Annotated in this window: 39 protein-coding genes, 1 tRNA gene, 1 pseudogene and 1 riboswitch (2 of these 42 running past the window's edge); of the genes and pseudogenes, 31 read left to right on the top strand and 10 right to left on the bottom strand. The window is 46.9% G+C overall.

Going from position 1 to position 57,671, the window contains the following annotated elements; genetic code table 11:
* The 6 genes from CS562_RS03095 to CS562_RS03070 form a co-directional block, all read left to right on the top strand.
* Positions 1 to 1,411, top strand: partial view of an RsmB/NOP family class I SAM-dependent RNA methyltransferase gene (locus tag CS562_RS03095; protein ID WP_099853530.1) — the 3' portion only. 278 nt of this gene lie to the left of the window's left edge; only the last 1,411 of its 1,689 coding nucleotides appear in the window; its start codon lies beyond the left edge, outside the window; its stop codon occupies positions 1,409 to 1,411.
* Positions 1,408 to 2,154 (top strand): pseudouridine synthase, encoded by a 747-nt coding sequence (locus CS562_RS03090; protein ID WP_099853528.1) that lies wholly within the window; start codon positions 1,408 to 1,410, stop codon positions 2,152 to 2,154. Before CS562_RS03095 ends, CS562_RS03090 begins: the two co-directional genes overlap by 4 nt.
* A gap of 269 nt (positions 2,155 to 2,423) precedes the next feature.
* The gene (locus CS562_RS03085) at positions 2,424 to 3,227 is read left to right on the top strand and encodes a Cof-type HAD-IIB family hydrolase (protein WP_099853719.1); all 804 of its coding nucleotides are present in this window, start codon (positions 2,424 to 2,426) and stop codon (positions 3,225 to 3,227) included.
* 99 nt (positions 3,228 to 3,326) lie between these two features.
* Positions 3,327 to 4,382, top strand: coding sequence for a hypothetical protein (locus CS562_RS03080; protein WP_099853526.1), 1,056 nt, complete (start codon positions 3,327 to 3,329; stop codon positions 4,380 to 4,382).
* Between the two features lie 101 nt (positions 4,383 to 4,483).
* The gene (locus CS562_RS03075) at positions 4,484 to 5,038 is read left to right on the top strand and encodes a GNAT family N-acetyltransferase (RefSeq protein ID WP_099853524.1); all 555 of its coding nucleotides are present in this window, start codon (positions 4,484 to 4,486) and stop codon (positions 5,036 to 5,038) included.
* Positions 5,039 to 5,479: 441 nt separating this feature from the next.
* A complete protein-coding gene (locus CS562_RS03070; RefSeq protein WP_076289377.1) occupies positions 5,480 to 6,610 on the top strand; it encodes a glycosyltransferase family 4 protein in 1,131 nt (376 codons plus the stop codon).
* A gap of 89 nt (positions 6,611 to 6,699) precedes the next feature.
* On the opposite strand, the gene CS562_RS03065 is transcribed toward CS562_RS03070, so the two are convergent.
* Complete coding sequence (locus CS562_RS03065) at positions 6,700 to 7,758, bottom strand: YkvI family membrane protein (protein WP_099853522.1); 1,059 nt, start codon at positions 7,756 to 7,758, stop codon at positions 6,700 to 6,702.
* A 205-nt stretch (positions 7,759 to 7,963) separates the two neighbouring features.
* Here CS562_RS03065 and CS562_RS03060 point away from each other — a divergent pair, with 205 nt between their 5' ends.
* The 4 genes from CS562_RS03060 to CS562_RS03045 all read left to right on the top strand — a co-directional run bounded on the left by CS562_RS03060 (position 7,964) and on the right by CS562_RS03045 (position 9,761).
* Positions 7,964 to 8,545 carry a xanthine phosphoribosyltransferase gene (locus CS562_RS03060; RefSeq protein ID WP_063564778.1) on the top strand — a complete coding sequence of 194 codons (582 nt, stop codon included), beginning with the start codon at positions 7,964 to 7,966 and terminating at the stop codon, positions 8,543 to 8,545.
* Positions 8,546 to 8,643: 98 nt separating this feature from the next.
* Positions 8,644 to 8,973 (top strand): hypothetical protein, encoded by a 330-nt coding sequence (locus CS562_RS03055; protein WP_024629266.1) that lies wholly within the window; start codon positions 8,644 to 8,646, stop codon positions 8,971 to 8,973.
* Positions 8,974 to 9,095: 122 nt separating this feature from the next.
* On the top strand, positions 9,096 to 9,314 hold the full coding sequence (locus CS562_RS03050; protein WP_076289379.1) for a hypothetical protein: 219 nt from the start codon (positions 9,096 to 9,098) through the stop codon (positions 9,312 to 9,314).
* Positions 9,315 to 9,431: 117 nt separating this feature from the next.
* Entirely contained in the window at positions 9,432 to 9,761 is a 330-nt protein-coding gene (locus CS562_RS03045; RefSeq protein ID WP_062322073.1) for a carboxymuconolactone decarboxylase family protein, read from the top strand.
* 115 nt (positions 9,762 to 9,876) lie between these two features.
* Here CS562_RS03045 and CS562_RS03040 read toward each other — a convergent pair whose 3' ends face one another.
* Entirely contained in the window at positions 9,877 to 10,341 is a 465-nt protein-coding gene (locus CS562_RS03040) for a C40 family peptidase (protein ID WP_076289380.1), read from the bottom strand.
* A 5-nt stretch (positions 10,342 to 10,346) separates the two neighbouring features.
* Positions 10,347 to 10,478: riboswitch (cyclic di-AMP (ydaO/yuaA leader) on the bottom strand.
* A 423-nt stretch (positions 10,479 to 10,901) separates the two neighbouring features.
* Here CS562_RS03040 and CS562_RS03035 point away from each other — a divergent pair.
* The 13 genes from CS562_RS03035 (at position 10,902) to CS562_RS02975 (ending at position 39,381) form a co-directional block, all read left to right on the top strand.
* A tRNA-Leu gene (locus CS562_RS03035) sits at positions 10,902 to 10,985 on the top strand.
* Between the two features lie 330 nt (positions 10,986 to 11,315).
* Positions 11,316 to 15,257, top strand: a complete 3,942-nt coding sequence (locus CS562_RS03030) for a X2-like carbohydrate binding domain-containing protein (protein ID WP_099853520.1) — start codon at positions 11,316 to 11,318, stop codon at positions 15,255 to 15,257.
* A gap of 321 nt (positions 15,258 to 15,578) precedes the next feature.
* A complete protein-coding gene (locus CS562_RS03025) occupies positions 15,579 to 17,789 on the top strand; it encodes a helix-turn-helix domain-containing protein (protein WP_099853518.1) in 2,211 nt (736 codons plus the stop codon).
* Positions 17,790 to 18,145: 356 nt separating this feature from the next.
* Positions 18,146 to 19,000, top strand: a complete 855-nt coding sequence (locus tag CS562_RS03020; RefSeq protein ID WP_024629272.1) for an ABC transporter permease — start codon at positions 18,146 to 18,148, stop codon at positions 18,998 to 19,000.
* A 15-nt stretch (positions 19,001 to 19,015) separates the two neighbouring features.
* On the top strand, positions 19,016 to 19,915 hold the full coding sequence (locus tag CS562_RS03015; protein WP_076289382.1) for a carbohydrate ABC transporter permease: 900 nt from the start codon (positions 19,016 to 19,018) through the stop codon (positions 19,913 to 19,915).
* Positions 19,916 to 20,012: 97 nt separating this feature from the next.
* A complete protein-coding gene (locus CS562_RS03010; protein WP_076289383.1) occupies positions 20,013 to 21,656 on the top strand; it encodes an extracellular solute-binding protein in 1,644 nt (547 codons plus the stop codon).
* 104 nt (positions 21,657 to 21,760) lie between these two features.
* Positions 21,761 to 23,488: a right-handed parallel beta-helix repeat-containing protein gene (locus CS562_RS03005; RefSeq protein ID WP_257219330.1), complete on the top strand. Its 1,728-nt coding sequence runs from the start codon at positions 21,761 to 21,763 to the stop codon at positions 23,486 to 23,488.
* A gap of 22 nt (positions 23,489 to 23,510) precedes the next feature.
* The gene (locus tag CS562_RS03000) at positions 23,511 to 25,886 is read left to right on the top strand and encodes a glycoside hydrolase family 95 protein (RefSeq protein WP_099853516.1); all 2,376 of its coding nucleotides are present in this window, start codon (positions 23,511 to 23,513) and stop codon (positions 25,884 to 25,886) included.
* Positions 25,887 to 26,017: 131 nt separating this feature from the next.
* Entirely contained in the window at positions 26,018 to 28,072 is a 2,055-nt protein-coding gene (locus tag CS562_RS02995; RefSeq protein WP_306553578.1) for an alpha-galactosidase, read from the top strand.
* A gap of 152 nt (positions 28,073 to 28,224) precedes the next feature.
* The gene (locus CS562_RS02990; protein WP_099853512.1) at positions 28,225 to 30,555 is read left to right on the top strand and encodes a glycoside hydrolase family 95 protein; all 2,331 of its coding nucleotides are present in this window, start codon (positions 28,225 to 28,227) and stop codon (positions 30,553 to 30,555) included.
* Between the two features lie 100 nt (positions 30,556 to 30,655).
* The gene (locus CS562_RS02985; RefSeq protein ID WP_099853510.1) at positions 30,656 to 32,188 is read left to right on the top strand and encodes a response regulator; all 1,533 of its coding nucleotides are present in this window, start codon (positions 30,656 to 30,658) and stop codon (positions 32,186 to 32,188) included.
* A 300-nt stretch (positions 32,189 to 32,488) separates the two neighbouring features.
* Positions 32,489 to 37,093 (top strand): S-layer homology domain-containing protein, encoded by a 4,605-nt coding sequence (locus CS562_RS02980; RefSeq protein ID WP_099853508.1) that lies wholly within the window; start codon positions 32,489 to 32,491, stop codon positions 37,091 to 37,093.
* A gap of 167 nt (positions 37,094 to 37,260) precedes the next feature.
* A complete protein-coding gene (locus CS562_RS02975) occupies positions 37,261 to 39,381 on the top strand; it encodes an alpha-galactosidase (protein ID WP_099853506.1) in 2,121 nt (706 codons plus the stop codon).
* Positions 39,382 to 39,449: 68 nt separating this feature from the next.
* Here CS562_RS02975 and CS562_RS02970 read toward each other — a convergent pair whose 3' ends face one another.
* On the bottom strand, positions 39,450 to 41,207 hold the full coding sequence (locus CS562_RS02970; protein WP_175381596.1) for a cache domain-containing sensor histidine kinase: 1,758 nt from the start codon (positions 41,205 to 41,207) through the stop codon (positions 39,450 to 39,452).
* A 222-nt stretch (positions 41,208 to 41,429) separates the two neighbouring features.
* On the opposite strand from CS562_RS02970, the gene CS562_RS02965 reads away from it, so the two are divergent.
* The 3 genes from CS562_RS02965 to CS562_RS02955 all read left to right on the top strand — a co-directional run bounded on the left by CS562_RS02965 (position 41,430) and on the right by CS562_RS02955 (position 45,042).
* Positions 41,430 to 42,386 (top strand): ABC transporter permease, encoded by a 957-nt coding sequence (locus CS562_RS02965; protein ID WP_076289390.1) that lies wholly within the window; start codon positions 41,430 to 41,432, stop codon positions 42,384 to 42,386.
* Between the two features lie 28 nt (positions 42,387 to 42,414).
* Positions 42,415 to 43,305, top strand: a complete 891-nt coding sequence (locus CS562_RS02960; protein ID WP_076289391.1) for a carbohydrate ABC transporter permease — start codon at positions 42,415 to 42,417, stop codon at positions 43,303 to 43,305.
* A gap of 132 nt (positions 43,306 to 43,437) precedes the next feature.
* Positions 43,438 to 45,042 carry an extracellular solute-binding protein gene (locus CS562_RS02955; protein ID WP_099853504.1) on the top strand — a complete coding sequence of 535 codons (1,605 nt, stop codon included), beginning with the start codon at positions 43,438 to 43,440 and terminating at the stop codon, positions 45,040 to 45,042.
* An 81-nt stretch (positions 45,043 to 45,123) separates the two neighbouring features.
* Here CS562_RS02955 and CS562_RS02950 read toward each other — a convergent pair whose 3' ends face one another.
* Positions 45,124 to 47,562, bottom strand: coding sequence for a glycosyl hydrolase family 95 catalytic domain-containing protein (locus tag CS562_RS02950; protein WP_099853502.1), 2,439 nt, complete (start codon positions 47,560 to 47,562; stop codon positions 45,124 to 45,126).
* A gap of 209 nt (positions 47,563 to 47,771) precedes the next feature.
* On the opposite strand from CS562_RS02950, the gene CS562_RS02945 reads away from it, so the two are divergent.
* Together CS562_RS02945 and CS562_RS02940 are read left to right on the top strand one after the other, a co-directional pair.
* Positions 47,772 to 48,671: an AraC family transcriptional regulator gene (locus tag CS562_RS02945; protein WP_099853500.1), complete on the top strand. Its 900-nt coding sequence runs from the start codon at positions 47,772 to 47,774 to the stop codon at positions 48,669 to 48,671.
* A gap of 76 nt (positions 48,672 to 48,747) precedes the next feature.
* Entirely contained in the window at positions 48,748 to 49,695 is a 948-nt protein-coding gene (locus CS562_RS02940; protein WP_257219327.1) for a divergent polysaccharide deacetylase family protein, read from the top strand.
* Here CS562_RS02940 and CS562_RS02935 read toward each other — a convergent pair.
* Positions 49,670 to 50,443, bottom strand: a complete 774-nt coding sequence (locus CS562_RS02935) for an N-acetylmuramoyl-L-alanine amidase family protein (RefSeq protein WP_099853498.1) — start codon at positions 50,441 to 50,443, stop codon at positions 49,670 to 49,672. The two genes, CS562_RS02940 and CS562_RS02935, sit on opposite strands and share 26 nt — an antisense overlap.
* A 195-nt stretch (positions 50,444 to 50,638) precedes the next feature.
* On the opposite strand from CS562_RS02935, the gene CS562_RS02930 reads away from it, so the two are divergent.
* A complete protein-coding gene (locus tag CS562_RS02930) occupies positions 50,639 to 50,863 on the top strand; it encodes a YqzE family protein (RefSeq protein ID WP_076289396.1) in 225 nt (74 codons plus the stop codon).
* Between the two features lie 94 nt (positions 50,864 to 50,957).
* On the opposite strand, the gene CS562_RS02925 is transcribed toward CS562_RS02930, so the two are convergent.
* The 3 genes from CS562_RS02925 to CS562_RS02915 all read right to left on the bottom strand — a co-directional run bounded on the left by CS562_RS02925 (position 50,958) and on the right by CS562_RS02915 (position 55,177).
* Positions 50,958 to 52,007, bottom strand: a complete 1,050-nt coding sequence (locus CS562_RS02925; protein ID WP_180287005.1) for a hypothetical protein — start codon at positions 52,005 to 52,007, stop codon at positions 50,958 to 50,960.
* Between the two features lie 183 nt (positions 52,008 to 52,190).
* The gene (locus CS562_RS02920; RefSeq protein WP_099853494.1) at positions 52,191 to 53,414 is read right to left on the bottom strand and encodes a YqhG family protein; all 1,224 of its coding nucleotides are present in this window, start codon (positions 53,412 to 53,414) and stop codon (positions 52,191 to 52,193) included.
* A 2-nt stretch (positions 53,415 to 53,416) separates the two neighbouring features.
* Positions 53,417 to 55,177: a DEAD/DEAH box helicase gene (locus CS562_RS02915; protein ID WP_099853492.1), complete on the bottom strand. Its 1,761-nt coding sequence runs from the start codon at positions 55,175 to 55,177 to the stop codon at positions 53,417 to 53,419.
* Between the two features lie 190 nt (positions 55,178 to 55,367).
* On the opposite strand from CS562_RS02915, the pseudogene CS562_RS02910 reads away from it, so the two are divergent.
* Positions 55,368 to 56,060, top strand: a pseudogene (locus tag CS562_RS02910) (HAD family hydrolase); the annotation flags it as partial.
* A 53-nt stretch (positions 56,061 to 56,113) separates the two neighbouring features.
* Here the strand turns inward: CS562_RS02910 and msrA are convergent.
* Both msrA and CS562_RS02900 read right to left on the bottom strand, forming a co-directional pair.
* Positions 56,114 to 56,629 (bottom strand): peptide-methionine (S)-S-oxide reductase MsrA, encoded by a 516-nt coding sequence (msrA, locus tag CS562_RS02905; protein ID WP_076289735.1) that lies wholly within the window; start codon positions 56,627 to 56,629, stop codon positions 56,114 to 56,116.
* A 51-nt stretch (positions 56,630 to 56,680) separates the two neighbouring features.
* Positions 56,681 to 57,370 carry a Crp/Fnr family transcriptional regulator gene (locus tag CS562_RS02900; protein ID WP_076289401.1) on the bottom strand — a complete coding sequence of 230 codons (690 nt, stop codon included), beginning with the start codon at positions 57,368 to 57,370 and terminating at the stop codon, positions 56,681 to 56,683.
* Positions 57,371 to 57,449: 79 nt separating this feature from the next.
* On the opposite strand from CS562_RS02900, the gene CS562_RS02895 reads away from it, so the two are divergent.
* Positions 57,450 to 57,671, top strand: partial view of an HAD hydrolase family protein gene (locus CS562_RS02895; protein ID WP_099853488.1) — the 5' portion only. It continues 588 nt past the right edge of the window; the window shows 222 of its 810 coding nt (coding positions 1–222); it begins with the start codon at positions 57,450 to 57,452; the stop codon falls past the right edge of the window.

Genomic DNA, 57,671 nt, shown 5'->3' with positions numbered 1-57,671 from the left:
GGCCCCAGTTGAATTATTGGATGTTAAACCCGGGGAACGCGTGCTGGATCTATGTGCGGCTCCTGGCGGGAAAACAACCCAGATTGCTGCCAAGCTTCAGGGGAAAGGTGTGCTCGTTACGAATGATATCCATGCGGAACGTACGAAAGCCCTCGCCAAAAACGTGGAACTGTATGGAGTACGCAATGCTGTTGTATTGAATGAATCACCGGAACGGATTGCGAATGCATTTCCTCATTATTTTGATAAAGTGTTAATCGATGCGCCTTGTTCGGGTGAGGGTATGTTCCGTAAAGATGAGGACATGGTGAAATCCTGGGAAAATCATTCGGTGGAAAAATGTGTGCTGATGCAGCGCGATATTCTGGAGACTGCGGCCAAACTGCTTGCTCCAGGGGGAACCATCGTATATTCCACATGTACATTTGCACCAGAGGAAAATGAAGCGATGATAGCGGAATTTCTGAACATCAATCCTGATTTTGTGGTGAATGACATCCCGGGAAGTGCTGGATTTGCTCCAGGACGACCGGAATGGGTGCGTCAGATGTTGCCCGAAAAAGCAGAAGAGACGGGATCTGTGCTGGAGCAAACGCGCGGCACTGCTAGGTTGTGGCCCCACCTGTTGGAGGGAGAAGGTCATTATGTTGCTGTATTGCAGCATCGTTCTGAATCTCTTACTGAAGAAGACGGAAATCAAAAAGAGGGCAGCGTTTTACAAATTGGACAGGCAGTGGACACAGATTCCATCGAACCAAATGAATCGGTAGAACCATTTATCCGTGCATCCGCACCAATCAGTAAAGAAGAGCGGAAACGGGAACGTCTAATGAGAACCGAATCCAGAGAACGCAATGATAAGCATACCCGTGGTGGCAAGGCTCAGGGAAAACAGGGTAAAGGAAACGAACGTGGTGGTCGCAAAAATGAACGGACTCAAGGACGAGGAACCGACCAGGCAAATGTCGATCCAGGAACGGTGTATGCTCAATTTGTACAAGAAAATTTGGGAATCGAGCTTGCTGGAGAAACCGTGTTTTACGGTGATCGTGTGTATCAATCTTCTGTGGGTGCTGCTCGTCTGGAAGGGCTCAAGGTTATACGGCCAGGGTGGTTTATGGGTACCGTGAAGAACGGGCGATTTGTGCCCTCCCATCCGCTTGCATGTGCTTTGAATGCAGCTGAAGCCCAGAGATCCGTTAATTTATCTTCGGTAGACGGTGAAGCGGTAAGGTATCTCAAAGGAGAGACGTTGAACATCGAAGAAGCACGAGTAGAACGTCAAGCAGATACAGCGGCCAAAGGTTTCGTGCTGGTATGTGTGGACGGTTTTGCGGTTGGCTGGGGGAAATGGCTGGATGGTGTACTGAAAAATGAATATCCAGCAGGCTGGAGGTGGACATCGGTATGAGTGGAAAAGGAAAACAAACGCTGCGTCTGGATAAAATATTAAGCCATATGGGTGTGGGGTCTCGAAGTGAGCTCAAAAAGATGGTCAAGCAGGGCAGAATTCGTGTGGACGGGAAGCCGGTAAAAGACAGCGGTGTGCAGGTTAATCCAGACGTAAACGTAATTGAAGCTGACGGAGAGCGGATCGTCTATCGGGAAATGATCTACCTGATGCTGCACAAACCACCTGGCGTGGTGTCGGCAACCGAAGATAATCGGGATAAAACGGTGATTGATCTGCTGCGTAAAGAGGAGCGTGTCTTCGATCCGTTCCCTGTGGGACGACTCGACAAAGATACCGAGGGTCTGCTCATTCTTACTAATGATGGGCCACTTGCCCATGATCTGTTGTCCCCGCGTAAACATGTGCCCAAGACGTATGAAGCTCGTGTGCTGGGGAACGTTGATGAAGAAGATATCGTAAAATTCAAAGCCGGCATTCAGCTGGATGATGGATATGAGACGTTGCCTGCGGAACTGACTGTACTTCATCGTGAGGAAACGGAAGAGGGTGTGTTTTCTTCCATTTCATTGATCATTCATGAGGGCAAATTCCACCAGGTGAAAAGAATGTTCCAGGCTGTTGGCAAACGTGTGGTCTATTTGAAACGTGTTGCCATGGGTGACCTGGAGCTGGATGCCAATCTGGAAATTGGCAGTTATCGTGAACTAACCGCAGACGAGTTAGATCGTCTGCGGAAGTAATAGCTCCCGTCCTTCGCGAAGCGGAGCAGGGAGCCCGGGCAGGAGGCGAAGCCCTGCCCGTAATGGTCCCGCTTGAGCTTGGGCGGGACCGCCGCTGTTAAGCGGCAGACCCGGCAACCAAGCGTTCCCACACCGACCGTCACATAGCAAGCTCCTACCTGCCGCCGGTAAACGAGACGGGAGTTCAGAGGGCAGAGCCCTCTGGGGCCCTCCCTCGGAAGGGAGGGTTTGGGTGGGTGCGACTCTTTTACAGATAAGGAATGAAGACAATGACAATTAAATTAATAGCACTGGATGTCGATGGAACGCTGCTTAATGATCATCATGAACTCACCGAAATGACGCAAGAGACCTTAATTCGTGCTTCCCGTCAGGGAGCTGAGATTGTCCTGTGTTCAGGCAGAGGTCCTGCGAACACGATCCCGTTTATGGAGCAGATGGGACTTGACGGATATGTCATTACACATAATGGAGCGGTAACTGCACAGGTTCAGACTCGTGAAGTGGTGCATCATTTTGCCATGGATGGACAGGGGTTGGAGCCTTTCATAACTTACTGCCGCACGCAAGGTGTGCATTTTGATATCAACACAGCGTTCGGACTCTATGTGGATCAGCCGGAAGGTTTGGAGTTGCAGGTACGCGAGATGTATCAAAACTTTATGGCAGAGCCATTAAAGTTGCCGCAATGGGCGGATATGACAGAGCCGCTTGCGAAATTCACTGCGTTTGGACCGATTGAGCAAATGAACGCAGTGCAGCAGGAGTGGTCGACCTGGAATCTTCCATATTATATGACGCGTAGCGGTGATTTTTTCATTGATCTGATGCATCCCGAAGCCTCCAAAGGTGCAGCTCTAAAAAGACTGGCCGAAGCAAAAGGAATCCTGCCTTCCGAGATCATGGCGGTAGGTAACTATTATAATGACATCACCATGTTGACCTTTGCAGGCAAAGGGGTGGCGATGGACAATTCCCCGGAGGAAGTTAAGGCTGCTGCGGATGAGGTTACACTTTCCAACAACGATCAGGGTGTGGCCCACGCTATCCAAAAATATGTGTTGTCCGTCTAATAGTTCGCTCTTAAAATCTGAATATCGTTGTATCTTATAAACTGTCGCTCTCAAGGGTAACCTAATAGAATAACGTTAGGAACCGAGGAGGACAGGTGCATGGAACTGAAAGTAGAGCTGATTCCTGATCTTCGTACATCAGGCGGCGAAGTGTTGGATATTATGGTGGACGGTCAATATGCGGGTTCATTGCTGCTCGTGTTCAGGGAAGGGGATCGGGTATCCGGCAGCCTTCAGATTGAGCAAAATTCGCTACCTGACGAGACAGAACAGTATATAGTTGAGCAGGTGCACGAATATATTCGTTCTCTCGCGGATGCGGTAAGTGCTGCTGAATATGAAGTGCTTGTAAGCTGCGGTACACTGTATTCTGTGTTACAGAAGCCAGAGTCTCAAACGGATGTGTTCATTCAGTCGTCACGGTCTGAAGATACGTATAATCACGATGGACAGAATGGTCGAGCTGATGTAAATGAAGTACACGTCATTCCTGGCTCACAAGCCGAATCATTTACATATGAAGACCCCGAACATTTGCTTGAGATGGAGCTTGTAAGCGCCGGACGCAGCATTTCCACCTATGTATTTAATGACGCCAATGGACAGGAACTGGCCGAAGCCTCTCTGAAACAATATGGTGCAGATGTACAGGGTGAGATCCACTGGTATGATGAACCAGCAGAGAATTATCAGGATGCGGCTGCCGAGCTGCTGGTACGAGAGCTGGATGAAGAAATCATCGATACGATTACGATCCGCATGTGGCATCAAGGGCAGGAGCTGGAATCTGCGGAATGGGTACACCGAGATTTTGCGGATGATGATCAGATAGCGTCCGAAGAAGATCTCGAAGAGATTGAAGCTGCTGAAGAAGCTTGTTATGTCATGTTGGTACGCAAAGATCGGGAGTTTCGGGTATATGAACTTTTCCTACAAGAACGCGGAGGGTTACCTGTAGGTACAGCAACGATTGATACCTCACAAGCAGATTTGTCAGGTTATATCGATTATCAGGTTCCCGGCACAAGTGTTCAGCGAAAGAGTTTGGTTGAAGTTCTGATGCGAGAGCTGGACAAAGAGCTTGAGTTTGATACATTACATCTGACGATGTTATACCGAAATCAAATTATTGATGAAGCGAAGATTGAAGGGTAAGAGGCACAGCCTCTTGCCTTTTTTGTTTTCTTTTTGACGAAAAAGCCATTTCCCGGTATAGTACCATTAGTTTAAGAGAGACCTGGAAGTGGAGGAGAATCATGAAGCACTCATTCAGTATCACAACAGACTACATTAATGATGAATTTAAGGCATTGCAGGCTCAGCCGGAAGACACGGAGGATGTGATGTCTCTGCTTATGGAAACAGCCGAATGGCTGCGGAGCCAGGGGTCTTCTCAATGGAATGCGTTGTTAAAAGGTGAGGATTCTCATAATACGGCGGAGGCTATTCAGCGTGGCGACGTATTTGTATTTAAAAAGGGTTCTGACGTAGCTGGCATGGTTATTTTGATGAGCCAGCCAAGTGCATGGGATGTGCATTTGTGGGGAAGCAAAGCGCATGCTGGGGATGGCGCACTTTATTTGCACCGATTAGCCATTCGCAGAAAGTATGCCCAGAGTGGATTGGGAAGGGCGATTTTGCAATGGTCCAGCAGCGGGATACAGTTTGAGGACAAACATATCGTCCGATTGGATTGTGGAGCCGAGAACGCAACATTGAACGCATTCTATGTGCGTAATGACTATACTTTTGTAGGAGAGACAGACGGCTTCAGTACGTATGAGAAGGCGGTCACACATCTGTCTGTATAACACTGTATGCAACATATCGTGTGCATTCAAAAGCCGGGAGCTACCACTGCTCACCGGCTTTCATTTGCATATGGGCAAAGAGGTTTAACTTTCAATCCATACATCCGCTTCTTAGCCGAGCATCTTCTGAATATGTTGTATATACGACTCCAGAGTAAGGGCTTACGCTCAAACAAGATGAAAAAGATAACGTATAGTAGAATAAAGGCAGCCAGAGAGCGATTATTTCAAGTGGAATTCCCCAGTACCTAACAGTATTCGTAATGTCGTCAGCGTCAGATGCAACATGGTACAATTGATATTGAAATGAATTCTAGTATTCGGCTGTAAATGAGCGAGTGATAAGGAATCTCATTTTGTACCTTTACTGAACATATGTTCTGATATATCATGATTGAAGATGTAATGAAAAGATTTATGCTAGAAAGGGGGAAACTAACGGTGAGATTGCTGCAGGCGCTTTTCTTTCCTCCGGAGCAGCCCGGAGGTGTATCCTCTATGATTCCGTATATGCAAGAGAGGTTTACAACCCCGAGGTGGGAGATGGATCTATTCTCGTTGCCTAAGCGAATTCGCAACAAGGGCAGGGAAGATATCCAGTTTGAGACGTTCGATTGGACTGCGTATCAGGATAGTCCTGTCGTGCAAAAATATATGCAAACCTACCGGGATTATTTGTGGTGGACCAAGCTGCGTATTCAGAAGCCTTACGATCTGATTCATGCCCATCACCCTATTGCGGGGCTTGCAATGAAGAAGGTTTTCCCGGATGTTCCTCTCATTCAAACCATCCACTCCAGTTATGAGCGAGAGCTGATACTGAATGGACGCATTGAGCCAAACGGACCAGAGCATCAATTCCTGCTGGCCATCTATGGTGAACTGGAGTACCAGGCAGAGCGGTTATTAACGGTATCGGATTCTTTCCGTCGTTATCTGGCGCCTCATGTACAGCATCCCGATGTTATCGGTGTGATTCCGAATGGTTTTGATGAGAAAAGGTTTAAGCCAATTCCCCATGAGAATGCAATACCACAGCTGGTCACCGTATGCCGTCTGGTTCCGGCGAAAGGGCTGGATATTCTGTTCAAAGCCTGTGCCGAGTTGAAAGCGCGGGGACATGATTATGTGCTTCATATTATCGGGGACGGACCGATCCGTCCAGATTTGGAAGAATTAGCCCAGCGGCTGGGCATTTATAATGAGACTATTTTTTATGGTTACACGCTGCACCCGGAGGAATTCATGCCATTTTTTGATATCTTTGTACTTCCTTCGCGGGCGGAGGCATTCGGATCTGTTTTCGCGGAAGCAGCGCTTAGCTGTCTTGCTCTTGTAGGTACAGATGTTGGCGGCATACCAGAGCAGATCGAGAACGGCAGTAACGGCTTGCTGGTGCCTTCAGAAGATCCATCTGCACTGGCAGAAGCGCTGGAGAAGGTGATGGTTGACCCGGCGTACCGTTATGAGCTCGCTCGTTCGGCCTGTGAGAAGGCCAAAACCCATTACTCTTTGGGCAGATCGGTCAATGAACTGAAAAAAATGTATTTGCAATTTCCGAGCCAGTTCTAACTTCTGGAAAGGGAAAAGAAGGAAGCCGCTGTATGAACAGCGGCTTTTTTATATTTAGGGAAATGATGTTTCGCAACAAAAATACGTTGTTATAGGTGTTTGTTACGACCTCGAAAGCTTCCCCATCGATCCATTACTAATTTTGCACCCCAGATTAGTGCCAAACTGCCGAAAATGGGGTAAAGGATAGAGAGCAGGGAACTGAATCCAAACTGGCTGAGCAAATAACATAGCAGCATGATGGCCAGTATGATTAGTTTGGGATGTACGTGGACATGCTGTCTGAGTTGGAGGGTCATTCCATAAATATCGGCTACAAATGTACTGAAGATTTCCATAAAAATCAGGGATACATAGATAGACTGGACTACCCATCCAAGTTGAAAGGCAATGCTGCCCATCGGAATTTCAAATTGTGTGATGCCAGGCATCTGGGCTGACATGGCGAAGTGGGCTGCCATAAGCATGAATCCTACACCAATCCCGCCCAGAACGCCGCCCCATTTGAGTACCTTTCGGCTGCGAATCTGATTCCCCACCGGAACGAGCACTGCTTGGGCAAGTGCCAGGTTGAATGAAGTATACAAAAGAGGAGATAACCAGACCTGGATTGGATTGCTGTCAGTGGTTAATGTAATAAATCGGTTTGCGCCGGGATGATGTATGGTGCTGGTGATCATAAGCAGAGAGAGCAGGAGCATCATAGGCACCACGATACTGTTCATCTGTAGAATAGCCTGAATACCCCGTCCAAGCAGCAGATAAGTACCGATAAGGGTAACAATCAGTCCGGTCTGGTAATGAAGTCCCAGATGCTCTACAAAGACCGACCCTGCTCCGGCCAGCATGACACTGTTTACTCCAATGAGTATCACAAGGGTAACCCATGTAATCCAGTTTCCTGCTTTATGACCGAATAGATGCTTGTTGAGATCTTCGTAAGAGCGCGAGCCGGTATCATGGGCAATCAGCATCATTTTTGTACCTAACCAGACAAAGAGCATGGTCGATAAGCCAATGGTAATGGTGGCCCATTTGCCATACTGGGTAAAGAACTGCAATATCTCTTGCCCTGTTGCAAAGCCGGCTCCTACTACCGTTCCAATGTATGTAAATGCGATCTGCAGCACCCGAAATGCCTGTTTCATGCGTTTCCCCTCTCAGGCCCCTGAATAGTTTGGACATGCGGGTGCCATGGTACAAGGTATGCTTGACCCGTCAAAGTCATGACAATTGAAGTGTGGCAAAGGGTCATTTAACATGCTCTGAACAAGAGCAAAGGCAATTTCGCTTGAACTGAGAGCCGGATCTATGATACTTTTACGTCATAGGATAGGCTTGGGAGGTCAAATAATGGAAGTATTGAAACAACGAATTTTACAAGAAGGTGTAGTCATGTCAGATCAGGTGCTGAAGCTGGATGGTCTACTGAATCACCAGATTGACCCTGCGCTGACGATGGAAATGGGACGAGAATTTGCCGCTCGTTTTCGTGAAAGTGGTGTAACCCGGGTCATTACAGTGGAGTCTTCCGGGATTCCGGTCGCTTTTGCTGCTGCACATGAACTGGGTGTTCCACTGGTATTTGCCCGGCGCAAAAAAACACTTTTGGCTGACCCCGACGCTTACTGTGAAAGAGTGCCTTCTTTTACCAAAGGGATCGTAACGGATATTATGGTGTCCCGTGAATATATTCATGAGAATGACCGTATTTTGTTTATTGACGATATCATTGCAAATGGCGATGCCGCTCGTGGTGTCATCAAAATTATCGAACGTTCGGGTGCGGAACTGGTCGGATTCGGTGTCGTGGTCGAAAAATGTTTTCAGGCCGGAGCGCGCACTATTCGTGAGCAGGGCATCCCGGTTGAAGCGTTGGTGCGCATTCGTTCATTGAACGATGGCACTGTACAATTCGACGATAACGAATTGTGACTTTTTAAAGGAAAAAGTGCCTATTTTTATAACAATGCCTTTGCATGACCGCTGATTTCATTTATAATGGGGTTATGTTAGGGAGAGGAGGCAACACCATGGGTAACCAACCGGCAACAGAACAATTTTTTATTGATAAGCTGGCGGAATCGAAAGTACATTTTGAGCGTGCCCTGGATTGTAAACATACGGAATTCGATGACCTTTATCCCTATATGATTGAACATCCTCAATTTTTCTGGTACAAACGCTACGTTGCTTGGTCAGAATTGCTGACGATTGTAGGCTTGTGCGAAGAGTTGTCCTTCTCTTGGAAAGAACAATTTACACCGCATCAAGTGGAGTACCTTGAAGAACGTGTGATGTCCGCCAAAGTGCTTGATTTTTGGTTTGAGAAGAACGACAGCAAAGAGCACGCGCAGCGGTAACTTTCAGTCGGGACATATTTCGAATGACATGACAGTCCAATACAGTCACGTGAGACCTAAATGACTTTTCATTTAGGTCTCTTTTTGTAAATAATTTTTTTGGGAAAGTAGGCGCCATAAATATGATCAGTGATGCAGAATTGGATGCACTGCGTTTATCGGGTGAAAAAGTAAGAGTAGTACGGGACGAGATTCAGTCCAATGATGTGACAGGCATTGTAGTGGCCTGGGACGGGGAGCAGGTGCTCATTCGCCGTCAGAATCGTCGTGTGGTTAAGCTTGATCGGAATTATCAGTATCAGTTGTTCAGCGAACCACGTAAGAGCCCGCTCGAAGAATAGGACATGCGTTTTTAGGTTCATTTACCATGGATGTTTTGGCATAATTGCACCTCTCGGGAGAGAAGATAGGTACAGTGAGAGCTTGTAACATATCAGCCGAGAGGATGTGCGGTAACCATGACACTGATGAATGATAAGGTTCATGCCTATAAAGATCAGATTGGTGAATTAAGCGACGTGCTGCCAGCTGTGGTGAAGTCTTATCATGAGTTCACTGGAGAGTGCTTTCAGGCAGGGGCGATTGATGCCAAGACCAAACAGCTGATTGCGCTGGGCATTGGACTGTTTGCAAACAATGAGGTATGTACGTTTTACCATGTGGAAGAAGCGCGTGCCAAAGGAGCGACCGATCAAGAGATTATGGAGACGGTTGCTGTGGCTGGAGCAGTTGGCGGAGGCCATGCGTTGTCTCAGGGTGCAATGAGAGTACAGAAGGCTTTACATTAAAAGCTTTGGTTAAGACGGATGATGACCTTGTGTACCTCTAGAAAATCAATATTAATGTAGACAAAGATAGACAAAGAAAAGGCTCCGGTTATAACCGAAGCCTTTTCGTGTTAACTTATATTTTGCCCAGCATTTTGTTATACATAAACTGTCCTGTTACCCGGCGTGCTGTTACGTAACGATCGTTGAAGTAAGGATTAGATAATTGAGTGATGCTGACACCCTTGCTGCTTGAAGCATGAGCGAACTGTCCGCCCCCGATATATACACCTGTATGTGAAATGCCACTGCCCATCGTATTAAAGAATACCAGGTCACCCGTACGCAGATTAGCTTTGGATACCGGCGTTCCGGCCTTAGCTTGTTGCTGGGAAGTGCGTGGTAATTCAATGCTATATTTGTTGAAAATATATCTCATAAATCCAGAGCAATCAAACCCGGCGAGTGTAGTACCACCCCATTTGTAAGGTATGCCTGTCATGTTGTTAACGACGGTGTTAATACTGCTTGCCTCTGTGCTTGCTGCACCAGATGTAAATAATACTGCTGCTCCAAAAATGGAGATGATAAGCTTTTTCAAAATTTTTGTTCTCCCTTCGATGCCTACGGAGTTAGCTAAGGGTTCGGTAGAAGGTTCCCTATATTTCCTATGTATAAGAATAATTCACCCAAAATGGTTCCCCCGTTTTCAAACATGAAACTCGGCAAATGAATAATTAAGTTTTTGTAACCTTTTGAAACTATATTGCATAAATGCGAAAATGTCAAACCGTTCTTGAACACTTCTTATCATCTCAATGTTAACGGAATTATCGCTATTTATGTAGAAATAACTCGAATGTTGAGTTTTGATAGATGACAAAAAAGTAACTACTGTTTCAAATGCAGGATTCCAGCTTCCTAAAACCTTAAAGAGGAGGTGGGTAGGCCTGGTACGGAACTGGCCTTCCAACATATAATTCATTCAGACAGTTTTTTATCATCAATTGTATTGGCCTTAGTTTTTTGTTTTGCATGAAATGATGGATGAGTACAGCTTTACATATTAAATAAGGAATATTTTTTTGTTGACACTAATTACCTGCACATGATATATTATTTCTTGTCGCCGCGATGTAATTTCTCGGAGATACAACATACGCGGTCGTGGCGGAATTGGCAGACGCGCACGGTTCAGGTCCGTGTGGGCTAACCCCCGTGGAGGTTCGAGTCCTCTCGACCGCATCATATGTAATACGAAAAAGGTTCCTAGAATGGCATTACTGCCACTCTAGGAACCTTTTTTCTTTGTTTACGGATTAGAGTGATTGCTCATCCTGGTTGTCTTCAACCCATTCCCTTAATTTGAGCAAAGATGAAGTTTTTATTTGTTTATTTATCCATTAATGGAAATATGTTTGTTCTGCGACGGTTTGCCCCTATATTTCAGGTGAATTGTACGTAAAATACCGAAATGTACCTATCCTGAGCATCCTTCATCTACTATTCTCTTCTCGTATGGAAGCGCTATCAACAGGGATTTGAATGACCAAATTCAGAGGGGGTAGGGATAATTTGAAACGAATCGGAAAAAGGATGGCAATGTGTTTCATGGTATTCATGATTGCGGTGGTGCAGTTCGGAATTATGGGAACGACAGGTAATGTGGCACAAGCAGCAGATAAGAGTCTGGCCCAGAAGCCGTATATGGGTTGGAGCAGTTACAGCATGCAGGTATATGACGGGGCGGGCAACTGGACATCGGCTGAGAGTATTAAGAAGCAATCGGATGCCATGCGCGAGAAGCTGCAGGCCCATGGATATGAATACATTAATATTGATGCTGGCTGGAACGGTGACGAAGATGAATACGGTCGTCCTATTCCGAGTACTGTTCTTTATCCAAATGGATTTCAGGAGGTCATCGATTATGTCCATAATAACGGACAGAAGATCGGGATCTATCTCATTCCGGGTTTATCAATCACCGCCTATAAAAAAAATCTTGAGGTGTATGGAACGGGCGGGGCATGTCGTATGCAGGATATTGCAGTAAAGCCGCTCGTTGTTATGGATGCTTGGGACTCGTACACTTACAAAATCGACTTTTCCAACCCATGCGCACAGAAATATATTGACTCCATTGCGGATCTTCTTGGCGAGTGGGGCATCAACTTTGTCAAATTCGACAGTGTGACGCCAGGATCAGGGATCAATAACCTGAGCCGGGATGCACGCGGAGATGTGGAGGCGTGGTCCAAAGCGCTAGACAGGAATAACATCTGGTTTGAGCTTTCCTGGGCGCTTGACCACAATTACGTGGACTTCTGGAAAAAGTATGCAAACGGCTGGAGGGTCGACTGGGATATTGAGGCCTACGACAGTAGTAAGGGCTTAACGGAGTGGTCGAGTATTTCACGCTTATTTCCTATAGCGGCCCTCTGGTGGCGTGATGCAGGCCCAGGAGGCTGGAATGATTTTGACTCCCTGAATGTCGGGAATGGCTCGATGGATGGTCTGACCAGAGACGAGCGGAAGACCGCGACGACGTTCTGGGCAATCTCTTCAGCACCGCTTTATACAGGTAATGATCTGACCAGGCTGGACAGCTATGGGCTGGAGCTTCTGACGAATGATGAGGTCATTGCGGTCAATCAGGCCGGACGTCCAGCTCATCCCGTTTCCATGGACACCAAACAGCAGGTATGGTATGCGAATAACGGAGATGGTACGTACAACGTAGCTCTGTTCAATCTGGGCAATCGGAGTGCCGAGGTCAAAGTGAAATGGAGTGATATTGGCCTCGAAGGTCCGGCTTCGGTCCGTGATCTCTGGAGCCATTCCGAACTGGGGAATTTTAATCATGAATTCAGTGGCGGCGTACTGGAACCCCATGCTTCCCGGATGCTTAAGGTAACCGCACTGAGCGGCACATCAGCCGTCAATGATGATGATACGGGCATGCGCTACAGTGGGGATTGGAAGCGTAATGGAGGCAAGGAGCAAATCGATGGCAGACAGGATCTGAGCATCGCCATTACGGATTCCTCGACGACCACTGGTCCATCCAATATGAATACGCAGCAAGGAGCTGACTTGGAAGCCGGTGATGACCCAATCGCGAACGCAGAAAATGTAGCAAATGCTGCTTCCGTGGATGCTGCTGCCGTTACCGATGTGGTGTACATTAATGATGATGACAGCAATATTCAATACACGGGTTCATGGAGTTCAAGTTCCGGGAGAAATTTCGGGGATTACAAGGAAGATGTACATTTTACTGAGAATGACGGCGATTATTTTGAATATACCTTCACGGGCACAGGTATCGATTTGCTGACGGAGAAGGACCAAGAACAGGGAGACATGATAGTCGCACTCGACGATGGAACGCCTAAAACGGTTAGCTCTTATACCCGTGATGAACGAGAAGTGCAGCAGGTGCTGTATAGCGCTGCTGGTTTGACTAACGGTTCGCATACCTTGAAAGTCGTCAAACAATCGGGCCAATATATGCTGCTGGACGCGCTTAGAGTAACAAGGGAAATTCCTACAGGAGAGCATAACAGCACCATTAGTCCGGCTTCTGCTGACTTTGACAAGGCAACAGAACAACAGAAGGACATTACTGTCACGCTCACATTGAACGGAAATACACTAACTGGCATTGAAAATGACGGAGTAATGCTCAGTGAAGAGGACTACACGGTGGTCGATGACAAACTGAATATCAAGAAAGAATATCTCACCCAACTGCATGTAGGAACAACAGACTTCGTTATCAATTTCAGTGCTGGTGATCCGCAAACTCTTACTGTTCGAGTTAGCGATACAACGGGCATTCGTTATGTCCTGATCAATAACGACGATCCGGCAATTAAATACAATGGCTCATGGTCCCGCAGTACTGGTAGAGGCATGGGCGACTATAAGGATGATGTACAGTATACCGAGACGAATGGTGATTCTTTTGAATATATCTTCAGAGGAACAGGGATCCAACTGTTCACGGAGGTAGACCAGTCACAGGGAGATATGGATATCTATGTGGATGGTCAATTCAAGGAAACGGTCAGTGCGTATCGCAACGGAAGATTGGCACAGCAGAATCTATACAGCATATCGGGCTTGCCTGATGGGCAGCACACGCTGAAGGCCGTCAAGAAATCGGGTAGATTTATGCTGCTTGATATGCTCAAGGTTGAGCTCCCGAATATGATTAATCCGGTGAATGCGAGCTTTGACAAATTAGCTTCTGCTCAGGCTGACATCGATGTCACGCTGCTGATCCAGGCGGGAAGCTTTAAGGGCATTACCAACGGCTCCAATGAACTGACACGAGGGACTGATTATACGGTTAATGGCGACCGCGTTACACTGAGCAAAACATATCTTGCTGCCCAGCCTGTGGGAACGTTAAATCTCAGTTTCTCCTTCGGCGGTGATTATCTCAATGACGTACATTCTACGACGGCGGATGGAGATTTCTTCGAGTACACCTTCAAGGGTACCGGAATAAGCTTGATTACACCTACTGGACCGGAGCAGGGAGAAGTAGATATTTATGTCGACGGACAACTGAAGCAAACCGTGAACGCATACAGTCCGAGTCGCCAAATGATGCAGGAGATTTACAGCATCTCAGGACTGGCAAAAGGTCAGCATACACTCAAAGTTGTGAAGAAATCCGGTGATCTTATGCTGGCCGATCAACTGAAATTTACTGTCCCTACTGGAAACGGAAACGGAGAACCAACGAATCCGTCCAATCCGTCGAATCCGTCGAATCCAGGTGGTCCATCCAATCCAGGCGGACCATCGACTCCAGTCATCCAGCCTTCAGACCCTTCTGTGCCAGCGCCAACTCCTGAATCCGGAACTACTGACGGGACAACAGGAACGGATGATGGTCAGGATATTCCGTACAAGGCGTATATTCAAGGATATCCGGGCGGTTTGTTCAAGCCAGATAACAAGCTCACCCGTGCAGAGATGGCAACCATACTCGCATTGGTATCTGAGAAAGAAGCCACGGGATCTGCTGTTGTATTCAGTGACGTTAAATTTGAATATTGGGGAGCCGATGCTATTGCTAAGGTAAGCAAGATGGGGCTGATGAATGGCTACAAGGATGGCACGTTTAAGCCAAATCAGTCATTGACTCGTGCGGAGATGGCCACTCTTGTGTCCCTTCTTGGTCCGGCTTCCGAGAATTCAGGCGATGGATTCTCGGATATCGGTAGTCACTGGGCCAAGGAAGCCATTTTGAAAGCGCAAAGCGCAGGCATTCTGAAAGGCTATAAAGATGGAACTTTTCGACCGAATGCTTTACTGACAAGAGCGGAAGCCGTTGTAGCAATCAACAGAGCTTTGGGCAGAGCACCACTCACGAACGTTTCGCAGCCACAGTGGAAGGACGTTCCTTCCACACACTGGGCCTTTGGCGATGTTGAAGCAGCATCCGTCGATCAGGTTGTAAAAGCCCGATCAGAGGTGGAAGAACCAAAGAAGAAATGATGTGAACTAGGAATGGGGGCCATCTCGGCCCCTTTTTTCTGAATGTTAAGGAGTTATCATCTCAAACCAAAGAACTTCGGAAATGTTAAAAAAGCAATGATAATCGTCTTTTGATCGTTGCCTTTTATTCATTCCCGAATGAAACATGATTGAAGAATGAGATAAAACAATTGACTAACCCGGAAAATATTATTATCTTTGATAACGCTACCAATACCTCAAGGAGGGGGAGGAGGGTTACCCATTAAATATTCCAATGTTTTTCGTAAATTTTTAATTTCCTACGTGATCATTTTGGTGATACCCAGCATTGGCGGTTATATGTCTTATCTGACGTCCATCTCCGTAACACAGTCCATTTCCATTGAGAATAGTGTTACCCAACTTCAGAAAAGCCAGGAAATATTGGAGGGCCGCATGGCGGAAGTGGAGGGCTTCACCCGACAGCTTGCGGTCAATCAGGAATTGAACGTTCTTATGAATGAAAGGGACAACGAAACCAACGTATATGGGATATGGAGAACGATGGAGAATGTGTTGACCTTTGGACAGACCAATGATTTTCTGCAAAATTATTATATTTATCTTGCGAATTACAATCTAATTTTGACCCCGGGTTCTTCTTACAGACCAAATCACTATTACGCTGATTTTCGTTATAACGATCTTTCGTTAGAAGAATGGATGAAGGACGTGTTGGGGAAGACCCATCGGAGTGAAATTAAACCGCTTAGTTCCTATGTCAGTAGGGGGAAGCAGACTTCCGTAATCACATATATGCAGTCATTGCCTCTGGACAGCTTCAATGATTCTTCACCGGCTGTTGCCGTTGTAATTATTGACGAGAAAATGATTCTTAGTCCATTGTCCAGTCTGAATGACCGATACGGTGGCTGGGTTCATATCAGCGATGCGGAGGGCAATACCATTGCGCTGCAAGGGAGCTCCGAGCCCGAGATGGTAAGAATGGCCGCTGACTCTCATTTTGACCCAAGTAGGGTCAGCCAGTTCTATGGGGATGATCTTGTGATTACTACAAAATCCGATAAGAACGGATGGGTATACCAGGCGGGTATTCCCCGTCATGTCCTGATGGAGAATGCAAACAGGATCAAGGGGATGACGATGCTGATTACAGGCGGCACACTGCTCATCGGACTGATTGTTGGACTTGTGCTGGCTTATCGCAACAGCGTTCCAATCAATCGACTGTTAAGTGTAATGAAAGAGCAGTTTGGGAAGGATGAATCGGCTCCCAAAAATGAATTTGACTTTTTGAGTGGAAATATCGCTGATATGCTTACCAAGAACAAGCTGCTTGAATCCGAATTAAATCGCCAGCTCCCACTGGTCAGGGATGCCTTCCTGAAGCGGCTGATCTCCGGCGAATTCAAATCGCGTGATGAGATTCTTTCCGCGGCCGAACAGGCGGATATTAATTTGTATCAAGGCACGGGATATGCGGGAATTGTCCAGATTAAGGGGTATGCCAGTATGGACAGCGTAGAGATCCTGAATGAATTGAATGCCTCCCGACTTCTGTTGAAGCAGGCTTTGGCTGAACTGGGCGTAGATGTCCTGATGACGGATATGGGCTCGGATAAAGTGGTCATCCTGTTTTTTTCCAAGGAAACTGACTCCGGAAATGATCGTGAAAAGGAAGATATCACACATATCATGGAGAATCTGGCACAGTATGTGTTTAATGAATACAGGATCACCATCCAGTCAGGATTCGGAAATCTCTTCACATCGTTGACAGAGGTCAGTCTTTCCTTTGATCAGGCCAATCAGGCGCTGGAGTATGCAGTTTACATGAACAAAAAAGGCATGATGTGGAACAATGAAGCCCAAACCGAAAATACAACGTATTATTACCCGCTGGATTCGGAGCAGCGACTGATTGGCACGATTCGTGCAGGAGAACTTGAAGAGGCCAAACGGATTGTCGATGCAATCATCGTGCAGAACATGGAGCAGCGGGAGTTGTCCATGGAAATGAAGCATCAACTTGTTGGAGAAATGAAGGGGACTTTTCTCAAGTTGCTGGATCAAAAGGCGTTTACGGAATATGCCTCCATCGAGAATGTGAAACGGCGTGTCATTGATATTGGTTCCTCGGAGCCGCTTGAAACGATAAAAGCTGAGTTTTATGAAATCATGGAAGAGCTGTGCTCCGTTATTGCAAACAAGAAGAAGGATGCCCATATTCAAATCATCAAACAGATTAAGGAATATACTGCGACAATGTATTCCGATACAGAGCTGACTCTGTATCGCGTGGCAGAGCATGTGGAGCGGCCCGAGAAATACATTTCTCAATTATTCAAAGAGTTTACCGGTGTTAATTTCTCCGATCACCTGATCAAAGTCCGAATGGATCAGGCTGTGATTTTGTTAAAAGAGAGCAATTATACAGTGGATGAGATTGCGTCACGGGTAGGTTATAATAGTTCTCACTCCTTCAGGAGGGCCTTCAAGAGATTGAATGGCGTTTCGCCCAGTGTGTATAGACAATCGGTTGACGATTAAATGAAAGGAAGACCTACAGGCTGTGTTGTCCGTGTTCCGGACAATACGGTCTTTTTTTACGAATACGCCCCCGTAATGGAAAAATGGCTGTCGTACTGCGGATTTGTGCCCCCAAAAACAGGATAACTGTACGTTTAACGGCGCAGGTGTACCTGTTTATGGGACATTAAAATCGACTATGATCAGAATCAAGAAAGCGCTATCAAAATTTACGCATCGCAGACAGCTAGTAAGGGGGGATTGTTCTGGAGAAGGAAATCGTATTAAATCACAAGACATCAACACAGCCGAAGGCACCTGGTTTTCTGACCAATGCCCGCAAAAGAATGATGAAGCACTGGCAGTTACATCTACTGGTGATTCCGCCCTTGCTATTTTTTCTCATCTTCAAGTATTATCCGATGATCAATGCGGTTCTTGCCTTTAAGGACTATAACGTCATCAAGGGAATATGGGGAAGTGATTGGGTTGGTTTTCAAAACTTTCGTCTGTTCTTTGAGAACCCATTATTTTGGACCCTGGTGAAGAACACCATTTTACTTAGCGGTTATTTAGTGTTGGCCGGATTTCCAATTCCGATTGTGCTCGCACTCATGATAAATGAGGTGCGCGGAGCCAAGTTCAAGAAATTCGTCCAACTCGTATCCTTTGCACCCTACTTCATCTCAACAGTCGTGATGGTATCCATGATCATGCTGTTCCTGGCACCACGGCTTGGATTTGTGAACATCGCCATGAACTTCTTTGGGTTGGATTCCGTGAATTTTCTGGGTGAGCCAGGCATGTTCCGCTCAATTTACGTCTGGTCCGACATTTGGCAGACTGCGGGCTACAGTGCGGTAATTTATTTGGCAGCACTTGCCGGAATCGATCCCACATTGTACGAAGCGGCCAAAGTTGATGGGGCCTCGCGTTTTCAAAAAATCCGTCACGTGGATCTGCCAGGGCTGGTGCCAACCATTGTCATTATTTTGATCCTGAATGTCGGAAATGTCATGGCGATTGGCTTTGAGAAAGTCTACCTGCTACAAAATCCGCTCAATCTGGCTAATTCTGAAATCATTGCAACTTATGTCTACCGAGTCGGCCTGTTGAATGCCAACTATAGCTTTGCAACTGCCGTAGGGCTGTTCAACTCACTGATCAATCTGGTCTTACTGGTTACGGTGAATGGTTTGGCGAAGAGAGTTACTAAGAATAGCATTTGGTAGGAAAGGAGTTCACCTATGGCTGCAAACGTTCAAACCAAGATTAAAGAGTCCGCCGTCGACAAAACGTTTCTGATTACAATCTACATTTTGCTCAGTCTCGTGGCGCTGGTGGTTATTTACCCCCTGATATTTATCGTCAGCAGTTCAATTAGCAGTCCGGCAGCAGTAACTTCCGGCCGGGTATGGCTATGGCCTGTAGATATTTCCTTCAACGGTTACAAGGCTTTATTTAATACACCTGAAATTCTCATCGGCTACGGTAACTCCATTTTCTATACGGCCGCTGGTACGCTGATCAGTGTAGCGTTGACCATCATGATCGCCTATCCGTTGTCACGCAAAACTTTTTTCGGCAGAAACACCCTGATGATGATCATCACCTTCACCATGATTTTCAGTGGAGGGCTGATTCCGACTTATATGGTGGTGAAGCAGCTTCATCTGATTGATACCCGCTGGGCGTTACTGATCCCGAATGCAATCTGGGTATGGCAGGTTATTATTGCTCGTTCGTTCTTTCAATCTTCTATTCCAGGGGAGCTTCTGGAAGCTAGTGAAATTGACGGCTGTAGTGATATGCGATTTATCTGGAGTGTTGTACTCCCATTATCGAAGCCGATTATCGCCGTGCTGGTTCTCATGTATGCAGTGGGGCAGTGGAATGCGTACTTTGATGCTCTGATCTATCTCAAATCGGCAGACCTTTTCCCGCTGCAACTCATCTTGCGAAGTATCATCATTCAAAACAACGGTTCGGGTGCCATGGACGTGGCGAAAATGGTGGAAAGACAGCAGCTTACCGAACTGTTAAAATATTCGTTAATTGTGGTTGCCACTTTGCCTGTACTTGTCATCTATCCATTTGTACAGCGTCATTTTGTACAGGGGATGCTGGTAGGCTCCGTTAAGGGTTGATCCTTAGATTCGGTGTATGGAGAAAGAAGATATAGACAGTTCATACGCAAGGTACCATCGTCTCAACTGGTAAACTACAAAAAGGGAGTGATCAGATTTGAAGAAAAGTATGGTAACGTTATTGATGCTGGTAGTGGCATTCACAGTTGTCATGAGCGGGTGTTCCAATGGCAGCTCATCTACAGCACAACCGGGAAGCTCGGAAGAGGGCGGCAAGGTGAATATCAGCGTGTTCGCGGTTCAGGATTCCAGCATTGATATTCCGACCAATAAATTTACAGCATTTGTGGAAGACAAATTCAATATCAAATTCAATTGGGAGATCAATCCATCGGATGGAGCCAAGGAAAAGCGCCAAATCTCACTTGCAAGCGGCGACTATCCCGATGCCTATCTGCTGACCCACTATATAGACCAATTCTCTCAAGCAGATCTGCTGAAGTATGGCAAGCAGGGTGTGCTCGTTCCTTTGAACGATCTCATTGATCAATACGCTCCCAACATCAAAGCGGCCATGGAGAAAAACCCTAATTTGAAAACGCTTAATACAGCGCCTGATGGTAATATCTATGGACTTGTTGCGTATACAGAATGTTTCCACTGCTCCTATCCGAGCAAGATGTGGATTAATACCGAGTGGCTGAAAAAGCTGAATCTGGAAATGCCAAAGACGACCGAAGAATTCAAAAACGTGCTGCAAGCTTTCAAAACGCAGGACCCGAACGGAAACGGCAAAGCAGATGAGGTACCGCTGAGTGGTTCCATAGAGGAGTTTGGCGTACGAATTATTCCTTTCCTGATGAATGCATTTGTCTATGACGATGACCGGAACTACCTGCAAATGGAAAATGGAAAAGTTCAATCTGCGGCAATTACACCTGAATGGAAAGAAGGATTGACTTACATCAAGTCCCTCTTTGATGCAGGTCTGATTGACCCTGGTGCATTCACACAAAACGCAGAAGCATTCAAGAAAATCGGTGAGAATGCTGACGCTGAAATTCTGGGTGCCGGTGCAGCTATGCATCCCGCGATCTTCGTAAACATTGACGAAGGCAATACTCGTTCGGCGCACTATAACCCGCTGCCACCGATTTCTGGACCACAGGGTGTGTCCTATGCAACGCATGATGCGGGCGGTGTATCTCCAGGAGCAAAATTTGTAATCACAAACAAGGCAAGTGAAGAAGCGCAGATTGCCCTGATCAAAATGGTTGACTACATGTTCACACCAGAAGGCCAAACGAACGGTGCAAGCGGTATGAAGGGGATTGACTGGACTGATCCGGTGGATGGTGATGTGGCACTGGGTAAAGACGTTAAACCTGTAGTAAAACAAATTCCTATGGCTGAAGGTGAGGCACCACGTAATGCGGGCTGGAGCGGCATGGCTCACTTCTATATGCCAAAAGAATATCGTGATACCTTTGTACAGGGCACAGATATTTATGCATCCAATGGTTATGAGCGCAGATTATATGATGCATCGCTGTTGTACGAAGGGCATGAGCCCAAAGAGCTGTTCCCGATCTGGTCCGTCTGGATTGATCCAAACGAAATTGATGAAGCTAGCTTGCTGCAAACCAATATCAGAAACTACATTGAGCAAAATGAATTGCAATTCATCACAGGCAACAAGGATTTGAATAAGGACTGGGATGCTTATGTGAAAGGTTTACAGAACCTGAAGCTCGATCGTTATCTGGAAATCTTGCAAAAAGCATATGACACAAGCAAGTAATTAACAGGGATATCGGAATCAGGTGCCTATGATGTACCGGCACCTGATTTTCCTTGTATTTAGGCAGAAGGTTACATACCAAGAAGGGTGGGATCAACATTCCTGTGACTGAACAAGAACATATCACGAATTCCACGACGATAAGACTGACGGATTATGGCGCTGTGCCAGACTCTGAGTTGGACACCCAGCCAGCTATGGCTCGTGCCATTCAGGCGGCGGCTGAAATCCCTGGTCCGGTGGTGCTGGACTGTGCGAGAGGCAGGTATCATTTCTACCCGGAAGAGGCGATTCGGGCTCCTTATTATATCTCCAATACAACGAGTGAAGAAGAGAACCCAGACATAACCAAGACCATTGCTATTTTGCTTAAAGGAATGAATGATGTAACACTGGAGGGCAACGGCTCCCTGTTTATTTTCCACGGCAAACAGACCCTGTTTTTGTTGGATAATTGCACCAATGTAGAGATTCGCAACCTGCGTACAGACTATCACCAGCCGACGGTGACGGAGATGACGAGTATCTCCAGCGGAAGGCATTATTTCGATGCGCGGGTTCACCCCGATTCCCGTTATCACATTCGGGACAACAGGCTAACCTGGCTCGGTGAAGGCTGGAGTTTTGCGGAAGGTCCTATGCAAACCTATGATCCATTGCGGAATACAACCTGGCGAATCGACAATTGGTTGGAGTTGGCCCAATCTGTGGAAGAACTTGAGCCCATGACCATCCGTTTGCATTTTGATTTTCAACCTGATGTGGTCCCTGGCCATGTACTACAAAACCGCGATGGCATTCGTGATCAAGTTGGAGCTTTTATGACCGAATGCTCGGATATAACGTGGAGAGACGTGAGTCTGCATTTCCTGCACGGACTCGGTGTTGTTGGACAGTTCAGCACAAATCTGACTTTCTCACGGATGAACCTGGCTCCCCGCACCGAAACGGAACGTACAGTTGCCGGTTTTGCGGATTTTCTGCACATCTCCAGCTGCAGAGGTAAGGTAGCCGTAAGAGACAGCTATTTTTCCGGTTCGCATGATGATCCTGTCAATGTCCACGGTACCTATTTACGAATTGTAGATCAGCCGGCGGTGGATCGCGTGAAAGTTCGATTCATGCATCCCCAGACGTATGGGCTTCCGGCCTTTTATCCTGGTGATGAGATCGAATTTGTCCGTTCCGGTTCGTTGACGACCTACGCTTCTAACAATGTGGTTGCGGTAGAGCGTTTAAGTGCTCGTGAGCTCTTGCTGACTCTTGCTCATCCAATACCTGATGGTATTGGCAGCCATGATGTCATTGAGAATGTAACCTGGACACCAGAAGTGGAAATTACAAATAATCATTTTGCTCGAGTGCCAACACGAGGAATACTCGTAACGACTCGTCGGAAAGTGCTGATTACCGGGAATACGTTTGAACGCATGTCCATGAACGCTATTTTGATTGCGGTGGATGCCGAGTCCTGGTATGAGTCAGGAAGGGTAGAGGATGTGACGATCTCCGATAACCATTTTATTGAATGTGGCGGCAGTGATCATCCCGTGATATTCATATCCCCGGAGAATGTGGTGGTTGATGAGAGCGCTCCCGTTCACCGACAGATCGTTATCCAGAATAACCATTTCGAAACTTGTAGTGATGTCCCGATTCTAAGGGCCAAGTCCACTTGTGGGTTGGTTTTCAAGTCGAATAAAATATGTTCCTCCAGCGAGACAGGAAAGTCATCTTGCGTTGAAGAAGCAGTCTATGCAACCGCCTGCAGGGAGGTTGACATTGCGGATAATACGTTCACTAATGTTCCAGAGGAACTGACTAGAAATTGAGAAATCATGAGGGAGAGTGCACATGAAACTTCAATATGACAAACCTGCACATGTATGGACGGAAGGGCTTCCCATAGGTAATGGCCGTCTTGGCGGCATGATTTTTGGTGGGGTGGAGCAGGAGAAAATCAGCTTGAATGAGGACACACTGTGGTCCGGTTATCCGAAGAACGGCAGTAATCCTGGCGCAAAGGACGCTCTACCAAAGGTTCGCAAGCTGTTACAGGAGGAACGTTATACGGAAGCAGACACGCTGACCAAAGAGATGTTGGGTCCGTACACCCAGTCCTATCTTCCTTTCGGGAATTTACTCCTGCGCTTTGAACACGGGGACATCCACCATTCTTACAAGCGGACGCTGGATGTAGAAAATGCAGTGCACAGCCTTGAATATCAGATTGGCCATGTTATCTATACCCGTGAAATGTTTGCGTCGCATCCTGATCAGGTACTTGTACTGCGGCTGGCTGCAAGTGCGGAAGGTGCGCTGAATGTACATGCGTCACTGGATAGCCCGCTTCGGCATGCGATTAGTGTTAGGGAAGGCCGCTTTGTTCTGGAAGGAATAGCCCCGGAGCATGTCGATCCCAGCTACGTTGCGAGCGATGAGCCGATCCGATACGGTGATCCCGGAAATAACAAGGGCATGGTCTTTGAAGGCCAGCTAGCGGTGAAGACAGAGGACGGACAGGTAACGGTAGATGGCAGTGGAATTCATGTATTGGGTGCGACAACGGCAACCTTTTATTTCAGTGCGGCTACAAGTTTTAATGGTATGGATGCCATTCCGGGAGTCGAGGGAAAAGATGCTTCCTTCACTGCAAGTTCATTTCTGAATGAGGCGGTAGCCAAGCCATATGACAGCCTGCTTGACTCACATATTGCGGATTACCGTTTGCTATTCGATCGGGTGAAGCTTCAGCTTGGGAATTCACCTGCTCCGGAGCAGATGTCCACTGAACAGCGGATTACAACCTATGGGGCGGAGGATCCGGGGCTTGTGGAGCTTCTCTTTCATTATGGGCGTTACTTGCTGATCTCAAGCTCCCGTCCTGGAACGCAGGCTGCAAATCTTCAGGGCATATGGAATGCAGTAACTCGTCCTCCCTGGAGCAGCAATTACACGCTGAATATTAATACTGAGATGAACTATTGGCCGGCTGAAATATGCAATCTGGCTGAATGCCATGAGCCCTTGCTGGACTTGATCAGCAATTTGGCGAAGAAGGGCGTTGAGACCGCACAGGTTAACTATGGCACTCGCGGCTGGACCACGCATCATAACACGGATATCTGGGGACAGACGGCACCAGTGGGCAATTATGGTGACGGTGATCCAAGCTGGGCCTTCTGGCCGATGGGAGGTATTTGGCTGACCCAGCATTTATGGGAGCATTATGCCTTCAGCGGTGATGAGACGTATTTGCGAAATTCCGCTTATCCAGTGATGAAGGAAGCTGCGCTGTTCGCACTGGACTGGCTCATTGACGATGGTAGCGGTAACCTTGTGACCTCACCTTCGACTTCGCCGGAGCATAAATTCCGGACAGCGGAAGGCGTAGCAGCGGTCAGTCCGGGTTCAACGATGGATATCTCATTAATCTGGGAGTTGTTCACTAACTGTATTGAAGCCTCAGAAATGCTTGGAACAGACCCGGATTTCAGAAAAGAACTGGTGAGCATTCGTGATCGTCTTCTGCCGCTGCAAGTCGGGAAATATGGCCAATTGCAGGAGTGGTCGAAGGACTATGAGGATGAAGACATTTACCACCGGCATACCTCGCATCTGGTAGGCGTTTATCCGGGTCGACAGCTTTCGGACGAAGAGACACCAGAGTTGTTTGTCGCCGCCAGAACCTCCCTTGAGCGGCGGGGAGACGAAAGCACGGGTTGGAGCCTGGGATGGCGTGTTGCGCTTTGGAGTCGTTTCGGGGAAGGAAATCGTTCCCTGCATCTGCTCTCCAACATGCTGCGTCTGGTGAGAGATGGAGCGTCGGAACAATATAACCATGGCGGTGTATATCCGAATCTTCTGGGCGCACATCCTCCGTTTCAGATCGACGGCAACTTCGCGGCCTCTGCCGGGATAGCCGAGATGCTGCTGCAATCTCACCGTCCTTATATGGAACTTCTACCTGCATTGCCGGATGCTTGGCAGCAGGGCAATGTTTCCGGCCTGCGTGCCCGAGGCGGATTTGAGATCAGCATTCGATGGGACAACGGACAACTTGCATTAGCGCACATCACTTCACACCTGGGCCGGGACTGTGTGCTTAGAAGTGAAGACCCAATTGTGGTAACGCTTGACGGCAACGTGGTTAAAACGGAGGACACCGATTCAAATATCATAAGTTTCCCTACATCTGCAGGACGTACCTACCAGATTAAGTTGAGTTAAATCGCGTTATGGATCGGAAGATCGTTGCATGGAAAATGCTCTATTCGGTCTTTATAATGAGGGCAGACTTGGGCAGGAGAGCATAATCAGCTCCGCTCAGGGCACAGCATGCAACAATAAGGAGGCATATGATGCTAACTAGCGATACAGCCGTACAAGTGCAGCAACAGAATGTTAATCTTGTAAGCGTTACAAATGGCCACGTGAGCCTGGAGATCAATCTTGAAAATGGTGAAGTGTCCTTCATCGGCAACCATTCTTCCCATGTGAAGGGCATTCGTAGTTCTTTTCGCTGGCAGGGCCGGGAATACAGCACGGATCATTATCAGAACCATGAGCTGACGGCACAGGAAGATATTGTTCGAGAAGGATTTGGAAAAGGCATCCGCTTGGTCGTTCTGCATAGAGCCTCGTTGCTGCCGCAACTGGAGCAGCATTTCTATATGTATGAATCCTCACCGTATGTACTGGTGCAGACCGCTATAGTCGGTGATGAAGAGCTTAAGGCGAATCGTATGGCTGTCATCCAATCCAAAACCATATCTATCGGTGGAGAATCCGGCCAGGATGAACCAAGCATTCTGCGTGTCCCGTTTGACAACGATAAATGGGTCAGATATACGGTTGTTAAGCCGCCGCTTGATGTGGAGAGTTACGAGGCGACAGCCTTGTTTGCGCCCGACAGCCGCCGGGGAATTGTGATGGGTTCCCTTACGCATAAGGTATGGAAAACAGGGATTCGTATGCAAAGCGAAAAAAGCGGACATATCGAGGGACTTGATCTGTATGGCGGTGCCGTGAGTGAACTGACTCGCGATTCCCAGCCTCATGGTTATGTGAAGGGAAAAAGAGTTGAATCCCCATTGGTATTCGTCGGGTTCTATGAAGACTACCGTGACGGTCTTGAAGCCTACGGTCAGGCGAATGCCTGGATTGAGGCTCAATTACCTTGGGAGGGCGGTGTTCCGATCGGATGGAACAGCTGGTCCGCGGCCATGAGTGATCTGGACTATGATCTGTATACAGCGACCAGCGATTTTCTGAAAAATGAAGTACAGCCGCTTGGATTCGAGAATGAGGAAACGTTATACATCAACTTTGATGCTTTCTGGGACAATTTTACGCCGGAAGAGATGAAGAGCGCGCTAGACCGGGTGCGGCAAAATGGACATAGAGCGGGAACGTACTGGACCCCATTTGCCTTCTGGGGAGGGCCAGATCAGTTCGGTCAGGCGGTTGAAGGAACGAACGGCAAATACACCTATGCAGATATCCTGCTGCGTGACAGTGAGGGCGAAATTCTGCCAGATGTAGACGGTGGTCTGGCGATAGACCCGACACATCCTGGCAACCTGCAAAGAATCGATTGGTTCACGGATAAATTCATCGCGGAAGGTTTCGAATATATCAAACTGGATTTCTTGGCACATGGCTCGTTGGAAGGACAGCACCACAATTCGGATATTACAACAGGGATAGCGGCTTATCACTATGGCATGTCTTATTTGCAGCATAAGATCTCACCAGAAGTAATCGGACGGCCATTTTTCATAAACTTATCCATCGCTCCATTATTTCCATATGCCTTTGCCCACAGCCGCCGTATTTCCTGTGATGTCTTCGGTACACTTGCGGATACGGAATATATGTTGAACTCGCTGACACACGGTTGGTGGATGAGCAATACGCTCTATCGCTACAATGATCCGGATCATTCGGTGTTATACAAGAGCTTCAACCAGGAAGCTACCGGCTGGCATGAAGGACGTAGCCGTCTGACTGCTTCAGTCATTGCCGGAACGGTGCTTCTACTCGGAGATGACTTCCGTAAAGAGGAAGCTGCCGAACGAGCAAGAGAGTGGCTTGGCAACAAGGATATTTTGAACGTTGCTCGTATGGGCAAAACCTTCCGTCCAGTTGAAGGTGATTTTGGGAAACTATCTTCTGATGTGTTTGTCCTTGAATCGCCGGAAGAGAAGAGTTTCTATCTCGCTGTCTTCAATTTTGATGCTGAACAAGCTGCGGTTAAATCCATCTCGCTGGAGCGGGCCGGACTAAACACCAATGCCGTATACCTCTTGCAGGATCTGTGGGAAGGCTCACAAGGGGAAACGTCTGGAGAGCTTACGGTATCACTGGAACCGGCGGAATCCAAAATCTTTAGATTGACCGTGAAGGGAAACTGACCTGGGCGAAAAGACAACCCAGAGCTGTGATCGTTTTTAGGATATAAAAACAAAGTCAAACGCGCGCTTTTGTATCTTACAGATCGCGCGTTTGTCTATTTTGGGAATGAGTCTATTTCAAAAATAATCATTATTGGACTGGAGGACATGATATGAACGATTTTACTTTGTGGTATTCAACCCCTGCAGCGGATTGGTCTCAAGGCCTGCCGCTGGGCAATGGAAGAATAGGGGCAGTTGTTATGGCGTCATCGCATCGTGAGGTATGGAGTATGAGCGAGGTTACCTTCTGGTCGGGTCGGATTGACCCGGAGCATCCTTCCGAAGGAGGCAAGGCTACACTGGAAGAGATGCGCAGCTATTTCTTCTCCGGCGATTATGATGAAGGAGATCGACTTGCCAAACAACATTTGCAGCCAAAGAAGCGCAATTTCGGCACCCATCTTGGATTATGTGATGTTGTTATTGATTTTGGGAAGAAGAATTCGAGTTCTGATGAAGTTGGAAGCTTCCAACGTGAGCTGGATCTGACTCATGCGCTGGCCGGAGCGTTCTGGAAGGATGATGACATCACGATTCTTCGTGAAGTTTTCGCTTCTCACGCCGATGATATAGTGGCCTCCCGAATTTGGAGCGATGCCCCGGGTGGAGTATCCTTTACACTTGGCTTGCAGGCAGGCACGGAATCATTCAAGGTTGTAGCCTTAGATGACAACACGCTTGAATTCCAAGGACAGGCAACGGAAAATGTACATAGTGATGGGACTTGCGGCGTATGGGCCAAGGGTTTGGTCAAGTTGGTTATATCCGGAGGGACTGTCGCAAGTAGAGATGATCGATTGACTGTGACCGGAGCGGATGAGGCATGGATTTATTTTAGTGTGAGCACAGATTATCGCCGTACAGATCAGGAGTGGGAAACAGAGAACGAGTCTACGCTTATGAAGGCGCTAGAGAAGGGTTATGCCTTGCTGAGGGAGGATCATATCCGTGATTACGGTGATCAATATGACAAGGTAGATATTCAGTTGGGCCACAAGGGGAAATCCGGTCTGGCTACAGACCAACGCATTCGTTTGTTGGAACAGGGTGAGGGGAATGAAGATCCGCAGTTGTTTGCATTGTTTTTTCAATATGGCCGGTATCTGACTATTGCGGGCTCTCGCGAGAACTCTCCACTGCCACTCCATCTCCAAGGAATTTGGAATGATGGTGAAGCGTGCCGAATGGGCTGGAGCTGTGATTATCACCTTGATATGAATACCCAGATGAATTATTACCCCACAGAAATTACGAATCTTGGAGAGAGCCATCTTCCGTTATTTCGGTATGTTGAGGACCTGGCACAGGCGGGCAGGGAAACGGCTCGTAATGTATATGGATGCGAAGGATGGGTCGCTCATGTCTTCTCTAATGTATGGGGCTTTACGTTGCCTGGGTGGGAGACCTCATGGGGGCTGAACGTTACAGGCGGATTATGGCTGGCTACACACCTGATTGAGCACTATGAGTATAGTCAGGATCGTGTTTTCCTAGAGAATGTGGCCTATCCTGTACTTAAGGAATCCGCGGCCTTCTATCTGGACTACATGTGTGAGCATCCTCGGAACGGTTGGCTGGTGACGGGTCCTTCTAATTCGCCGGAGAATCATTTTTATCCCGATAATTCGAGAGAGGCGGCACAGCAGCTGTCTATGGGAACAACAATGGACCAGATGCTGGTGCGCAGGCTCTTCGAATTTTGTCTTCATTCAGTTGAACTTTTGAATAAAGACGAGGAACTCGGACGCAAGCTGGAAGAAGCAATCAGCAAGCTTCCACCTCTACAGATCGGCAAGAAAGGCCAGTTACAGGAGTGGCTGGAAGATTATGAAGAGGTGCAGCCGGAACATCGGCATTTGTCTCATATGTATGCGCTGTATCCGGACAATCAGATTACACCTGACCATACACCGGAACTCAGTGCGGCAGCACGAGTAACGCTGGAGAACCGCATGGTCCAGGAAGAGCTGGAGGATGTTGAATTTACAGCTGCTTTGTTTGGACTGGGTTTTGCGAGATTGCACGATGGAGAGACGGCATATAAACACCTCTCGCATTTGATCGGCGGCCTGTGCTTCGATAATCTGTTCACCTATTCCAAATCCGGAATTGCTGGAGCAGAGAGTAATATTTTCGTCGTTGATGGGAATTTCGGCGGTACAGCTGTCTTAGCAGAGATGCTGCTGCAAAGTTATGCGGGCGAGATTCACCTTCTCCCAGCGTTGCCACAGGCATGGAGCACCGGCTCTATAACCGGGCTGAGAGCAAAAGGAAATGCCGAGGTTGACATCGTCTGGGAGAATGGAAAGCCGACCTCTACGAACATCCACACGTTCTCGCCGGGAACGTTCACCATTTGTTGGGGCAACCAAAGAACGATCCTTCATGCCGAAGCAGGCGAAAGTTACTATTTCAATAGCGAGCTGGAGTTGGTAAAATAACGATCTATACTTGAAAATAACTTTCATTTATATGGACCATGGTCCCACGGGGGGAAAAACATATAATAGAGATAGACAGAGACAAAGGGAGGGGACGTTGATGTTCAGTATTTTTTTGGTAGACGATGAAGAACTGGGACTTGAGATGATGAGGGATTATATCCGTTGGGAAGAGATGGGTATCTATATCATGGGAACGGCGAGTAACGGCAGGGAGGCCTTGGAGAAGATCGAGGCCACCCAGCCTGATATCGTTCTTACCGATGTTCAGATGCCGATAATGAACGGTATTGATCTGGCGAGAAAGATACATGAGAGCTACGACTCGATCCAAGTGATGTTTCTGACCGGGCACGATGAATTTCAATATGTAAAATCGGCTATCAACGTAGGGGCCGTGGGATATATGCTAAAACCTTTGGATTTAAACGAAATTGAAAGCGTTATCAGTAAAGTTAAACAGCGTTGTGAAGAAGTTGCAATGAAGAACCGTTCCATGGAGGCGGCCAAAGCCAATATCCTGAAGGAGTTATCTTACGAAAAAAATGAGGATCGTGCTCTTGATCTCGCTTTTAGTTTCAGCCGTCTAAACCGACAATCGGAGACCACCCGATATGCAATGGCCTTGTTCAGTATCGATCCCAAGGAGGCTGAAGAGGAACAGCAAAGTCTGGAGGAATGTACAGCTCGGCTGGTGTCTTTTCTCGATCATTTCTTCAAAGCGAAGAACCTGAAAGCGATCTTTGTGGATTACAAGGAAGGAGAGACCGGTGTATTTATGGAAGCGTCCCAGCAGCCGGGACATTATGCGTGGGAAGACTTGGCGGAGGCTATTCGTAGTGCTCTGGATTTTACGGTAACGGCAGCTGTAGGCGGACAAGAGACCGAGTTAGCCTATATTCACTGTCTGTACGAACAGACGCGAACCATCTTGAACGAGCGTTTCTATGAAGGTACAGGCACGATAATTCATGCTGAGACGCTTTCGAACCAATTTTATACGGAGCATATGCCCCCTTTTGAACAAAAGGAATGGTTTGAGGCTATTAACCGACTGGATTTTGAATGGGCCGCACAGAAGCTGCACGGGTATATTGAGGGATTGGCAACATTGCGAGTCAAGAAGAAAATCATCTGCGACTGGTCGATAGATCTCGTTAATGAGCTGCTGGAGCAGCTTCACAAACCTGTTCCGAAGCGGGCTGAGCTATATCACTCCATCTATAATGCACTGACTCTGCATGAGATCGAAGATCTGATTCTCGGTACTGCGGAAGATGCCGTGAGTATGCTAGGTGAGCGGTTTATGGACAAAAATGCAAAATTGATTCACAAGGTCCGTACCCTCATCGATCAGAATTACAATCAGCCAATTACCATCAACAGCCTGTCTGATCAGGTCTATTTGTCACCGAACTATTTAAGATCCATTTTTAAAGAAAAAACAGGGGTGACCATTCATGATTATCTGACACGCATCAGACTGGATAAAGCCAGGGAACTGCTGGCAGATGGCTCGCTCAAGATTCACGATATCGCGCAGAACGTGGGCTATGAAAGTACATCCTATTTTATTTCTCTTTTCTTGAAGACACAGGGCGTAACACCCAACGAATACAGGAAAAGTATATGACGATACAGGTTGTTTGGTAATGATGATGTTGATCCTCCTGTTTTCCTTGAACATGATTTGGATAGGCTCCCTCTTACTAACCCATGATATGGCAAATGAAAGAGGCTTTCCTGTATGAATAGTAACATTGTGGTATGGAACATCCCCCTCCTCCTTTTTACAATTAGGCATATAGGAAAGGAAGGAGGAGAGAGGGGATTTAACAGATCTTTATGAAAGCGATTACAGATAAAGGCTGTGAACCACCGCAGGATAGGCATATGGAGACCTAACTCAATCATAAGAAAATGGAGGCATGTTATGTTGGGACGGATGATGAAAAAAGGATTTGTGTTCTTTATCATTTTTTGCTTGGTAGTTGGCGGGGGCCAGTTCGTCCGAACAGCTCACGCCGATGATATGAATACCTATGAAGCCGAGGCCGAGGGGAATATTTTGCTTGGTAACGCGAAAATCTCCGATAGCCCGACGGCTTCAGGCGGCAAAAAGGTCGGAGGCATGTACCAAGGCAGTTCCTTGCAATTTAACAATGTTACTGTAAGTGAGGCAGGAAATTATAAGATTTCCGTTTACTACATTTCAGGTGATTCGCGGCCGTTCAATATTAGTGTGAATGGCGGGGAAAAGCAATTTGAAGAACCACCCAAGACAGTCGACTGGGATACGGTGGGAACGTATGATGTGACTCTTCCGTTGAACGCGGGTACCAACACAATCCTGATTGATGACAACAACTGGTATTCTCCCGACATCGACAAGATTGTGATCCGCGGTTTGGACAGTGACATGCCGGGAGAAGGTGGCGGAGACGACTGGAAGAAAAATCTGCATGGTGCAATCATTGAGGCAGAAGCAGCCGACAATATTTTGAAAGGCAATGCCAAGGTGGTGGACAGCAGTATCAGTTCAGGCGGAAAAAAAGTAACGGATATGAACAAAAACAGTTCACTGCAATTTACGAATGTAAACGTACCGGCAGATGGTACATATTTGATCCGGATATCTTATATTTCTGGTGACCAGCGACCTGTCTATATGCAGGTGAACAATGGCACGGATGAGATGATTGATCTGCCCAAAACGGCAAGCTGGAATACGGTAGGCACGTATGATGCGGAAGCTTCCCTCCATAAGGGAGTTAATACCATCACGTTCTCGGATCATGATTGGTACTCCCCCGATTTTGACCGAATTGAAGTGATCCCGTATACGCTTAGCTATGAAGCCGAAGATTCGGGCAATACACTGACTGGTGAAGCACGCGTAACAGAGAGCCCGAATGCTTCCGGCGGCAAAAAGGTCGGCTATCTGAATGGCGGGAGCTCCTTGACGTTCAATAAAATTATAGCCCCCATGACAGGTGATTACCGCGTTAAGGTAGATTATTTTTCCGGTGATCCGCGGAGTTTCTATGTCCATGCGAATGATGGGGAAGAGCAGTTCCACGACCTGCCCAAAACCCCGGACTGGGATACGGTAGGTACGTATGATCTTACACTCCCATTAACTGAAGGCGAGAATACGATTACCTTTTCAGACAACAATGGCTATTCTCCCGATCTGGACCGGATTATCGTAGAGCCTGCGATAGAGACAGAACCCGAAAATCCAGGTGAAGGAGATGACGATCTGGGAACACCGGGTGACTCTCAACGATACGGGGATATCACGGTGACTGATTACACGTATGGCCTTCTGGTATCGAACGGACAATACGAAGTGTCTTATAATACCCAGACTGGATTCGTTGGCTATAGCTGGGCAGAAGGGCAGAAGATGCGGGGTATTTTCAGCAGCATTAAACTTGGTGAGAGTCTTGTGGAAACCAAAGGTTATGAGAGTCATGCGAGCGGTGGAACACCTGTGGAGATTCAGGATGGATTCGGCAAAGGCATTGAGTTGAACTTTGTTCATACGTCAACTGGCAAACCAACCCTGAAGCAGGTCTATCGGTTTTATGAAGATAAATCGTATTTCCTCAACCGTCTGGATGCCTTCAGTGATACAGAGATCCAAAGTAATTACATGTCACCAATTACTGTGAAAAATACGAGTGGTGTGGATATCGGCGTCAGCTCGGATAATCGCGTGCTTACAGTACCTTTTGACAATGACGCCTGGATTCGCTACAAATCTCAAACGATGAACCGGGCGGATACCAGTTACGAAATGACAACGGTATTCAATAACTCAACACGTAACGGTCTCGTGATCGGTTCAGTAACCCATGATACCTGGAAGACCGGTATTGACTGGAAAGGCTCAGCTAATCGTCTGAATGAATTTGCTGTGTATGGTGGTGCAGCGAGTGACGTTACTCGTGATACCCAGCCACATGGCAGCCTGACTGGTACTGAACTGTCCTCACCACTGATTATGGTAGGTGGTTTCAGTGACTACCGTACAGGACTTGAAGAATACGGTAAAGCCAATGCGATTATTACACCTCCGCTGGCGTTGAATCCGGAGCTGCCACAAGGTGTTCCAGTAGGTTGGAATAGCTGGGGAGCTTATGATAGCGGGCTTTCGTATCAGAACGTAGTGGATGTGTCCAATTATTTCAAGAACAATCTTAAGAAGTTCAACAATAACGGCAATGTATTTATTAATATGGATTCCTACTGGGATAATCTAAGTGATGCAGAGCTTGCCCAAGCCGTATCTGTAATTAAGGACAATGGTCAGCATGCAGGCATCTATTGGGGACCATTTGTTTATTGGGGCAACGATATGAGCCAAAAAGTAGATGGTACCAACGGGCAATATACGTATGGCGATATTGTGCTTAAGGATGCTGAAGGGAAACCTCTGCCTACACTGGATGGAGCATATGCACTGGATGTGACACATCCGGGGAGTCAAATGCGTATGGATTATTTTCTGGATAAGTTTAAATCACTTGGATTCACATTCATTAAACTGGATTTCCTGACCCATGGCTCACTGGAAGGCCAACACTATGACACTACCGTGACGACAGGAATCCAGGCATACAATGAAGGGATGCGTTATGTTGAAGAGCGATTGGATGGAAAAATGTTTATTAGTGCGTCCATTGCACCGATTTTTCCAAGTCAGTATGCGCATAGCAGACGGATCTCTTGTGACACCTATGGCAAAATCAATGAGACGGAGTACATGCTCAATTCATTGACATATGGTTTCTGGCAAAATGGAACGATCTATTCTTATACAGACCCAGATCATTTGGCATTAAGCAGTGCTTCAAGCCTGGAGGAAGCCCGCAGCCGGGTGAATTCTGGTGTGATTGCCGGCACGGTGATGATGGATTCTGATGATGTGAACGATCCCAAGGCACAGGAATACATGACAGCATTGTACAATAATACGGATGTTCTTCAGGTAGCGCTGAAAGGAAAAGCATTCAAGCCGCTTGAAGGGAATACGAATGCAAATGCTGCAGATACGTTTGTTCTGAAAGACGGCAATGATTATTACCTCGCTGTATTTAATTACAGCGGCAATAGTTCAGCGAACAAAACAATTAACTTGGGTCGTGCCGGATTGAATGAATCCAAATCCTACACGTTACAAGATTTGTGGACAGGTGAATCTTCGTCAGCCACCGGTTCATGGTCCATCTCGCTTGGACCGGCTGAATCGAAGTTGGTTAAATTGACCGAAAAACCAGTCAATCCGGAAAATCCAGGTAACCCAGGTAACCCAGGTAACCCAGGTAACCCAGGTAATCCAGGTAACCCAGGTAACCCTGGCGACAATGGCAATACCAATAATACTAGCGGGAACTCCGGCAACAGCACGGCTCAGGAGAACGATACAGCAAAACTGGTCATCACGGCCGATATGCTGAAAGTGGACAATGGGGCAGGGAAAGCCGTTGTGGACATCAAGGCTGGTACTCCAGAGCTACAATTGTCATCTGCTGTTTTACGTCAGCTCGGCGACCATGTACTGGAAGTTAAATCAGGTAAGTTAACCCTGCAAGTACCTGCGAGTTTGTTCCAGCAGCTCTTGAGCAAGCTACCAGCGGGGCAACAGGAAGATAGTACAATTTCCTTGAAAATGGTTCCGCTTGGCAGCAAGGCCAAGGAGGTCGTTGCTGCAGCGGAATCATCTTCCCGGGCAACGGTTTCCCTTAAGGGTGAAATCTATGAATTCAGCCTTTCGGTAACAACTAAATCTGGTGCAACCGAAACACTCTCTGCGTTTGATCATCCGGTTACGCTGAGTCTGGCAGCGGCTGAAGGCTTCGATCCTTCACAGGGAGGAATATATTATATTAACGAAAATGGGAAATTGGAATTTCTCAAATCGGATTACGTGAATGGCATATTAACGACTAAAGTGAGCCACTTCAGCAAGTATGCCGTTCTGGAACTGAATCGGACGTTTACCGATGTTCCGGCCAATCATTGGGCCAGCTCTGTAATCAAGGAGTTAGCAGCAAAGGGGTATGTTGAAGGCACAAACGAAGATCAATTTGAGCCAGGACGTGCAGTCACTCGCGCTGAATTCACCGCCATGCTCGTTCATTCTCTGGGACTGACCGTAGCGGGAAAAGTACAATTTACAGATGTAGCGACAGATGACTGGTACGCGGAACCCATCTCGATTGCGAACCAAGCAGGTATTGTCAACGGCCGAAGCGCAGCCAGTTTCCAGCCGGACGCACAGATTACCCGGGAAGAAATTACGGTGATGCTGATGAAGGCATATAAATTGAATGATGGGAAAGTGCCTGTTGGTTCTTCAGATATCTTATTTACCGATATGGCTCAGGTTTCTTCATGGGCAACTGCTTCGGTAAAGGATGCAGCCCAACTAGGACTGGTTCAAGGCCAAAGACAGGGGCAGTTTGTGCCTAAAGGGATTGCTTCCCGTGCAGAGGCGGCTCAGGTCATCTATAACCTGATTTTGAAGTAAGTTTATAAGGCTGCGAATTGCATCGCAGCCTTATTTTCATAACTTAGAATGACAGATGATTTCCCCTATGGATTGTAAGAATGCGATATGGCTAATTTAACTCCTGCTTCCTACAATAATATGTATGTTCACAACACACAGCACGAGGGTAACAGGAACTCGAAAGGATGATAAATTTGACGATTCAATATAATGAACAACTACGTATATTTGCAATACAGACGCAAAATTCGTCCTACATTTTCGGAATTAATGAGAGGGAACACCTCCAGCATCTGTATTGGGGTAACCCCGTGGACATCGAGGACAGCGCTCCGTTGCTCCATCTACAATCCCACAGCTCTTTTGACGCGGAAGTGGAAGGAGAGGTGGAGGAGTATAGCTTCTGGGGAGGTGCATCTTATACAGAGCCATCTCTGAAGCTGCGTATGTCTGATGGTGTCCGCGATCTTCATGTAAAGTATGACCGTCACGAGATCATTGAACAAGATGGCAGACAGACGTTGATTATTACGTTGAAGGATCAGGTCTATGCACTTGAAACGCAGCTGATATATCGGGTCATCCCGGAATTCGACCTGGTGGAGCGTTATGCCAATATCGTAAATAAGGGACAAGAGGATATCGTGCTGGAAAGCATGCAATCCGCAGCCTGGACTTTGCCATATCTCCAGGATTACCGCCTAACTCATGTTACGGGGAAATGGTCGGGTGAATTCCAACTGCGCAATACCATTTTGACAGAGGGAAAGAAGGTACTTGAATCGCGGAGAGGTTTCACTGACGGTCATGCCAACCCATGGTTTGCGATTGATGATGGTCTTTCGACAGAAAGCGGCGGTGGGGTATGGTTTGGTGCTCTGGCCTGGAGCGGCAACTGGAAGATTGTTGCGGAGAAGACCCCATTCACGCATGTACGGGTAACAGGTGGCATCAATGATTTTGACAATGAATGGTTGCTGGGTGCGGGCGAAACGTTTGAGACGCCTGTCTTTGTCGGCGGATTCAGCCCAGAAGGCTTTGGCGGAATGAGCCACCGCTTGCATCAATATCAATACAATTACATACTGCCTCGCAGTGAAATCGGGAAAGTGCTGTACAACTCCTGGGAAGCTACCTACTTCGATGTGAACGCACAGGACCAAATGGCGCTTGCCGAGCGGGCAGCCAAGATGGGTGTGGAACTATTTGTCGTGGATGACGGCTGGTTTGGGCAGCGGCATTCCGACCGTGCGGGGTTGGGCGACTGGAACGTGAATAAAGAGAAGTTCCCGAACGGACTTGTTGAGCTGATTGATCAGGTTCACGGACTTGGGATGGAATTCGGCATATGGGTAGAGCCGGAGTCGGTCAACCCGGATAGTGATCTCTATAGAGAACATCCAGACTGGGTATATCATTTTGAGACTCGGGGACGTACGGAGCTTCGCAATCAGTTGCTGCTGAATATTTCCAAGCCGGAGGTTAAGCAATACATTCTCAATTTTATGACCGAACTGCTTGGCAACCATGAGATTAAGTTCATTAAATGGGATATGAACCGGACCATCACGGAGCCTGGCATGAAGGGTCACCCCATAAACCGTCAGAAGGAAGTATGGGTAAGGCATGTCCAGAGTCTCTATGATATATGGGCACAGCTGAGAGCCAAGTTCCCGGATGTGGAATTTGAGACTTGCGCAGGAGGTGGCTCGCGGATTGATCTGGGCATCTTCCGTTACGCCGACCAATCCTGGCCGAGTGACAATACGGATGCGTTCGACCGTCTGAGCATTCAGGAAGGCTTCTCCTATACGTATGCACCACGTATGATGACCTGTTGGGTAACCGAGTCACCTACAGGAATGAACGGTCGAAACGTCTCCCTGAAGTATCGTTTCCACAGTGCAATGATGGGCACGCTTGGTATTGGCTCCAATCTGAACGAGTGGAGTGATGAATGGATCGAAGAGTCCGGGGAATTCATCGGGCAGTACAAAGCCATTCGCCACCTCGTACAATTCGGCAGACAATTCCGCCTGACTGCGCTTCGCGATAAGGGGGTTACGGCTGTCCAGTACAGCGATGCTACCGCAAGTGAACATGTTCTGTTCGCTTTTCTTCACTCGCAGAAGCTGGGTGAACCGTTGCCTAGACTGCGTTTGGCGGGTCTTCAGGCTGACAAGACCTATCTCATTGAAGAACTGAGATTATCGGTCAGTGGCCGTGCGCTGATGAACATCGGGGTGGAGCTGCCTCTACGTGGCGATTTCGACAGTCTGGTATACCGTATCCGTGAGCAGGTATAAAAGGATGCTGTAGAATGGATTAAAAGGAGTGCTTTGCAAGCCAATAGTGGCTGCATTGCACTCCTTTTTTATTGGATCTCTTTTTGTGGCAGACGAATTTGGACCGTGGTTCCCATGCCTAGTTTGCTGTACACTTTAACACCGTAATATTCACCGAATTTCAGCTTAATTCTCCGATCCACATTTGAAATGCCGTAGCCTCGTCCTTCTTTCTCTTCAAACAAAGACTGAAGCGTCTCACGCCGCATGCCCATTCCATCGTCTATAACAGATAAGATGATACTATTGTTCTCGATGACGCCCTTGATATGGATATTTAGGGGCCGATCCTGATTCCAAAGAGCGTGAATGACTGCATTCTCCACAAAAGGCTGTAACGCAAGCTTTACGGTCGAGTAGGGAAGGATCGATTGATCTATCGTGTAGATGATATTCAGCTTGCCTTTAAATCGAATAAGCTGAATGGCATTATAGCTCTGCGTCAATTTCAATTCCTCATTGATAGTCAGGATGCTCTTTCCTTTATTCAGGGATATCCGATAAAACTTGGCCAGGTGAAGGACCATATCCTGAATCTGGGGATCCTGATGTTTTACGGCCAGAGAGGAGATCGAGCCGAGTGTGTTATACAGAAAGTGAGGATTGATCTGAGCTTGAAGCAGGTCAAGCTCGGCTTCCTTGCTCTGTAGCTCTTTCTGGTAGACCTCCGTAACCAGACTTTTCAGCCGGGTTGTCATCTGTTCGAATGCAAAGTGAAGCTGTCCTATCTCATCACTGCCCATTTGTTCCTCATGGGTAGGGTTGAAATCCCCCCGTTCAATGCGCCGAATCATCCGTATTAACGTCCTGATGCGTTTGCTGAACAGCGATGCGGTAATATAAATGAGCAACAGCGCCACGCCGATGAAGCCCAGTGAAATTTTGATAATAAGCTGAGAGAGAGATTTAGCATCCTTAATAATACTGTCATAAGGGAAGATGGATACCGTTTTCCAGCCGTTTTTGAGCGTGTTATAAACCGCTAGAGCCTTCACACCTTGATACGTTGTATCAAATCTGCCTGAAGGTGTCTCGTCAAAATTCTGATGAAGCAATTCGGGCAGGCTTGTGTTGATTAACTGCTTGTCTGCTGAAGATAGAATAATGCCCTTGTCATTGATAATAAAAATATCTTTGCCACCTGCTTCTTTTTCCATGAGAGAGTAGATGACAGACTCGGAAATTTGAAAGACCAGCATCCCGTACGGATACTGATTACTATTGTTGTTCAGTAGCCGGGCAAGCGTAAACATGGCGGGACCATTCTCGGTCTGCGGCGATGAGAGATGAATAATGTTCCCATAGGATTGTTTCAATTTGTGGAACAGTTCCGTGTTCTGAACTTCGGGTGTAATCGGCCTGATATAATAATTGTCTTTGGGCAGCGATGGATTGTCTGAATAAATGAATGCGCTATCAAAATCAGGGTAGGCAGCCATCACGGTGTCGATTCGATTGCCAATGTAGTTATAGACGTCCAAATAGGATGGATCATCCTGATACTCGTTCGTAAGGTAATTGGCAAGACGATTATCCAAATAAATGGAGGCGGAAATATGTTCGTAGCTATCCAGTTTATTTTCCAGATTTTTAGTGATCTGAGCTGTTGAGTTCGTCATGTTGATGTAGATCTGCTCGGTAAGTTTTGTTTTGGTAAGTTCATAGGAAAAATAAACCAATAACATCATCGGAATGATGGTGACGAGTACAAACACCATAAATAGTTTGGAACGAAAGGTCAGGTTAACAAAAGGCATGTATATGTATTTTCGATAGAATTGGCGCATTAGGTAGCCCTCTCTTGACTGATTATTCGTTGCACAGTTCATCATAGCAGAGTGATTATGGAAATCCAATCCTCTCTTTGCACAAAAACATCTTTAAAAAGCGGTATCTTTCGGAGAATTCGACTATGGCAAGCGATCTGCGTCAAATTTATGATAAATAGGAGAGAAGTTGATCAAGATATGGCTGGCCATGCTGCTGTATAGAAAAAGGGAGGGTATTTAATGCATAAGGTAAGCGCTATCAAAACAGTCAGGAGCAATAATCTGATAAGCAGACTAAAAGAGCAAAAATGGTTATTCGTGCTTATGCTTCCTGCCTTCATTGCGACATTGCTATTTTCCTATGGTCCGATGTTTGGACTATATATGGCGTTTACGAATTATCAGCCGGGTGGGGGATCATTTTTCTACCAGTTCTTCCATGCCGAATTTGTAGGTTTCCAGTGGTTTGAGTATTTCTTTACTACAGGGGACTTCTATCGGGTTATGCGTAATACGCTTGCGACAAGCTTGCTGACGCTGTTCTTCGGATTTCCTGCTCCGATCATTCTCGCGCTTGTGTTGAATGAAGCGAGACAGGGATTTTTCAAGCGTTTTGTACAGACGGTTTCTTATCTGCCGCATTTTATCTCGTGGGTTATTGCAGCCAACATTGTAATTACGCTGCTGGCTTCGGATGGAATGCTTAACAATATTCTGGTTTTGCTGGGTATTGTCAAAGAACCAGTTGCATTTTTGCAGAACGGGCCTCTATTCTGGTGGATAATCGCATTATCGAATATGTGGAAAGAGATGGGTTTCAGTGCCATTATGTATCTCGCCGCAATCGCTTCCATAAATCCTGAACTCTACGAAGCGGCCAGGGTGGACGGAGCCAGCCGATTTAAGCAAATGTGGCATATTACGCTGCCATCCATGCGCCCTACAATTGTCATATTGGCTATTCTTGCGGTCGGAGGCATTTTGAATGCAGGATTTGAACAGCAATACCTGCTGCAAAATAATACCGTACTTGAATACTCCGAAGTTATCGATATTTATGCCTACAAATACGGACTACAGAACAGCATGTTCTCTTACGGGGCTGCCGTGGGGATGTTCAAATCCGTTGTTGCCTTTATTCTTGTTCTCATCGTGAACCGGATTTCCAGAAAAGTGAACGACCAGGCGTTGTTCTAACTATAAAAGACAGAGGGGAGCGCTTGTGATGATTCTGAACAGATTCGGGGATCGTATTTTCAAAATTATTGTGTATTTCATTCTAATTCTCGTTTTACTGGTTACATTTCTTCCGTTTTGGAATATACTCGTTCTTTCATTGAACAGCGCGGAGGATACGGTAAGAGGCGGCGTTTACTTGTGGCCCAGGGACTTGACCTTGGACAGCTATCAGCAGATTTTGAAAGATAGCGAGATTTTAAACGGGCTGTGGGTAACCGTCAAACGAACGCTGATTGGCGCACCGCTATCGGTTCTCGTCATTACGATGCTTGCGTATCCGCTAAGTCGGCGGAATCTGGTTGGTCGCAAAGGCTGGAACCTGTACTTTATCTTTACCATGTATTTCAGTGGTGGGCTCATTCCGTTCTACATGGTGCTTAAGGCACTGAACATGATCGATACATTTTCGGTGTTCATTTTACCAAGTTTGATGAATGTTTTCTATATGATCATTGTCCGTACCTTTATGGAGCAGCTTCCCCATGAGATTGAAGAATCGGCGAGGGTTGATGGCGCTAACGATCTGACCATTTTCTTCCGGATTGTGATGCCGCTGACAACACCTGTACTTGCAACAGTAGGGCTTTTTCAAGCAATTGGGCATTGGAATGCCTGGTTTGATTCCTATGCATTTACCTACAGCTCGGACCTGAAGACCTTACAAGCCGTGCTTGTCAAAATATTGAATCAATTTCAGACTGGCGGCATGATCTCACAAACGCAAATGCTGGCCAACTCGGCCAAACGAAATGCAGTTTCCAGCGATACCATTCGAATGGCTGCTACGATGGTAGCCACCTTACCAATCGTTATGGTGTATCCGTTCCTGCAAAAATACTTTGTTAAAGGCATGACTTTGGGAGCGGTGAAGAGTTAATCTATTCCATAATCCGGTTGCAGGAAAGGCTTGTCCGGTGGCCTCTCCTGAAAGGGGGTGGGCAAAGATCGTTTTGGAAATGCTCAATCAATCACTACAGGAATTTATTCATTGGGAGGAATTAGGGTGTCAATGACAAAGACAAAAAAATGGATGACCATGGGGATTACGGCTGCATTAGTCGTTGGTTTGCTTGCGGGCTGCTCCTCCAGTGATGCGGAGAACAACACAGCGGGAAAAGATGGGGAACAAGGGCCGATTACGCTGTCCTGGTTTGATGGTAATACCAAAGGAGAGCCTTTTACCGATGCGGTTGCCCAGGAAATTACCAAAAAGACAGGCATAGAGATTTCCATACAACAGCCAACGGGTAATCCAACGGAAAAACTGAGCCTGATGCTTGCCAGTGGTGACTATCCGGATGTGGTGGTCATGAGTCGGGGAGATGCTTCCCTCGATAAATATATTTCAAGCGGCGCATTCATTCCACTGGATGAGTTAATTGAAAAGTATGGTTCTGATCTGAAAGAAATGTATGGCGAAACATTGACCAAAACACGTTATACAGACGGCAAAAACTACTATCTGGCAAACTGGTATGGACTCGACAGTGATCCGGTCTTCGGTATGCTGATGAGACAGAGTCTGTTGGAAGAGTTCCTTCCAGACAAAGCAGATGGTTCACAGCCCCTCACCACGGACGAGTTTGAAGCACTCCTGAAAAATTTCAAAGAAAAATACAATACGATTGATGGCAAAGAGTCTATTCCCATGACGATGAACGGTGAAAACATGGGCGCGAATCTGGGAACATTCAAAGGCATGTGGGGCTTAAAAACGTATTATGACAACAATGGACGTCTGCAATATGATGTTAAGGACCCTAAATATCGTGAAATGCTGTTATATATGAATCGGTTATATAGAGAAGGTCTGATTGAGAAGGAATTTGCCATTAGCAAAACGCAGACATGGATTCAAAAGCTGACGACCGGCGCGGTATTCGCTACCCCAGGAGCATATTGGGACCCAGGTAACGGCAATGCGGCCCTGAAGAAGGATGGCGGGGAAAAGAATCAGTTGTTCGCATACAAGGTTGTTGCTCCAGGTGTTGATCCGGCCCAAACCACATTTGGCCCAAGAAGCTCGCTTGGATGGGATGCAATCGCCATTACCAAAAATAACAAGCACCCGGAAGAAACGATCAAACTGTTTAATTATCTGGCGAGTGATGAAGGACAGCATTTGCTGCTGTGGGGCAAGGAAGGCGAACAATACACCATGGTGGATGGCAAGCGCCAACCAGACCCTGCATTCCTGCAGAGTTTCAAGGATAACTGGGATGATACGGTGAAGAAAAGTGGCGTTCGTAAATGGTTATGGTTTGTCAAAAATGGTCTGGATCCAAATGGACAGCCGTATGACATGGCCGTTAAATTCCAACGCAGTGAAGTGGATGAACTGGCCCTCAAGAGTCTTGGTGATTCCGTATGGGATACAGCACAGTATGATAACCTAAATCCGGATGGGGGGACACCTCAAGCACTGACGGCCCAGAAGGTGAAGGATATTATGGATCAGAGCATTACGAGAGCCATTATTGCTCCAAGTGAAGCTGAAGCCAACTCCGTATTTGACAAAATGCTGGAGGATATGAAGAAGGCTGGCGATGAGAAAGTGGAAGATATCATTAACGAGAAATATGCTCAGCGTATGGAACTGTGGTCTTCCAAGTAATTGAAAAGCAATTTATAAATAAGAAGCGTCCCGAGATAGTCCGGGACGCTTCTTATTTATGGACACATTCCACAAGATGAGCTAAACCGTTGCTTTAACAATGGAGATAAAATCCCCTGCTACTGTGGTGATCTTGCCAACCTGACCAGACAGTATATATTGCTCACCAGAAGAAACTGTGCATAATGCCCCTTCTGCCCAAGGGATATAGAAGGTTAGGCAAGCACCAGCTTTGCTCTCAATCTCGATCCAATCCGTCTCCCCATCCACAAAAGCTGCACTGACAAGGAAGCCTCCCACAGCACGGAGAGTATGGAACTCTGCCTTCTGTTCGCTCGGCCAGTTGGGGAAGAAGCGCAGGTTTTCATTATAACTTTGAAGAAGGCATTCATTGATCACGGTAGGCAGGGAGAAATTTTCGAACCAGATACCCATCCGGGACATGAAATCGAAGTTCTCCGTGTCGGCATAGCGACCACCGCTCATGAGGACCCGATCTGTGCAAGTGCCGTTTGGTAGCAGACAATACTGGATTTGACGCTTGAAGCGTTCCAAATCCAACACGCCAAGCCGGGCTCCGGCAAGATGATAGAATACCAGTTCATTCCCGCCTTCGTTGCGGTGATTAAGGTAGGAGTTCACCGCGGTCTGGTATTCCTCCTCTGGCGAATGAAGTCCGTGCTCTTCACCTGGAAATACGGTCGTAATAGGAATGGGGACGTTATACACCACATCAGGATCCTCACCCTCCACCGACACAAAGACTGAACCGTTGCGGGATTCGGCTTTCGGATAAGAAGGGAAATGGCGCAAAATCTCTTTTACTTTCTCTAGCAGATCCTGCTCGGATTCCATCCTATCAAGGACATCGCAAGCCTGGGTGAACGCATTGAACAGAAATCGCGTTAGTGTAAGGTCAATCAGGCAGTCTTTGTTTTTGGCAAAGCCTGGTGAAATCTCATATAGCTCCGGCACCACCGTCGGAAAAATGTGATAATTACGATCTCCCCAGCGTTCACCCTGTGCTTCGGGACGATTCATGTAATCGACCATAAACAGCACGGCTTCTTTCATGGGTTGAAATGCACGATCACGCAGGAACGTCTCGTCCATGGAATATAGATAGTGCCACCATAGACTTTGTACAGTCCAAGGCGTCTCACAGATTTCCCATCCCCAGTGCGGGACAGGGTAGGGCATCATGGACATTTCAACAGGATAGGCTGAGTGGGGGAAATAAGCTCCGCTCAGTCCGTAATAATCACGTGCCCACGCTCGGCTGACGGGAAGTACATGATCAACCATATCCACGTAGGGAAGATGTTTGTCGAGATGATTGCTGGAGAATGCGAGCCAGAATGGCTGCTGTGTGTTGTAATTCATGTGGTAATCCCCATGCCAGTCTGCACCGATGGTACGATAGCTCCAGTTGGCAAATAGACCTGGACAGGTAACGCCCTCTTTCACGGCACAATTAAAAAAGTACAGATTGTGGTACCAGATACGCTCCAGAAATTCATCTTCCAGTGCGACGGAGGAGCGGCTCCAATAATCACGCCACATGGCATTGGATTCTTCCTTAGCTTGACTAAAAAAAGATAGTTCTGGCGGGTGGGCCTCATTATTCAGTTCGCTATAAAGGCCCTCCCAGAGCTCTGCGCAGGCCAAAAAGCCATGTACAGGTTCTCCCAGAGGAGAGCCGTTGACTGCGGGCTTCTGATGATGCAAAGCATGTTCTTTCATTGCTGTTAAACCAGACGAGCTAACAGCGAGCCGGAAAGCTCTATCTTTTTCATGTGTGATATAGGGCACAGCGGGATGCTCCACGTACGGCAAAATTTGCGTAAATGACTGTTTACCCGTAATTTCGCTGGTAACGACTGCGGCTTGAGGAAATTCAGGCGGTGTTTCAGGGTCAGGAATCAGCTTAATCTCCACGAATAAGGGGATCAGATCACCCGTCGCGGTATCACTTACCTTCATCCAGACCCGGTCGTGCTCTCCTTCTACAAAGAGTTCGAATACAGCAGGTTCACCATCGATCAGGAAATCAATTGTGCAAAGGCCATTGGCAATATCCATGGTATGGCCGATGACTTCGGCCTTTCGCCGATCATACCTCAGCAGCAGTGACCCGCAGGGCATGGGCTTGGGATAAGCTTTGCTGTAATTTTGGCCAGCCATCTCACAATATTGTTTGTACCACGGATGATCCGTTAATTGCGGCAAATCTGCTGGCAGTGCAGCGAATCTGTCATATACCTCTTGGAAAGTCATGAGCTCTTCACGGTGTTCTTCGGCGAGACGAATATCCCATACATTGTTGTGTCCAAAATGGAGCATCACAGCGTCAGGGCGGGTTGTTACGACAATACCCAGTCCTCCATTGCCCAGTAGTGCGCCTTCAAAAAAATCCGGTGCAGGACCATCGAAGGAAATGGAATGCTGCTTTGCACGTTCATAGCCTCTGTTCTTATTTATCTCGTATCTTCTATTCGGCTGCTTATCATTCTTCTGCACAAGTTTTCCTCCTCATAAAGTCATGCGATGTACAGTTATTACTGTATCTGAACAGCAGTTTGCTGTATTTAGCAAGACGTCCATGATTTGCACGATCGTCAGATCAATTGGCGCACGATGATATGTACCTCTAGTCTCCAATTGTACCTTTCGGTGAAGGAGATGAAAGGTTAACATCGAGAAAAACGGAGTCGGAAAGGAAACTTCCAATGAATTTTGCTTCCTTGCATCCCTATGTATATTTGGCAACCCGGTACCCTTTTGCGAAGGGTCAGTCGAGTTCTCCGCGAATTTGTTATACCAGCTCCATTTACTTGATCAGCGAAGGGTATGGGGTATTAAGTACAAATGGAAAGAGCAGCAGACTTGGTCCCGGTTCACTGATCTATATTCCAGCAGGTCAACTGCATGAATGGGTGGCTGATTCGGATAACCCTATGGTTCACCTGTGTTGTTATTTTGATTGGCATTATGTGGAGAGAGAAGATGTATTTGATACGGCTTGTCCGGTCTGTTATCCACCAAATGTGTTACAGCAAGCTTATGTGGGCCCGACTTTTCCGTATGCGCTTAAAGAAATATCAAAGGTGGAATCTCTGCAGATTTGGCAGGATCTTTTTGAGGATTTTTATAAAAGCGGGGCATACACCAATGAGCAGACTTTTATGTGGAGCTTGATGATTCAGCGTAATTTCCAGACGTTTATCGACTATTTTCTGAACTGTTGCATGGGGAATGACTATGTAATCCCTGATCGCCGGATATCTCAAATGCTTAAAAGTATGGAGCAGGACTTACTTCACGGAGCGCCCAAGCAACTGGATAGCTATTACAAAAGCCTCAATATGAGCCGTGGACATTTTTTTGAGCTGTTCAGGAAGTCTACAGGATACTCTCCCAGTAAATATATGAATCACTTTCGTATTGGACGAGCGAAGTACGATTTGCTTCACACCACATTAAGTATCACTCAAATTGCAGAAAAATATCACTTTAAGTCTGTTCATTATTTCTCCCGCCTCTTTCATCAACTGACAGGTCAGGCTCCGCGCCAATATCGCTTATTAAGTCAGTCCAACACTAGGGCCTCAAGCGCTTCATTGGAATGAACAGGCTTTTTTTGTCTACATATTCCCCCTTCATTGTTCAAATAATGATGGGACAGAACAAAGGAGGGAACGATGGATGAATAAGGCCGGACGAAAAGGGTGGTCCAGCACCTGGAAATTTAAAATGTCAGTGGTACTCACAGGTACGATATTCATGGTTTACGGTGTAGGCCTCTCTGCCAGCAGTGCGGAACCACATATTCCTTCAGGGCAAACCCCAGAGCAAATGTTAACGGAGCTGACCTCAACACAAGTACCTGGTTCAACTTCAGGTAAGATATCACCAACTCCGACAGACAAATCGCAGCGTAAACGAATAGCGATCATCATTGATGATGCGGGGAATGACATGAAAGGGACTTCTGAAATTTTGGCGACCCCGGTTAAACTCACATTGGCCGTGATGCCATTCTTGCCAACGACGAAGAAAGATGCGATTGCCGCACATGAAAAAGGAATGGATGTGATTGTTCACATGCCAATGGAGCCCAAAAAGGGCAGACCGGAATGGCTCGGTCCAGGAGCGATCACATCCAATCTGACGGATGAAGAAGTGCGTGAACGAGTCGAGAAAGCCATAGATGAAGTTCCTTATGCCGTCGGCATGAACAACCACATGGGTTCCAAAATTACGTCTGATAAACGCATCATGTCCATTGTATTGGATGTATGTCGAGAACGTGGATTGTTTTTTGTGGATAGTCGAACCAATTTTCGCTCTGTGGTAGGGGAATTGGCCATCACCAAAAACATGCCACCCGTCGGCAACGATATTTTTCTGGATGACCACAATTCCAAACAACAAATACGCAAGCAAATGGATTTGGCAGCCCAACGTGCTTTCGACAAAGATGTGTGTGTAGTGATTGGTCACGTTGGCCATACCGGATTAAATACCTCTGCTATCGTCCATGAATCCGTATCTCGGCTCAAAGATCAGATTGAGTTCGTCGGTATTAGCGATCTGGTTCGAGATGTGTGGCATTGGCAAGCAGAGCCTAAACTGCCGACAGATAATAAATAATGCCATTAGCAATGGACTGTGCAATCCGTTTCTGTTCGCTTGGGTCGCTGATCATTGCGCGATCATGTGCATTGCTCAGAAATCCGGTTTCAACAATTACAGCGGGTTGCTTCACATGATTTAACAGGTAAAAGGGCTTTCCCCATACAACATCGCGCTCCGTCTCGTACAATTGATTTAGCTGATTCTGAATGGAGCTTGCGAGCATGTAGCTTCGTCCTTCGTTCTGATGTAAAACAACAGGGCCTTGCGCAGCTGATCTTGGACTCCAGTTGGCATGGATGCTGACGACGATGTCGGTACTAACCTCTTCGCTAAGGCTTTTACGTTGAGCCAAATCTCTGCGATGGCGTGAGCGACTGTTTAACCAGCGATTCTCGTCACTCAGCGCATAATCGCCGAGTCGGTTGATGATGACTGCGTAACCCTTGCTGCGAAGCAGGAGATACACCTTTTGGCTAATGGCTAGATTGATGTCTTTTTCCAGTACACCATGGTCTGTTGTTCCACCGTCAATGCCGCCATGACCAACGTCCAGAAGGATGACAGGTGCTGCAAACGCATGATGAGTGGAGTGATAGGCATCTCCATCGGTTACCGGCAGCATGGATGGGCTTATGGGCGATCGATGTGAATGCAGTGTAGGCAGGTCGGTCAGGGCGAATGTCGCCGCGCTGGCATGTGTGGTTAGAGGGATGGAACTGATGCTGATTAGCAATGCCATCAACGCGGCCAGCAGCTTATACATGAGAATACACGCTCCTTCTTGAAATAGGCATCTTATGCCATAAAGTGAGTGGATGGATACCTTTGGCATTAGACTGTGCATTCTTCTGTTTTTCATACTCTTTGCAGCAAAAAAAATGTTTATTGATGATCCCTTCTGCACACAATAGAAATAACATAAGCCCCGGCTTTGCCGGAGCTAAGGGAGGCAGAGGTTATGGCCAAAAGTGATGAGTTGGTGAAATACATTACAGAGCGAGTTGTTCATTATATCGATACTCCGAAGGATGAGCGTAAAGGACGCACCAAAGCCAAAGAGCCGTGGACAATGAAATGGTTTGGAATGATTCCTTTTGCCGTATCTCTATGGGTTGGGAAAAAGGAAAAAGCAATGGATTCGCAGGGGAAAATGCAGAAACGAAGCTCTTCAGGTAAAGGTTAATCAAAGAACCAGCGTAGTAGTAGCTTCTTCCAAAGAAAAAGACGCATTCCTATCAAGAATTAGAGGAAGGCGTCTTATTTGTTGTGAGGATCGGTCACGGTTTCACAGCATAGAAATGCCCGTCGCGCAGCAAGGTCTGAAGAGGTACAAATCGTCTTACAGAAGTATTCCCGCCAATAGCTACATATTGTTTTTGAACGGTTCCACGGTCGTCACGCCAGATCTGATAACCACTGACAGGCAAAGGCCCACCATACAAGACATTTTGCTGATCTGCAGAGAAAACGATCTTTTTATGCTCTTTCCATTGCTGATTCAATGTCTTTACGCCGCTTATCGAAAGTGCTTTTGAAGTGATCCATAACAGATTGTCCGCGGGATCAAACAGAGGTTGCAGATCCATGGAGTCAACGGACAACGAGGAGACTTGTAGTGAATCTTCGGGCGTTATCACGACAGCTTGTACAGATATTGACCTTATGGACTTCATTCGTTTCGTAGCCTGCTGTGAGTCCCTATCCAATGCATTCAGAACACCCGTTGGCAAGGTATCGCCATTGGTTGCGTCAATATAGATTGCATCATCGTTAGGTCTTTCCACTTTCCAATAAGTGAGCAGGGGAGGCGCATAGCGTAATTGAAGCCCTCCTCCGTTAGTAATTAGCTCCTTCAAGTCCAGTTGCTGCCGATTCAGAGCATGGTCCAACAAGGAAAAGTTGTACGGTCGTTGTTCTCCATGACCATACTCGCTAAGTTGAAATTGTCCTTGGTCGTTAGCTGAAATGATCATATAACCAACGGGTGACTGTCCAACATTAGCGTATACCAACCAGCTACGTGTGCCTGGACCGAGGGGATAAAAGTCCAATTGGGCATGATCCCAATGGTTCCCTTCATGTTCAGTACTTAGAATGATGGCTTGCTCGCGAGCAAATTGTTGTACTGCATCAGGAGCCAGTGTGTCGGAATGAAGTTCCGCCGTACTTGTAGCCATTGTAGTGGGGAGTACGGATCTAAATGCATTTTGAATTCCGGCACCTTCAGCTTGTAATAAGGGGAGCAAGGTGATTACACATAGAAGGCACATTACAATTCCGGTTATTCGGCGAATCACGTTCCATCCCTTGTGGAAGGGTCGTTTCATGCTAACACCTACTTTTCTGGGGTACATATCCTGACAAAACGGACTCCATTTTCGCTGCTTGATCGTTTCTAGTTCCATTTTAGAGGACAGGTTATGCAAAGGTTGCTGCAACCTGTCGGGATGCCACTCATGAATAAACACTACTTTTGCCGTCATTTGCGGGAAAAGTAGTGTCTTCGTCGTCTATCTTAAATGAAACATGCCACTGCTAATCGCAGTCACCTTCACTTTGGGCTCATATTGCCAGATCATCTCGGTACGGCGTGTCTCGTATTGCAGCTTCATGGCTTCCCGGTCCAAGACCGCTTGGCGGGCTTTATCCTGTTCCGGGTCCGTTTCTGATTCTGCCTGAACAGCAGCTTCAGCAGCGAGTTCGACATCTGATCCGATTGTCACATTAGTTGATTCAACGGGCTGCAGACGTGCATTCTTGATACGGGAAGGGCCGGAGCGGGAAGTCTGAATTGGAGCAAATGATCCGGTCCCTGCATATTCCTGATCCGTTGAACCGTCTGTGCTGGAGGAGGTTGTATCTACGTCGACGTCGACCTCAGGGGTGTCTTCTCTAAGAACTGCTTCATAGTACGTGTCGACAACAGCAAGCTCCAGATCAAGCCGTTCTTTGGCTTTCTCTGCCCAGCTATAGTCGAGTTCCAGCAAGCGGTTTGTCAAATGCGATTCCAGAGCTGCCCCGGCATCGGATAACGATACTTTGGCAGTCTGTACGTGCATATTCTCAGCCAGCCTTGGGCTAAGGTCACGCCTGTTCAGCTTCGAGCCGAACTTCTCGACAATTTCCCCTGTTCTGAGGGAGATGCCGATAAAATGAAGTTCCTCTTTTTTCAGATCACAGGCAAATTCTACTTTAAAACACACACCAAGCCATGGCTCGTATACTGCTGGTGCGGTAGCGCGCAATTGCCTTTTTGCAGCCTGTTCAAACAGGTTCACGAACGCACCACCTTCACGCGCTGCATTGAAGATCTGCTGCAACCTGCGGCTGCCATATACAACATCTTCTTTTAAAATCCGTCCGGGTCCCAGCTGAGGCAGAGAAGGGACAATACCGAAGTATCGACCTAGAATAGTCTCTTTGGGAGCCTCGGGGGTACCGGGATCGGCACCTGGTGAGGCTGGTGGAGCTAACTGTGCAGCTTTTGCTTCTTCAGCTTCCAAAGCTTGCTGATAGGCATCCGGATCAAAGACGAATGTAAAGGACATCGTTTCCGCAGGTGCGCCGGTTCGCTCCACAAATCCCCAATAATACGGACGGTTGGTTAACGCCTTGTCAGCTTCAGGTGAAAGTTTTACCGTAACATGGGCAGGAGAACGCTCCATAATCTGACAATCAAGTGTTTCCAGGTAAGTGAGCACATACGCCTGCACTTCATGGGGTGACATGGTCATAATCAGAGGCCTCCTTTACGAATATCAAGCCCGGATACGGCGGGTGCCTCATCTGCAACTTCGCGCTGAATGGAGTTCAGCGATTGTCCAAGCGAGTCCATTTTACGGCGGATATCCTCTTCGTTTTGTGATTCAAGCATGATTTTGTACAAACTTTTTTCGATTGACTCCTTCTTCTCCAGCCGCTCCAGAATGACATCCAATCCACCAATGACCATCTCGAACATATTGATCTTCTCATGAAGCAGATTCAGAATATGCTCCTCGATTGTGCCTGTCGTCGAAAGGTTGTAAATGTTCACATCATTCTGCTGTCCCAATCGGTGAACGCGACCGATCCGTTGCTCGACACGCATGGGATTCCAGGGCAGGTCGAAGTTGATCATGTGATGGCAAAATTGCAGGTTGATACCCTCACCGCCCGCCTCGGTTGCAATCATTGCCTGTACGCGGCCACGGAAGAGGTCCATCATCCAGTCTTTTTTACCCCGGTTCATGCCGCCCCGGTAGGGAACTGCGGTCAGGCCGTTGTTGCGAAAATAATTGAGCAAGTACTCCTGCGTGGCACGATATTCGGTGAAAATAATAACCTTCTCATTCATGTCACGAACAAGTTCCATCGTTTTTTCCGCTTTGGTATTTTCCTTGATCGCTTTAATATGAGCAACGAGCTCCCAAATCTTATCCCGCAGTGGGGAGTCCAGTGGAAGCTTCTTCGACAGATTGACCAACGTCACAAACACCGCATCCCGGCTGCTGCATACTTCGCGCTGCAACGTCACTAGGGAAAGCATGCTGCTCAGATTGCCGCCCGCTTCCTGGTACTGATCCTTCACAAAGGAAGTCACCCCATCGTAAAGGGCCTGTTCTTCAGGAGAAAGCTGCAAATTCACATTGGACACGTTCCGTTTGGTAAATTGAACAGGTCCTTCACCGCGACGGTTACGGATCATGACTTTGGACAACTCATCCTTGAGCTGCTCCTGATTTTTCGGAATGCGTTTGTCGACGACAAAGTTGGCTGCAAAATCACCCTGACGGCCAAGCTGTCCCGGCTTGAGCAGGTTAATGAGGTTGAACAGCTCGCTCATATCATTCTGCACCGGTGTAGCCGTAAGCAGCAGGCAGTACTTTTTCCGTAATTTCAGCATGAATTGATAGTTGGTCGTTTTTTTATTTTTGAGTTTATGAGCCTCGTCGATAATAATCATGTCGTAATCTGTATTCAGCAGCATATCTTTATGCGGGTCACGCTTTGCTGTATCCATCGAGGCAACCACAATTTCGTTCTGCCAGGAATACGCCTTTTTCTGTGCAACCGCAGGGATGCCAAATTTTGAATTTAACTCCCGAACCCATTGCAGTACAAGGGACGCGGGCACGAGAATGAGCACTTTGGATACGAGTCCACGAACCATATATTCTTTCAAAATCAGGCCGGCTTCAATCGTTTTGCCAAGTCCAACCTCATCGGCGAGAATGGCACGACCTGACATTTCAAACAGTACTCTGCGTGCAGTATCCATCTGGTGTGGAAGAGGGGTGAGTCCCTGTAAATGCTTCAGACATTGGATTTCATCAAAGTTGGGAATCAGATTCGTCTCTTCGGCTTGAATGCCAAGTTGAAATAGTCTGTAATCGCCCCAAGGGCCGCCTTTATCGAGTCTGGACTCCAGTTGGGTGATCCAGCTGCGATCGAATTCAAGCGGAACGGGTAGTTCTGCTGCAGGTTGATTAATTTGATGCGGTTTTTTCCGGTTCATGGTGCTTCCTCCCCTGCCATTCGTGATGACGGTTTATTCGTAGGTAATAGTATGGACGAATGAGAGGCAGTTCATAACCAACCTTGGAATAAGGGGTGATTTCAATCAGAAAGTCTGGAAGGGTTGTAAAATGATAGGTATTCACGTATGTTGATGAATAGTCACTTTACTTAAGTAGAGTGACTATTATGTCTCAAACTATATCCTGAATATGAAGGAGGAGAATCCGTTTATGCTTTCATTGATTTTTGATATGGATGGTACGTTATTTCAGACAGATCGAATATTGGAGACTTCTCTGCATGACACTTTTAATCATCTGAGATCAAAGGGATTGTGGGAGCAGAATACACCAATAGAAAAGTATCGTGAGATTATGGGAGTTCCTCTGCCCGTCGTCTGGGAGAATTTATTGCCCGGATACTCGGACCAGATTAGACAACAAGCAAATGAATGGTTTCATGAGAAGTTGATTGCGAATATCGACGCAGGCCATGGTGCCCTGTACCCGTACGTAGAAGAGTTCCTTCACTACTGCAAAGAGAAGAGTATACCGATATACATAGCGAGTAATGGACAAATCGAATACTTGAATGCCATCGTAAACTATTATCATCTGAATGAGTGGGTAAAGGAAACATTCAGCATACAGCAGATTTCATCACAAAATAAGTCTGATCTCGTACGCTCCATCGTGGAGAAATATAAGATCATTCATGGGATGGTTATCGGAGATCGATTGTCTGACATTAAGGCTGCGAAGGATAATAAATTAATTTCCATTGGATGTAATTTTGACTTTGCTCAAGCCGATGAGCTAGCTCAGGCGGATCGGGTTATTGATAGCATTGAGGAGTTGAAGGCTATAATCGGTGTACTGTAAAATGGATGCAACAAAAAAAGCGGCCCATGTGGCCGCTTTATGATTTAAAGAAGTTAACTCCAATATTTCTTGATAATTTCATCGCGTCCGGAATAAATTCGGGATTCTTTATAATATTTCGGATCTTTGCGATGGAAATTTTGATGATATTCTTCTGCCGGATAAAATACGGATGCTTCCTCAATAGCGGTAACGACAGGTTTATCGAATCGGCCTGTTTTGGCCAGTTCCTCTCGTGATTTCAGGGCCAATTGGCGTTGCTCTTCATTGTGATACAGGATGGCAGCCCGATATTGGCTTTTGCGATCATTACCCTGACCCGTGGCATCTGTAGGATCGATCTGTGGCCAGTACAGCTCAAGCAATTTCTCATATGGGAAAATGGCTGGATCAAACGAGATTTGCACGACTTCCAAATGCCCTGTTTCCCCGGTCAACACTTGTTCATATGTAGGGTTTTCTACGGTTCCACCCATGTATCCGGATATAATCCCGTGAATGCCGGGCTGCTCTTCAAAAGGACTTACCATACACCAGAAACATCCCCCGGCAAACGTTGCTTTTTCAATCACTGCTATTCCCCATTTCTCAGTTGTGTTTAATCAAGATTACTATGAATGCTAGTCATAACGCAATCCATTTGATAGTTCATCCACCCGCTCCCAATCGAGCACAACAAACCCTTTTCTTTTTTTGCACAGGATTTCCAGATCGGACAGTTTCTGAATGAGGCGATTTAAGTGACGGGGCGTTGTACCGATTACGGATGCTATTTCTGGAATGTGAGGCGTGCTAATTTCTTTGCCAAACTCTTTGGGTAGACGAGTGGACATCAAATAGATGGCAAACCGTTCTTCAACGGAGGAAAGTGAGTTGATTCGGGATGCCGCTGTACATGTCTGCAATTTATAGGACAGATGTTTAAGTAATTCATTCAAAAAACGATAATCCTGCATTAAGTTTCGTTCAACGGTTTGTATGTCTATAAACAGGAATTTGGAGGGCTGTACAGCTTGAACCTGTGATTGTACAGCCACTTTCTGAATCAATTCAATATCACCAAAAATGGATAAGGGGTGGCAGAAACGCAGCAAAAGAGACTTGCCAGTCTCAACACTTGAGGAGACTCTGGTCAGACCTTCCACTTGGAAATAAAGCCCTTCTAGCTCATCGCCTTCCGTAAGAACATATTCATCTGAATCATACTCCCGAAGCTGAATGGGAAGCAAAGCTGCGTCAGCAAAGATTTGTTCCAAATTAAAAAGGGACATATAAGGTTCTATCTTTTCGTATCCCCTGTACATTTTCATTTTTTTCACCTCGAATGGACATCGGTCCTTTTCATTATATATGAACTTGATATGATTAGAAAAACGAGGGGGAATGATGATGAAGTTTGTATTTGATCTGGATGGAACCATCTGTTTTCAAGGGAAACCGTTAACCAGAGAAATGGTTCAGACATTGGACTTTCTCGTGGAGAAAGGTCATGAACTTATTTTTGCATCTGCACGACCGATTCGTGATTTATTGCCTATACTGCCTGTCCATATGCAGCAATTTCCGCTGGTAGGCGGTAATGGAGGATTTGTGTATCGCAGCGAGCTTGAG

It is taken from the genome of Paenibacillus sp. LK1 (assembly GCF_002750415.1).
Taxonomy (GTDB): domain Bacteria; phylum Bacillota; class Bacilli; order Paenibacillales; family Paenibacillaceae; genus Paenibacillus; species Paenibacillus taichungensis.
Note: the sequence above shows the minus strand (reverse complement) of the source record. Positions and strands in the feature narration are given on the sequence as shown.

What these genes read in the sequence shown, in the direction of transcription:
- CS562_RS02975 (WP_099853506.1), top strand. Translation starts at nt 37,261, where the DNA reads ATGATAAATTTGACGATTCAATATAATGAACAACTACGTATATTTGCA.
- CS562_RS03015 (WP_076289382.1), top strand. Translation starts at nt 19,016, where the DNA reads ATGGCTGCAAACGTTCAAACCAAGATTAAAGAGTCCGCCGTCGACAAA.
- CS562_RS03080 (WP_099853526.1), top strand. Translation starts at nt 3,327, where the DNA reads ATGGAACTGAAAGTAGAGCTGATTCCTGATCTTCGTACATCAGGCGGC.
- CS562_RS02920 (WP_099853494.1), bottom strand. Translation starts at nt 53,414, where the DNA reads ATGACCATGTCACCCCATGAAGTGCAGGCGTATGTGCTCACTTACCTG.
- CS562_RS03090 (WP_099853528.1), top strand. Translation starts at nt 1,408, where the DNA reads ATGAGTGGAAAAGGAAAACAAACGCTGCGTCTGGATAAAATATTAAGC.
- CS562_RS03050 (WP_076289379.1), top strand. Translation starts at nt 9,096, where the DNA reads ATGATCAGTGATGCAGAATTGGATGCACTGCGTTTATCGGGTGAAAAA.
- CS562_RS03075 (WP_099853524.1), top strand. Translation starts at nt 4,484, where the DNA reads ATGAAGCACTCATTCAGTATCACAACAGACTACATTAATGATGAATTT.
- CS562_RS02900 (WP_076289401.1), bottom strand. Translation starts at nt 57,370, where the DNA reads ATGAAAATGTACAGGGGATACGAAAAGATAGAACCTTATATGTCCCTT.
- CS562_RS02930 (WP_076289396.1), top strand. Translation starts at nt 50,639, where the DNA reads ATGGCCAAAAGTGATGAGTTGGTGAAATACATTACAGAGCGAGTTGTT.
- CS562_RS02995 (WP_306553578.1), top strand. Translation starts at nt 26,018, where the DNA reads ATGCTAACTAGCGATACAGCCGTACAAGTGCAGCAACAGAATGTTAAT.
- CS562_RS02990 (WP_099853512.1), top strand. Translation starts at nt 28,225, where the DNA reads ATGAACGATTTTACTTTGTGGTATTCAACCCCTGCAGCGGATTGGTCT.
- CS562_RS03055 (WP_024629266.1), top strand. Translation starts at nt 8,644, where the DNA reads ATGGGTAACCAACCGGCAACAGAACAATTTTTTATTGATAAGCTGGCG.
- CS562_RS02915 (WP_099853492.1), bottom strand. Translation starts at nt 55,177, where the DNA reads ATGAACCGGAAAAAACCGCATCAAATTAATCAACCTGCAGCAGAACTA.
- CS562_RS03065 (WP_099853522.1), bottom strand. Translation starts at nt 7,758, where the DNA reads ATGAAACAGGCATTTCGGGTGCTGCAGATCGCATTTACATACATTGGA.
- CS562_RS03025 (WP_099853518.1), top strand. Translation starts at nt 15,579, where the DNA reads ATGTCTTATCTGACGTCCATCTCCGTAACACAGTCCATTTCCATTGAG.
- CS562_RS02935 (WP_099853498.1), bottom strand. Translation starts at nt 50,443, where the DNA reads ATGTATAAGCTGCTGGCCGCGTTGATGGCATTGCTAATCAGCATCAGT.
- CS562_RS02965 (WP_076289390.1), top strand. Translation starts at nt 41,430, where the DNA reads ATGCATAAGGTAAGCGCTATCAAAACAGTCAGGAGCAATAATCTGATA.
- CS562_RS03060 (WP_063564778.1), top strand. Translation starts at nt 7,964, where the DNA reads ATGGAAGTATTGAAACAACGAATTTTACAAGAAGGTGTAGTCATGTCA.
- CS562_RS03085 (WP_099853719.1), top strand. Translation starts at nt 2,424, where the DNA reads ATGACAATTAAATTAATAGCACTGGATGTCGATGGAACGCTGCTTAAT.
- CS562_RS02960 (WP_076289391.1), top strand. Translation starts at nt 42,415, where the DNA reads ATGATTCTGAACAGATTCGGGGATCGTATTTTCAAAATTATTGTGTAT.
- CS562_RS02980 (WP_099853508.1), top strand. Translation starts at nt 32,489, where the DNA reads ATGTTGGGACGGATGATGAAAAAAGGATTTGTGTTCTTTATCATTTTT.
- CS562_RS03000 (WP_099853516.1), top strand. Translation starts at nt 23,511, where the DNA reads ATGAAACTTCAATATGACAAACCTGCACATGTATGGACGGAAGGGCTT.
- CS562_RS02925 (WP_180287005.1), bottom strand. Translation starts at nt 52,007, where the DNA reads ATGAAACGACCCTTCCACAAGGGATGGAACGTGATTCGCCGAATAACC.
- CS562_RS02940 (WP_257219327.1), top strand. Translation starts at nt 48,748, where the DNA reads ATGAATAAGGCCGGACGAAAAGGGTGGTCCAGCACCTGGAAATTTAAA.
- CS562_RS02955 (WP_099853504.1), top strand. Translation starts at nt 43,438, where the DNA reads ATGACAAAGACAAAAAAATGGATGACCATGGGGATTACGGCTGCATTA.
- CS562_RS03045 (WP_062322073.1), top strand. Translation starts at nt 9,432, where the DNA reads ATGACACTGATGAATGATAAGGTTCATGCCTATAAAGATCAGATTGGT.
- CS562_RS02970 (WP_175381596.1), bottom strand. Translation starts at nt 41,207, where the DNA reads ATGCGCCAATTCTATCGAAAATACATATACATGCCTTTTGTTAACCTG.
- CS562_RS02945 (WP_099853500.1), top strand. Translation starts at nt 47,772, where the DNA reads ATGAATTTTGCTTCCTTGCATCCCTATGTATATTTGGCAACCCGGTAC.
- CS562_RS02985 (WP_099853510.1), top strand. Translation starts at nt 30,656, where the DNA reads ATGTTCAGTATTTTTTTGGTAGACGATGAAGAACTGGGACTTGAGATG.